This is a genomic window from Desulfovibrio piger, assembly GCF_951793255.1.
Lineage (GTDB): Bacteria > Desulfobacterota > Desulfovibrionia > Desulfovibrionales > Desulfovibrionaceae > Desulfovibrio.
Genome location: NZ_OX636706.1, coordinates 221,204 through 277,604 on the forward strand (window position 1 = coordinate 221,204; position 56,401 = coordinate 277,604).

General features: G+C 65.0%; 52 protein-coding genes (2 of these 52 cut by a window edge). 24 read left to right on the forward strand and 28 right to left on the reverse strand.

Annotation, left to right across the window (positions count from 1 at the left end; all coding sequences use genetic code 11):
• From Q4I12_RS01175 to queD, 4 genes are all read left to right on the forward strand, one after another.
• A protein-coding gene (locus Q4I12_RS01175) for a hypothetical protein (RefSeq protein WP_302260158.1) crosses the window boundary here: on the forward strand, positions 1-1,179 show its 3' portion. 582 nt of this gene lie to the left of the window's left edge; 1,179 of the gene's 1,761 nt are visible here — the last part of the coding sequence; the start codon falls outside the window, past its left edge; the stop codon is at positions 1,177-1,179.
• 23 nt (positions 1,180-1,202) lie between these two features.
• Entirely contained in the window at positions 1,203-1,667 is a 465-nt protein-coding gene (locus tag Q4I12_RS01180) for a type III secretion system chaperone (RefSeq protein WP_297137992.1), read from the forward strand.
• A gap of 372 nt (positions 1,668-2,039) precedes the next feature.
• Positions 2,040-5,513, forward strand: coding sequence for a DNA polymerase III subunit alpha (dnaE, locus tag Q4I12_RS01185; RefSeq protein ID WP_302260161.1), 3,474 nt, complete (start codon positions 2,040-2,042; stop codon positions 5,511-5,513).
• Between the two features lie 211 nt (positions 5,514-5,724).
• A complete protein-coding gene (gene queD / locus Q4I12_RS01190; protein ID WP_168935519.1) occupies positions 5,725-6,129 on the forward strand; it encodes a 6-carboxytetrahydropterin synthase QueD in 405 nt (134 codons plus the stop codon).
• Positions 6,130-6,788: 659 nt separating this feature from the next.
• On the opposite strand, the gene Q4I12_RS01195 is transcribed toward queD, so the two are convergent.
• The 3 genes from Q4I12_RS01195 to Q4I12_RS01205 all read right to left on the reverse strand — a co-directional run bounded on the left by Q4I12_RS01195 (position 6,789) and on the right by Q4I12_RS01205 (position 10,044).
• Positions 6,789-7,295 (reverse strand): HyaD/HybD family hydrogenase maturation endopeptidase, encoded by a 507-nt coding sequence (locus Q4I12_RS01195; RefSeq protein WP_205906052.1) that lies wholly within the window; start codon positions 7,293-7,295, stop codon positions 6,789-6,791.
• A gap of 97 nt (positions 7,296-7,392) precedes the next feature.
• Positions 7,393-9,078: a nickel-dependent hydrogenase large subunit gene (locus Q4I12_RS01200; protein ID WP_302260164.1), complete on the reverse strand. Its 1,686-nt coding sequence runs from the start codon at positions 9,076-9,078 to the stop codon at positions 7,393-7,395.
• Positions 9,079-9,090: 12 nt separating this feature from the next.
• Positions 9,091-10,044, reverse strand: a complete 954-nt coding sequence (locus Q4I12_RS01205) for a hydrogenase small subunit (protein ID WP_168935517.1) — start codon at positions 10,042-10,044, stop codon at positions 9,091-9,093.
• Between the two features lie 702 nt (positions 10,045-10,746).
• On the opposite strand from Q4I12_RS01205, the gene yedF reads away from it, so the two are divergent.
• Positions 10,747-11,358 carry a sulfurtransferase-like selenium metabolism protein YedF gene (gene yedF, locus Q4I12_RS01210; protein WP_302260166.1) on the forward strand — a complete coding sequence of 204 codons (612 nt, stop codon included), beginning with the start codon at positions 10,747-10,749 and terminating at the stop codon, positions 11,356-11,358.
• Between the two features lie 422 nt (positions 11,359-11,780).
• Here the strand turns inward: yedF and Q4I12_RS01215 are convergent, their stop codons facing one another.
• From Q4I12_RS01215 to Q4I12_RS01250, 8 genes are all read right to left on the reverse strand, one after another.
• Entirely contained in the window at positions 11,781-12,983 is a 1,203-nt protein-coding gene (locus Q4I12_RS01215; protein WP_302260168.1) for an aminotransferase class I/II-fold pyridoxal phosphate-dependent enzyme, read from the reverse strand.
• Positions 12,944-13,417: a hypothetical protein gene (locus Q4I12_RS01220; protein WP_302260169.1), complete on the reverse strand. Its 474-nt coding sequence runs from the start codon at positions 13,415-13,417 to the stop codon at positions 12,944-12,946. Before Q4I12_RS01220 ends, Q4I12_RS01215 begins: the two co-directional genes overlap by 40 nt.
• Positions 13,414-14,628, reverse strand: coding sequence for a beta-ketoacyl-[acyl-carrier-protein] synthase family protein (locus Q4I12_RS01225; protein WP_302260171.1), 1,215 nt, complete (start codon positions 14,626-14,628; stop codon positions 13,414-13,416). The genes Q4I12_RS01220 and Q4I12_RS01225 overlap by 4 nt, the downstream gene beginning before the upstream one ends.
• Positions 14,628-15,026, reverse strand: a complete 399-nt coding sequence (locus Q4I12_RS01230) for an acyl carrier protein (protein WP_302260172.1) — start codon at positions 15,024-15,026, stop codon at positions 14,628-14,630. The genes Q4I12_RS01225 and Q4I12_RS01230 overlap by 1 nt, the downstream gene beginning before the upstream one ends.
• Positions 15,026-15,754, reverse strand: coding sequence for an SDR family NAD(P)-dependent oxidoreductase (locus Q4I12_RS01235; RefSeq protein WP_302260173.1), 729 nt, complete (start codon positions 15,752-15,754; stop codon positions 15,026-15,028). The genes Q4I12_RS01230 and Q4I12_RS01235 overlap by 1 nt, the downstream gene beginning before the upstream one ends.
• A 318-nt stretch (positions 15,755-16,072) precedes the next feature.
• Entirely contained in the window at positions 16,073-16,387 is a 315-nt protein-coding gene (locus tag Q4I12_RS01240) for an ApeI family dehydratase (RefSeq protein ID WP_302260174.1), read from the reverse strand.
• A complete protein-coding gene (locus Q4I12_RS01245; RefSeq protein WP_297138005.1) occupies positions 16,384-17,139 on the reverse strand; it encodes a DUF3298 and DUF4163 domain-containing protein in 756 nt (251 codons plus the stop codon). Before Q4I12_RS01245 ends, Q4I12_RS01240 begins: the two co-directional genes overlap by 4 nt.
• Before the next feature lie 234 nt (positions 17,140-17,373).
• Entirely contained in the window at positions 17,374-18,615 is a 1,242-nt protein-coding gene (locus Q4I12_RS01250; RefSeq protein ID WP_168935508.1) for a calcium:cation antiporter family protein, read from the reverse strand.
• 279 nt (positions 18,616-18,894) lie between these two features.
• Here Q4I12_RS01250 and Q4I12_RS01255 point away from each other — a divergent pair, with 279 nt between their 5' ends.
• The 3 genes from Q4I12_RS01255 to Q4I12_RS01265 all read left to right on the forward strand — a co-directional run bounded on the left by Q4I12_RS01255 (position 18,895) and on the right by Q4I12_RS01265 (position 22,635).
• A complete protein-coding gene (locus Q4I12_RS01255; RefSeq protein ID WP_302260175.1) occupies positions 18,895-19,884 on the forward strand; it encodes a YIP1 family protein in 990 nt (329 codons plus the stop codon).
• Positions 19,885-19,960: 76 nt separating this feature from the next.
• Positions 19,961-21,088, forward strand: a complete 1,128-nt coding sequence (locus tag Q4I12_RS01260) for a sensor histidine kinase (protein ID WP_168935506.1) — start codon at positions 19,961-19,963, stop codon at positions 21,086-21,088.
• Complete coding sequence (locus tag Q4I12_RS01265; RefSeq protein WP_297158766.1) at positions 21,070-22,635, forward strand: sigma-54-dependent transcriptional regulator; 1,566 nt, start codon at positions 21,070-21,072, stop codon at positions 22,633-22,635. The genes Q4I12_RS01260 and Q4I12_RS01265 overlap by 19 nt, the downstream gene beginning before the upstream one ends.
• Positions 22,636-23,043: 408 nt before the next feature.
• Here the strand turns inward: Q4I12_RS01265 and tnpA (Q4I12_RS01270) are convergent, their stop codons facing one another.
• Both tnpA (Q4I12_RS01270) and Q4I12_RS01275 read right to left on the reverse strand, forming a co-directional pair.
• The gene (gene tnpA, locus Q4I12_RS01270) at positions 23,044-23,499 is read right to left on the reverse strand and encodes an IS200/IS605 family transposase (RefSeq protein ID WP_302260178.1); all 456 of its coding nucleotides are present in this window, start codon (positions 23,497-23,499) and stop codon (positions 23,044-23,046) included.
• 208 nt (positions 23,500-23,707) lie between these two features.
• The gene (locus tag Q4I12_RS01275; RefSeq protein ID WP_168935504.1) at positions 23,708-24,220 is read right to left on the reverse strand and encodes a rubrerythrin family protein; all 513 of its coding nucleotides are present in this window, start codon (positions 24,218-24,220) and stop codon (positions 23,708-23,710) included.
• 257 nt (positions 24,221-24,477) lie between these two features.
• Between Q4I12_RS01275 and Q4I12_RS01280 the strand changes: the two genes are divergently transcribed.
• Positions 24,478-25,047: a cupin domain-containing protein gene (locus Q4I12_RS01280; protein ID WP_297160147.1), complete on the forward strand. Its 570-nt coding sequence runs from the start codon at positions 24,478-24,480 to the stop codon at positions 25,045-25,047.
• Positions 25,044-25,673 (forward strand): YigZ family protein, encoded by a 630-nt coding sequence (locus tag Q4I12_RS01285; RefSeq protein WP_297160146.1) that lies wholly within the window; start codon positions 25,044-25,046, stop codon positions 25,671-25,673. Before Q4I12_RS01280 ends, Q4I12_RS01285 begins: the two co-directional genes overlap by 4 nt.
• A 279-nt stretch (positions 25,674-25,952) precedes the next feature.
• Here the strand turns inward: Q4I12_RS01285 and Q4I12_RS01290 are convergent, their stop codons facing one another.
• A complete protein-coding gene (locus tag Q4I12_RS01290; protein ID WP_302260179.1) occupies positions 25,953-27,035 on the reverse strand; it encodes an efflux RND transporter periplasmic adaptor subunit in 1,083 nt (360 codons plus the stop codon).
• 228 nt (positions 27,036-27,263) lie between these two features.
• Here Q4I12_RS01290 and speA point away from each other — a divergent pair, with 228 nt between their 5' ends.
• A complete protein-coding gene (gene speA, locus Q4I12_RS01295; protein WP_204626192.1) occupies positions 27,264-29,180 on the forward strand; it encodes a biosynthetic arginine decarboxylase in 1,917 nt (638 codons plus the stop codon).
• A gap of 245 nt (positions 29,181-29,425) precedes the next feature.
• Here speA and Q4I12_RS01300 read toward each other — a convergent pair whose 3' ends face one another.
• From Q4I12_RS01300 to cobT, 3 genes are all read right to left on the reverse strand, one after another.
• Positions 29,426-29,734, reverse strand: coding sequence for a hypothetical protein (locus Q4I12_RS01300; protein ID WP_168935499.1), 309 nt, complete (start codon positions 29,732-29,734; stop codon positions 29,426-29,428).
• Positions 29,735-30,087: 353 nt separating this feature from the next.
• Positions 30,088-31,074 (reverse strand): ABC transporter ATP-binding protein, encoded by a 987-nt coding sequence (locus Q4I12_RS01305; protein WP_204626194.1) that lies wholly within the window; start codon positions 31,072-31,074, stop codon positions 30,088-30,090.
• On the reverse strand, positions 31,074-32,171 hold the full coding sequence (gene cobT / locus Q4I12_RS01310; protein WP_302260184.1) for a nicotinate-nucleotide--dimethylbenzimidazole phosphoribosyltransferase: 1,098 nt from the start codon (positions 32,169-32,171) through the stop codon (positions 31,074-31,076). The genes Q4I12_RS01305 and cobT overlap by 1 nt, the downstream gene beginning before the upstream one ends.
• Before the next feature lie 220 nt (positions 32,172-32,391).
• Here cobT and Q4I12_RS01315 point away from each other — a divergent pair, with 220 nt between their 5' ends.
• The 5 genes from Q4I12_RS01315 to Q4I12_RS01335 all read left to right on the forward strand — a co-directional run bounded on the left by Q4I12_RS01315 (position 32,392) and on the right by Q4I12_RS01335 (position 35,877).
• The gene (locus Q4I12_RS01315) at positions 32,392-33,747 is read left to right on the forward strand and encodes a trypsin-like peptidase domain-containing protein (RefSeq protein WP_239463901.1); all 1,356 of its coding nucleotides are present in this window, start codon (positions 32,392-32,394) and stop codon (positions 33,745-33,747) included.
• A 147-nt stretch (positions 33,748-33,894) separates the two neighbouring features.
• Positions 33,895-34,083, forward strand: a complete 189-nt coding sequence (locus Q4I12_RS01320) for a ferredoxin (RefSeq protein ID WP_040369804.1) — start codon at positions 33,895-33,897, stop codon at positions 34,081-34,083.
• A gap of 87 nt (positions 34,084-34,170) precedes the next feature.
• A complete protein-coding gene (locus tag Q4I12_RS01325; RefSeq protein ID WP_302260189.1) occupies positions 34,171-34,839 on the forward strand; it encodes a YkgJ family cysteine cluster protein in 669 nt (222 codons plus the stop codon).
• Positions 34,840-34,849: 10 nt separating this feature from the next.
• Positions 34,850-35,254 (forward strand): hypothetical protein, encoded by a 405-nt coding sequence (locus tag Q4I12_RS01330; RefSeq protein ID WP_006008157.1) that lies wholly within the window; start codon positions 34,850-34,852, stop codon positions 35,252-35,254.
• Positions 35,251-35,877, forward strand: a complete 627-nt coding sequence (locus Q4I12_RS01335; RefSeq protein WP_168935496.1) for a tetratricopeptide repeat protein — start codon at positions 35,251-35,253, stop codon at positions 35,875-35,877. The genes Q4I12_RS01330 and Q4I12_RS01335 overlap by 4 nt, the downstream gene beginning before the upstream one ends.
• Positions 35,878-36,372: 495 nt before the next feature.
• On the opposite strand, the gene tnpA (Q4I12_RS01340) is transcribed toward Q4I12_RS01335, so the two are convergent.
• A complete protein-coding gene (tnpA, locus tag Q4I12_RS01340; protein ID WP_302260190.1) occupies positions 36,373-36,801 on the reverse strand; it encodes an IS200/IS605 family transposase in 429 nt (142 codons plus the stop codon).
• A gap of 128 nt (positions 36,802-36,929) precedes the next feature.
• A complete protein-coding gene (locus Q4I12_RS01345) occupies positions 36,930-37,736 on the reverse strand; it encodes a tRNA lysidine(34) synthetase (RefSeq protein ID WP_302260192.1) in 807 nt (268 codons plus the stop codon).
• Between the two features lie 228 nt (positions 37,737-37,964).
• Here Q4I12_RS01345 and rpoZ point away from each other — a divergent pair, with 228 nt between their 5' ends.
• Positions 37,965-38,204: a DNA-directed RNA polymerase subunit omega gene (gene rpoZ / locus Q4I12_RS01350; RefSeq protein WP_168935494.1), complete on the forward strand. Its 240-nt coding sequence runs from the start codon at positions 37,965-37,967 to the stop codon at positions 38,202-38,204.
• 5 nt (positions 38,205-38,209) lie between these two features.
• Positions 38,210-39,331, forward strand: a complete 1,122-nt coding sequence (dnaJ, locus tag Q4I12_RS01355; RefSeq protein WP_204626189.1) for a molecular chaperone DnaJ — start codon at positions 38,210-38,212, stop codon at positions 39,329-39,331.
• 274 nt (positions 39,332-39,605) lie between these two features.
• On the opposite strand, the gene Q4I12_RS01360 is transcribed toward dnaJ, so the two are convergent.
• The 6 genes from Q4I12_RS01360 to Q4I12_RS01385 all read right to left on the reverse strand — a co-directional run bounded on the left by Q4I12_RS01360 (position 39,606) and on the right by Q4I12_RS01385 (position 48,192).
• Positions 39,606-43,655 carry an MFS transporter gene (locus tag Q4I12_RS01360; RefSeq protein WP_302260196.1) on the reverse strand — a complete coding sequence of 1,350 codons (4,050 nt, stop codon included), beginning with the start codon at positions 43,653-43,655 and terminating at the stop codon, positions 39,606-39,608.
• Positions 43,656-43,722: 67 nt separating this feature from the next.
• A complete protein-coding gene (locus tag Q4I12_RS01365; protein WP_168935491.1) occupies positions 43,723-44,058 on the reverse strand; it encodes an ArsR/SmtB family transcription factor in 336 nt (111 codons plus the stop codon).
• Between the two features lie 416 nt (positions 44,059-44,474).
• Complete coding sequence (locus Q4I12_RS01370; protein WP_302260199.1) at positions 44,475-44,936, reverse strand: hypothetical protein; 462 nt, start codon at positions 44,934-44,936, stop codon at positions 44,475-44,477.
• A 14-nt stretch (positions 44,937-44,950) separates the two neighbouring features.
• A complete protein-coding gene (locus tag Q4I12_RS01375) occupies positions 44,951-45,613 on the reverse strand; it encodes a flavodoxin family protein (protein WP_302260201.1) in 663 nt (220 codons plus the stop codon).
• Between the two features lie 17 nt (positions 45,614-45,630).
• A complete protein-coding gene (locus tag Q4I12_RS01380) occupies positions 45,631-47,019 on the reverse strand; it encodes an MFS transporter (RefSeq protein WP_302260202.1) in 1,389 nt (462 codons plus the stop codon).
• A gap of 300 nt (positions 47,020-47,319) precedes the next feature.
• Positions 47,320-48,192 (reverse strand): methylenetetrahydrofolate reductase, encoded by an 873-nt coding sequence (locus Q4I12_RS01385; protein WP_168935487.1) that lies wholly within the window; start codon positions 48,190-48,192, stop codon positions 47,320-47,322.
• A 140-nt stretch (positions 48,193-48,332) separates the two neighbouring features.
• Here Q4I12_RS01385 and Q4I12_RS01390 point away from each other — a divergent pair, with 140 nt between their 5' ends.
• From Q4I12_RS01390 to Q4I12_RS01410, 5 genes are all read left to right on the forward strand, one after another.
• Entirely contained in the window at positions 48,333-49,508 is a 1,176-nt protein-coding gene (locus tag Q4I12_RS01390) for a phosphodiester glycosidase family protein (protein ID WP_302260203.1), read from the forward strand.
• Positions 49,509-49,667: 159 nt separating this feature from the next.
• The gene (gene tnpA / locus Q4I12_RS01395) at positions 49,668-50,096 is read left to right on the forward strand and encodes an IS200/IS605 family transposase (RefSeq protein WP_302260190.1); all 429 of its coding nucleotides are present in this window, start codon (positions 49,668-49,670) and stop codon (positions 50,094-50,096) included.
• A 238-nt stretch (positions 50,097-50,334) separates the two neighbouring features.
• Entirely contained in the window at positions 50,335-50,715 is a 381-nt protein-coding gene (locus Q4I12_RS01400; RefSeq protein ID WP_006008126.1) for a desulfoferrodoxin, read from the forward strand.
• Positions 50,716-50,734: 19 nt separating this feature from the next.
• A complete protein-coding gene (locus tag Q4I12_RS01405) occupies positions 50,735-50,869 on the forward strand; it encodes a rubredoxin (RefSeq protein ID WP_006008124.1) in 135 nt (44 codons plus the stop codon).
• Positions 50,870-50,982: 113 nt separating this feature from the next.
• A complete protein-coding gene (locus Q4I12_RS01410; protein WP_297158687.1) occupies positions 50,983-52,188 on the forward strand; it encodes an FprA family A-type flavoprotein in 1,206 nt (401 codons plus the stop codon).
• Between the two features lie 435 nt (positions 52,189-52,623).
• Here the strand turns inward: Q4I12_RS01410 and Q4I12_RS01415 are convergent, their stop codons facing one another.
• The 3 genes from Q4I12_RS01415 to dut all read right to left on the reverse strand — a co-directional run bounded on the left by Q4I12_RS01415 (position 52,624) and on the right by dut (position 54,974).
• Positions 52,624-52,842 (reverse strand): TraR/DksA family transcriptional regulator, encoded by a 219-nt coding sequence (locus Q4I12_RS01415; protein WP_040369802.1) that lies wholly within the window; start codon positions 52,840-52,842, stop codon positions 52,624-52,626.
• A 240-nt stretch (positions 52,843-53,082) separates the two neighbouring features.
• Positions 53,083-54,285 carry an aspartate aminotransferase family protein gene (locus Q4I12_RS01420; RefSeq protein WP_287440210.1) on the reverse strand — a complete coding sequence of 401 codons (1,203 nt, stop codon included), beginning with the start codon at positions 54,283-54,285 and terminating at the stop codon, positions 53,083-53,085.
• A gap of 188 nt (positions 54,286-54,473) precedes the next feature.
• Positions 54,474-54,974, reverse strand: coding sequence for a dUTP diphosphatase (dut, locus tag Q4I12_RS01425; protein ID WP_239463900.1), 501 nt, complete (start codon positions 54,972-54,974; stop codon positions 54,474-54,476).
• Between the two features lie 850 nt (positions 54,975-55,824).
• Between dut and trmFO the strand changes: the two genes are divergently transcribed.
• Positions 55,825-56,401: the start of a methylenetetrahydrofolate--tRNA-(uracil(54)-C(5))-methyltransferase (FADH(2)-oxidizing) TrmFO gene (gene trmFO, locus Q4I12_RS01430; RefSeq protein ID WP_168935527.1), read on the forward strand. 785 nt of this gene lie beyond the right edge of the window; the window shows 577 of its 1,362 coding nt (coding positions 1-577); it begins with the start codon at positions 55,825-55,827; its stop codon lies off the right edge, out of view.

The window sequence follows — 56,401 nt, forward strand, 5'->3', positions numbered from 1 at the left end:
CCGCAGCTGACCCGCGACGCCGCCCTGGATGCCTGCGCCACCCATCTTGGTGTGGACGGCGAACTCAAGGCCCAGCTGGGGCAGCTCATGGACCGCGTGCTGGTGGAAGAAAGCGCGGCGGGACGTCAGGGCACGCCCGCGGACTTCTTCCGCGATCTTTCCACGGCCAACCAGACCTCCCTGCAATGCTTTGCCTTTGCCTGCGGCAAGCCGGGCCTGGGGGACGCCGCGCTTCGTGACGTCATGAGCCTTACCCCCCACCGGCATATGGGCGATATGGCCACTCTGGCCCCCCAGCTGAACGTGGGCGGCGGTATCGCCCTCATCATGGTGGCCATGCAGCGCCTGCCCGAGATACGCACCCGGCAGCCCCAGGGCCCCCTCAGCCGCGAGACCCTGTGGCAGGGCTGCTTCCAGGAGCCTATGCCGCAGGATCTGGCCGCCAAGAGCCAGCGTGATTTCAACAGCGCCATGTATGAAAAGCTCCTGGGCATGTTCCGGGCCCGCACGGAAGATCCCGCGGCCCCCTTCACCGGCATGCTCCTGCTCGGTGCCGGTGTACGCCTGGAAAAGGCCCTGGAAGCCGTCAGCGATGCCGCCGGCTTCGACCTCAAGGACTTCGCCTTCCCGCCCAGCCTGACACCGCTGGCGCGCCTGGGCGACATGGCCAAGGTGGAAGAGGGGATGGCCATGGACCTGAACCGGCGCGGCACGCATAATGCCCTTCCCGGTTACCGGCCCACCATCAGCTTCGGCGGTGTGGGCATCCCGGCGGAGGCAGAGGCCACCGTCCATATCCAGGACATCGCCTACATGACCGACGAGGACAAGAACGATTTCGAGCATGGCCGGCCGTCCACCATGTCGCACAATCTGGCCATCCGGGCCCAGCTGCTCTGCGGCAACAATGACGCGCAGGCACGGCAGGTCCTCCTCAGCATGGGCCAGTCCGGCGCCTTCCTGGTACGCACCCTCAGCCACCTGACCGGCGTGCTGCAGGACGAGCACTCGCCCCTGGACATCGACATCCGCCGCGAGGCCAACGGCGATGTGACCATGCGTTACCACACGCCGCCCCAGTCGCCGCTGGATGCGGACTTCACCTATACCGTCACCCCGGACGGCCAGGGCGTGCTCACGGCCTGCCGCATGCAGGCCCGGCAGCCCCAGGACGCCTGATCCCCTAACAAGGAGCCCCTGCCATGAACCCCGCTTTTTCTTCCCTGCTGGCCGCCCTGGCCCGTGAACTGGATCTGCCCGGCATCGAGACCCGCGACGGCGATTCCTCCTGCCTGCTGGGCATCGATGACTTCGAGGTCAGCCTGCGCTGCCTCTCTACGGACCAGGTCATGATCTTCACCGTGGTGGCCCCCCTGCCCGCGCGCAAACGTGACGAGCTGTATGCCGCGCTGCTGGACGCCAACACCTTCTTCCACCAGACCCAGGGCTTCACCTTGGCCGCCCGCGAGGATACGGGCGTGACCCTGCAGGGCACGCTGCCCCTGGCCGCGCTCACCGATACCAATGTGGGCACCTGGGTGAGCAATTTCGTCAACGTGGCCGAGCACTGGCAGGAACGCTGCCTGGCCTGTGACGACGCCGCTGCCGACGCCCCGGAAGCGCCCGCCGTGGATCCGGCCCTGATGGGCGGCATGCTGCGCATCTAGCCGGCACATCCCGCCTCTGTCATACCCTGCCGCGCCCGAACCCGCCGATACTCCCGCGGCCTGCCTGCAGGGGCAGACTTTTCCCTCCCCATACGAAACGGGGCGACGATCCGCCGATCGCCGCCCCGTTTCCCTTGCCGCATGCGCAGCTCCGCCCTTCGGGAAATACCGGGAAATGCCGTTGCCCTTTCCCGGAACAGGACAGAGCCCAGCCTTGAGGCCCACTCCCGAACCTGCTATACTCTTGCTCCGCCGTGTGCGGGCCCTGCGTCCGTATCCGCTTTCCGGTGCCGGACACGGCCGTCCCGTACCGCCCCGGCCGCACATGGCCTTCTCTTCCCTTCATCGGCCGTCGAGGCCCGGAGTTCCCGCATGTCCGATTTCGTGCATCTGCACTGCCACACCGAATACAGCCTTCTTGACGGCGCCATCCGCGTCAAGGATCTCTGCTCCCGTGCCAAGGATTTCGGCATGCCCGCCTGCGCCATCACCGACCACGGCAACCTGTTCGGCGCGGCCAAATTCTTCCTGACCTGCAAGGACTTCGGCATCAAGCCCATCATCGGCTGCGAGGTCTACGTCTGCCACGACCATCTGGACAAGACCTCCGAGCTGGCCCGCAAGCGCAACCACCTGATCCTGCTCTCGGAAAACATCGAGGGCTATCACAACCTGGTCAAGCTGGTGAGCCGCAGCTACCTGGAGGGCTTCCACTACAAGCCGCGCGTGGACAAGGCCATGCTGCGCCAGTATTCCGAAGGCCTCATCTGCCTTTCGGCCTGCATCGCGGGCGAGATACCGCGCGCCCTCAACGCCGGTGACATGGACGGCGCCATCGCCCTGGCCCGCGAATACGCCGACATCTACCCGGACCGCTTCTATCTGGAGCTGCAGTCCAACAGCCTGCCCGAGCAGGAGATCGCCAACAAGGGCCTGCTGGAGATCGCCGACCATCTCAAGCTGCCCATCGTGGCCACCAACGACTGCCACTACCTCAACGCCGACGACGCCGACGCCCATGAGGTGCTGCTCTGCATCCAGACCCAGACCACCATGGACGACCCCAAGCGCATGCGCTTCGGCACCCATGACCTCTACTACAAGTCCGGCGAGGAGATGGAGGCCGTATTCGGCCATCTGCCCCAGTCCCTGAGCAATACGGCCGAGATCGCCGAGCGCTGCAACGTGGAACTGGACATGGGCCACCATTATTTCCCGGTCTACAAGCTGCCCGAAGGGGCCAGCCTGGATTCCGAGTTCCGCCGTCTGGCCGAGGAGGGTCTGGAACGCCGCCTGGAGAAGCACCCCAACCGCGCCAACATCGACCCGCAGGCCTACCGCGACCGTTTGCAGTACGAGCTCAAGGTCATCCTCGATATGGGCTTCCCCGGCTACTTCCTCATCGTGCAGGAGTTCATCAACTGGGCCAAGGACCACGGCATCCCCGTGGGCCCGGGCCGCGGTTCGGCCGCCGGTTCGCTGGTGGCCTGGTCGCTGCGCATCACCAACCTGGACCCCCTGCCCTACAATCTGCTCTTCGAGCGCTTCCTCAACGCCGAACGCGTCTCCCTGCCCGATATCGACGTGGACTTCTGCGAACGCCGCCGTACCGAGGTCATCCAGCATATGGTGGATACCTACGGCAAGGACAGCGTGGCCCAGATCACCACCTTCGGTACCATGAAGGCCAAGGGCGTTGTGCGTGACGTGGGCCGCGCCCTGGGCATGAGCTTTGCCGAGACCGACCGCATCGCCAAGCTGGTGCCCGACGACCTGAAAATGACCATCAACAAGGCCCTGGAAGCCGAGCCCGACCTCCAGAACCTGTACGATACCGACCCGCAGGTCAAAAAGCTGCTGGATACGGCCCGCCGTCTGGAGGGCCTGTCGCGCCACGCCTCCACCCACGCCGCCGGTCTGGTGGTCTCGCCCCGGCCCATGGACGAGTTCCTGCCCCTCTACACCGGCAAACGCGGCGAACTCGTGACCCAGTTCGACGGCCCCATGACCGAAAAATCCGGTCTGGTGAAGTTCGACTTCCTGGGCCTCAAGACCATGACCCTCATCCAGGACACCCTGGACAACATCACTCTGCAGGGCAAGACGCCGCCCGATCTGGACAACCTGCCCCTCACCGACGCCGCCACCTACGACCTTTACGCCCGCGGCGACACCGACGGCATCTTCCAGGTGGAAAGCTCGGGCATGCGCCAGTACCTGCGCATGCTCAAGCCCTCGTGCTTCGAGGACGTCATCGCCATGCTGGCCCTGTACCGTCCCGGCCCGCTGGGCTCCGGCATGGTGGACGAATTCATCAAGCGCAAGCACGGGCAGGTGCCTGTGGTCTATCCGCACGAGTCCCTCAGCGACTGCCTGCGCGATACCTACGGCGTCATCGTCTATCAGGAACAGGTCATGCAGATCGCCCAGATCATCGCCAGCTACACCCTGGGCGGCGCTGACCTGCTGCGCCGCGCCATGGGCAAGAAAAAACCCGAAGCCATGGCCAAGGAACGCGTCAAGTTCGTGGAGGGCGCGCAGAAGAACGGCGTGGACAAGGCCAAGGCCGACGAGATCTTCGACTTGATGGAAAAGTTTGCGGAATACGGCTTCAACAAGTCGCACTCCGCCGCCTATGCCCAGATCTCCTACTTCACGGCCTACCTCAAGGTACACCATACCGTGGAGTTCATGGCCGCCCTGCTCACCTCGGAAATGAGCAACCAGGAAAAGCTGCTCAAGTACATCTCCTGCTGCAAGGACATGGGCATCGACGTGGTGCAGCCCTCGGTCAATGCCAGCCAGCGCTCCTTCTCGGCCCGCGAGGGCAAGGTCGTCTTCGGTCTGGGCGGCATCAAGAACGTGGGCGACAGCGCCATCACCGAGATCATGGACGCCCGCAAGGACGGCGAGTACGTCTCCCTCTTCGACATGTGCTGCCGCGTGGACCTGCGCAAGGTCACCAAGCGCGTGCTCGAAGCCCTCATCAAGGGCGGCGCCTGCGACTGCTTCGGCGTCTCGCGCGCGGCCCTGCTGGCCGCCCTGGACACGGTGGTCACCCGCGCCCAGAAAAAAGCCAAGGAAAAGAATTCCAACCAGATCTCCCTGCTGGCCATGGCCCCGCAGGTGGAAGCCAAGCCCCAGCCCGGTATCGGCTTCGACTGCCCCGAGTCCGGCATCCCCGAGATGGACGAGGACCAGCGCCTCAAGAACGAAAAAGAGGCCCTGGGCTTCTTCCTCACCAGCCACCCCCTCCAGCCCTTCAGCCGCGAGATGCGCCGCCTGCGCCTGACCACGCTGGAAGACGCCCGCGACCTCTACCCCAAGGCCGAACTGAGTACCGCCGTGCTGGTGGTCAGCCTCAAGGAGGTCATCACCAAGTCCAAGGGCGAGCGCATGGCCTTCGTGGGCGTGGAAGACCTTACCGGCCATGCCGAGGTCACCTTCTTCCCCCGCGCCTATGCCGAGGCCCGCGAGCTGCTCAAGAGCGAACAGCCCCTTTGCCTGCGGGCCACGGTGGACAGTCAGGTGGACGAGAGCCGCGACAGCGACGAGGACGGCGAAGAGACCAGCCGCGAGGTCAAGCTGCTGGGCCAGAGCGTGACCCTGCTTTCCGAGGCCTGCGGCCAGAGCGATACGCCCATCTGCGTGCAGATACCGGCCCACCGCCTGGGCGAGGAGGACATCCTGGCACTCAAGGCCATCCTGGAGGCCCATCCCGGCAATGTGGAGGCCGAAGCCATGGTCCTGCTGGACGGCGTGCGCTGCCACCTTACGCTGGGGCCGCAGTTCCGCGTCAGCCCCGGCCCCGAACTGGACAGGGCCCTGGCCGCCTGGGCCGGGTAAAAACGTTTCCGGGGGGAAGGAACCCCCTTTAGCTGGCGCCCAAAGGGGGTTCCTTCCCCCCGGGCCCCCTATCCTCCCCCAAATGCGCTTTATCCGGCCAGGATATGCGACGGCCAGGGAGAACAGGCCACAGACCTTCCCGAAACGGTATCCCTCCGGGAAAGGATCACGAATGAACCCTGGCTGGCCCGAACCAGCCAAAGGAAAGGATATGTCCAAGAAGATCTGGCGCCTTACGGTGCGTGACGAGATTTCCGCAGGCCATGCCCTGCGCCATTACGAAGGCAAGTGCGAACGTCTGCACGGCCACAATTTCGCCGTGGAACTGACCGTGGAAGGCGACAAACTCACCGAAAATGTGGAGCTGCTGCTGGACTTCAAGGTCCTCAAGCGCGCCCTCAAGGAAGAGCTGGCCGCCCTCGACCATCAGATCATCAATGAGGTGCCGCCCTTCGACCGCCTCAATCCCTCGTCGGAAAACATCTCCCGCCACATCTTCCAGAACGTGGCCCGCCGTCTGGCCGCCGATGAAAGCGCCTGTCATGTGCGCGTCCACAGCGTCAGCGTCAGCGAAAAGGGCGCGCAGACCGCCACCTATCTGGAACTGGACGACTAGTTTTGCCGGTCCGGCTGTCGTCGCCGGGCCTGTTATATGGCGGGGGAGGCAAGAGTCCCTTTTGAAAAAGGGGGGCCTTCCTCCCCCGCCCCCCATCCTTCCCCCGAAAATGTTTCTTCCGGTCGCGCTGGAAGGTCCCTGCCGCTGCCGTGCGGGGAGAGAGATCGCTCCCCAGGCGGAGATGCGTCAGGCGCAAGGCAAGGGACGTCTCAAGACAGCGGCAAGGCGACAGTGCAGACGAACAAGGCTTCTCTTTTCTCTGCCCTGCACTTTCCCCACCCTTCCCTGCGGACGATATGCGCCTGTCAGCGCCATACGTTTTCTGCCACAGCACGCAAAAAGCTCCCTTCTCAGGGAGCTTTTTTCATGCGCTGCCGCTTCCGGACGAAGCGCTCGCAACAAAAGCAGGGCTGGCGGGGTGGCAGGGATTTTCGCCGTCGCGCGGCGACCGCCGTCCGTGCGATACCACGATCGTGTCGTGGTCGCGCACCCGCCGATAACACGCGCGGGGGATGGGATGGGATGGAAGGACGGGGAGCAATGGAGCCCCTCCCGCGCCGGCAGCGACCGCATGGCCGCCGCAGACCATAGCCGTCGCGACGAAGGAAGCTGCGGGCAGCGACAGCCGGGATGAAGGGGCCTTATCCCGGATATACCACTCAGGCCGTTTCTTTCCGGCGGGCCACGATGCCGCGCCGGGCCAGTTCGGCCACCACCTTTTCCGCAAAGACCGGCAGCATGGCCTCGGCCTCGGGCGAAAGGCCCACCTGCATGGTGCGCCAGTCAAAAGGCTGGAGGCCGAAGGCCAGGCATTGCGGACGGCACCCCGCCAGCTCGCAGACCTGCAGGGTCTGGAGCAGATCCGTCTGGTGCATGGAGCCCTGAAAGCTGAGGCTGCGGCTCAGATCCTCGTTTTCCAGCAGATAGACCGTGCCCGGCTCCTTGCCGCCCAGCACCACGTCCAGCACCACCAGCAGGTCGCACTCCTCCAGTTCGGACATGAGCAGAAGCCCCTGGGTGGCACCTTCCTGCAAGCGCACGTTCTCCGGCCAGTAGTAGTTCTTTTCCAGATGGTTCACGGCGGCCACGCCGAAGCCTTCGTCACGCAGCAGGATATTGCCCACGCCCATGATCAGCACGCGGGGAGCGACCACAGTCTCGCTCATGGAGCCTCCTTGGATGGCGGCCGTCCCGGCGGACGGCGCATGAAAAAAGGGGAAGGGCCCCTTGCGGACAGCCCTTCCCCCAGCGAACGGATACGGTTTACAGGACCTTGAACTCGTGCACCTGATTGGTCTCGCCGTCGATGACATGCACGGCGCAGGCGATGCAGGGGTCGAAGGAATGGATGGTGCGCAGGATCTCCACAGGCCGCTTGGGATCGGCCACGGGCGTGCCCACCAGGGCCTGTTCGGCGGCGCTCAGCACATGCTTGGCGTCCCGGGGCCCCAGGTTCCAGGTGGTGGGCACCACCAGCTGGAAGTTGCCGATCTTGCCGTCTTCGATGCGCAGCCAGTGCGACAGGCCGCCGCGCGGGGCATTGACGAAGCCCACGCCGCGCCCTTCCCTGGGCACGCTGCATTCCATGGCGATCTTCTTGTCGCCGCCGGCGATGTTGGCTTCGTATTCGGCCAGCCACTTTTCCACCTGCTGGGCGATGACCAGGGTCTCGACGCCGCGGGCGGCGGTGCGGCCCAGGGTGGAGAACAGGGCTTCCGGCCCCACGCCCAGGGCGGACAGCACCTTGTCCACCGCGGGCTTCACGGCTTCATGGCCCTGGGCATAGGCCACCAGCATCTGGGCCAGCGGGCCGGTCTCCATGGCCAGGCCGTCATAGCGCGGCGCCTTGAGCCAGGAATAGCGGTCCGTATCGCCCATGCGGGTAAAGGCGGGCTTGGTCTCGCCGTCGTAGGGGGCGCGGGCCTCTTCGCCTTCGTACCAGCTGTGGCGCACATGCTCGGCGATCTTGCCGGCATCGAAGGGATGCACGGTATCCAGCTTGCCGTCCAGCAGCACGCCGGGCTTGAGCCAGCGTTTGGTGATATCGCGCTCGCCGCCCACTTCGGGGAATTCACCAAAGGCCATGAAGTTGCAGCAACCGCAGCCCAGCGCGGCCCAGTCCTTGTAGGCACCGGCCACCAGCAGCAGGTCGGGGATGTAGACTTCTTCGATGAATTTGCGGGCCTGCAGGTACAGGTCGCGGAATTCCTTGATGCGCTCGGGCGTCAGGGATTCATAACAGGTCACGCCGCCGGGGATGAGGAACTGGGGATGCGGGTTCTTGGCGCCGAACACGGCCATGGCCTTGGCGGCGCTGACCTGCACGCGCAGGGCTTCCAGATAGTGGGCCGTGGCCACGAGGTTGGCTTCGGGATCAAGATAATAGGCCGGATGCCCGCCCAGGAAATAGGCGTTGGTGAAGGGCCCCAGCTGGCCGCTGTCCACAAAGGCCTTCAGGCGGGCCTGCACGGCCTTGAAGTCATCGGCCGTGGCCTTGCGGGGCGAGATGGACGAGGCCAGCGCCGCGGCCTTGGCCGGATCGGCCTTGAGGGCGGCGGTCACGTCCACGAAGTCCAGGGCGTGCAGGTGGTAGAAGTGCACCATGTGGTCGTGCATGAACAGCAGGCCCAGCACCAGATTGCGGATATAGGTGGCATTGGCGGGCAGGGTCAGGCCCATGGCGTCTTCCAGGGCGCGGGTGGAGGCCAGGGCGTGGGTGTAGGTACACACGCCGCAGGTGCGCTGGGTGAAGTGCTGGGCATCGCGGGGGTCGCGTCCCTTGAGGATCACTTCCAGACCGCGATACAGGGTGCCGCAGCTGCGGGCATCCTTGATGCGGCCGTTTTCCACTTCCACCTCGATGCGCAGGTGGCCTTCGATACGGGTCAGCGGGTCAACGACAATGGGGCCGGAGAAATTGCTCTGGGGCGTTTTCATAACTTGGCTCATGCTGGCAGCTCCCTAGTTCTGGTAAAAAGGCGACAGGTCATCCCAGAAATTGGGCTCGCTGCAACCGATGCAGGGATGTCCGGCCCGCACGGGCCAGTTGGTCTCGTTGAACAGGGCCTTGGGGCAGTTGTTGTAGGTGCTGGGGCCCTTGCAGCCCAGATCGTACAGACACCAGCCCTTGCGCGCTTCCTCGGAATCGAAGGAGGGCGCGAACTCGCCCGCCTCGAAATGGACGCGGCGCTCGCACAGATCGTGCACGGACTGGCCGTAGAACATGAGCGGACGGCCCAGATCGTCGAGCTTGATCTCCTTGTTCTGCAAAAAGGCCACCAGCGTGCCCACCAGATTCAGGGGATTGGGCGGGCAGCCCGGGATATTGATGGCCTTCACGTCCATGCCCAGCCTGGCGAAGCAGTCATTGACGCCCACGGAGCCGGTGGGATTGGGCTTGGCGGCCTGCACGCCGCCGTAAGCGGCACAGGTGCCCATGGTGACCACGGCCTTGGCCTTGGGCAGCACGCGCTTGCACAGGTCCAGCATGGTGTGGCCGCCCACATAGCCGTACTTGCCGTCCATGGCCGTGGGGATGGCGCCTTCCACCACGCAGATGAAGCCTTCAGGATTGCTGATGGCCTGATCCAGCGCGGCCTCGGCGGCTTCGCCCGCGGCGGCCATGATGGTTTCGTGATAATCTAGGGAGATGGTGTCCAGGATCAGGGTGTCGAGGAAGGGTTTGCAGGTGCGCAGCAGGGCCTCGGAACAGCCCGTACATTCAGCGCAGTGCAGGTAGACCACGGAGGCGCGGCGATTGGTCAGCGCCGCGGCCACTTCCGTGGCCATGCTGGGCCCAAGGCCCATGGTCACGGCCACGGCCGTGCAGAATTTCAAAAAATCACGACGGCTGACGCCCTGTTGCGCCAGACGTTCCTCCCCACCTTTTTTGCCCAGACCAACGGCAATACGCATACGTGCCTCCTGTCTGCAGGATGAGATAAACGGGAATGATGAAGACCGCACAAGATGAAATGGAAGGCTCCAGCCACGGAGCCTTCCCCCGACTGCCGTCCACTGCATGAGGTGCATGCCACAGCAAAGGACGACCAAGGCCATGCATGGTCGAATGGGGAGTATGCGGCGAGGGGAAGGAATGGGAGGGATTATGCGTGGGCATGCCATCCATTGCCCGCGCCGCAGCCGGAAATGACGCGAACCCGCGTCTTCAGCCGGCTACTTCACAAACGGACAATGAACATGATGCCTCCTTGTGGCGGAGAATTCCGCCATTGGCAGCCATCCTACCCTGCCACCGGCATCTGGTCAACCACCCCACCGCTTTTCCGGCAGTGGGCAGGGCCTCCCCGACCGCATGACCGCTCGCCGGGGCTGGAAAAAATTTTTCTTTTCCCCCGGCTCCGGCAACGTTTCCGGCCTGCCTGCCCGTCCCCAAAGCAGGCCGGGAAAGCTGCGGCCAACAAACACGTCTGAAAAGCTTGCACGCCACTTGCGGGAAGTCCTCCCTGCCGCCCCCCATCAGGCAACATCAGCCAGTCATGCCGCCCAAACGCGTGACATCCCGCCGGTGTCGCTCCCCTCTCGACCCTGCGTGCCGCATCTGGCATACTGGCGCCACCGTCATGATGCCGGAACGAAACCGTCAGGAGGATATGAATGAAAACCCTGGATTGTCGGGGCCTTGCCTGCCCCCAGCCTGTGATACGCACCCGCGACGCCCTGGAACAGGGACGGCCACAGGAGCTGCTCGTCCTGGTGGACAACGCTGCCGCCAGCGAGAACGTGAGCCACTTTTTGCGCCGCAGCGGCTTTGAAGTCAGCGTCAACCAGCCCGAAAACGCCCTGTGGGAAGTGCACGGCCTGAGCAGCGCCACACAGGTGGAAGCCCCGGAACAGGCCCCGGCCGCCGCTCCGGCAGCGGACACGGAAAGCCGCAAGACCCTGGTCCTCATCACCACCGATACCCTGGGCCGCGGCGATGACGAACTGGGCGCCCGCCTGATGGAAAACTTCCTGGCCAGCCTGCCCGAACTGGGGGCCTCCCTGTGGCGCATCGTACTGCTCAACGGCGGCGTCAAGCTGGCGGCCACGGAGGGCAAATGCCTGGATACCCTGAAGCAGCTGGAAAGCAACGGCGTCAGCATCCTTGTCTGCGGGACCTGCCTGAACTTCTTCAACCTGCTGGAAGCCAAGCAGGTGGGCGAGACCACCAACATGATGGACGTGGTGACCAGCCTTTCCCTGGCCGACAAGGTCATCCGGCCCTGACCGCAACGCCTGCGGGCCGTGCGGGAAAGCACCTTTCCCTGCCCGCGCATGAGGCATAAAAAAAGAGGGACGCTCCACAGCGTTCCTCTTTTTTTACGTCTTGGCCCCTGCAACAGGGCAGGCCATCTGAAAATTTCCCGGCCTCGCCAGTATCTTCCCTCATGGGACGGGCCCTTTCTTCTTCCCTCATATCCGCCGGTCCCGGCCGCGTATCCCCTGCCGCAGACCGCAGCCAGCGAAGCGGCACTTCCCCTCAAAGCCTTCCCCCCTGAAGTCCCTGTACTCCGGTCAGGAGACGATAGCCCTCCCCACAGCGCAACACCGGGGACCTGCGGCCAGACCAGAACAAAAGTTTTCGGAGGATGGAGGGGGTACGGGGGAGGAAGGGCCCCTTTTCCAAAAGGGCCCTTCCTCCCCCGCCCCTATCTCTGGCCTTCCCACAGCCCGGACAGCACTGCAGCCGTGCGGGCCAGCAATTCTTCCGTATGGCGGGCGGTGAGGACGAAACGCAGCAGGGCCTGCCCGCGCGGTACGGTGGGCCAGCGGGCCCCCAGCACCAGCACCCCGCTCTCGGCCAGACGGGCGGCCAGACGGCGGCAGCGCGCCTCATCGCCCACGGGCACGGACAAGATGTGCGCATCGCCCATGACCGGCAGCCCCCGTTCCGTCAGGGCCTGACGGAAAAAGGCCACACGCGCGGCCAGCGTACGCCGTCGCTCCTCAAGGCGCGGCAGCTCCTCCACCAGCGCCAGCATGCAGGCCGCATAGGCGGGCGGCAGGGCCGTGCTGTGCATGATGGCCGAGGCCAAATGCTCGAACAGGGGCGTGAAGCCCCGGGGCAGCAGCAGGAACGCGCCCCACAGGCCCAGCGATTTGCCCAACGTACCCACCACCAGATCGGCCGGGGCCCGGTCACCATCCCGCAGGGCCTGCGCCGCGCACAGGCCGCGTCCGCCGGGACCCAGGGCCCCCAGCGCATGGGCTTCGTCCACACAGAGGAAAAATCCGTACCGACGCCGCAGGGCCGCCATGCGTTCCAGATCGAGGGCCGCGCCGTCCATGCTGTACAGGGACTCGGCCATGACCACGGGCTGCGGCGCGTCCGGCGGCAGGGAGGACAGCAGGCGCTCCAGATGGTCATAGTCCAGATGGTTCCAGGCCCGGATGCGCGCCCCGGCCAGCGGCAGGGCCCGCATGACGCTGGCGTGACAGCGCCTGTCCACAAAGGCCTCCTGCCCCTGCTGGAGCAGGGTGGTCACACAGGCCAGATTGGCCTGATAACCGCTGGGCAGGAACAGACATTCCGCAAAACCGAAGTAGTCGGCCACGGCCCGGCAGGCCTGGTCCACCACATCGCTGCGGCCCCCGGCCAGACGCGAGGCCGACGCCGACGGCGCATGGGCGGCAAAACAGGCAGCCACCCGCGCCTGCCAGTGCGCATCGGCGGCAAGGCCCAGACCGTCGTTGCTCATGAAGGAGATGTACTCCCGGCCGTCCCGGTACAGCAGCGGCCCGGCGGCTCCCCCGGCCATGGCGGCGCTGTCGCGGGCAAGGCCCAGACGGGCATCGGCGCGCAGGCGGTCATTCAGACAGTCATAAAGGCTTCGGCGTTGTGGGACAGACATGAGTACAGCTCCCTGTAGCGGCTCTCCAGCAGTTCACGGGAAAAAGAGGCATCATAGGGCACCAGGCCCACGCGCAGTTCCAGCTCCAGCGGCGGCAGGGGGCCCCCAGGCCCGCAAAGCCCCCGCACGCGCACCAGCGAGGCCGCCACACTGCCGCCCTGTGCCGTCACCCGCACGTCCAGTCGCGCCGTGCCGGACAAGGGCCCGGCAGGCCACGGAGCGCGCTCCACGGACAGCAGGAAGGCATGGCAGGAAAAATCCCGCGCCACACGCTGTTGCAGGGCGGCCGCCTGCGCGGCGGCCTCCAGCACCTGCCAGAAGGGCACGCCCTCACAACGGTGCCAGGCCGTGAGCCCCGGCGGGGACGAATGGGCCCGTGCCGCATCCAGCAAGACGAAGGGCGACGGCGCATCCAGAAAGAAATCCGTGTTCATGGACGCAGATCCACGGCAAGGGCGGCGTTCTGGCCACCGAAGCCGAAATTCTCCAGCAGGCCGCGGGAGGACGGGAAGGGGCGGGGCTCCCGCACGAAGTCGAGACGGGGGGAACAGGGCCGTTCCAGATGGCGCACGGGCGACATCCTGCCGTCACGCCAGGCGGCCAGCGCACAGCACAGCTCCAGCGCCCCGCAGGCCGAGGAACCGTGCCCCAGCCAGGATTTGAAGGCCATGACGGCCGGGCCGCCGGGCACATCGCCCAGCAGGCGCTCCCACAGCAGGCTCTCGGCCTGATCGTTGAGCTGCGTTCCCGTGCCGTGGGCCGAAAGCCAGCCCAGTTCGGCGGCATCGAGGCACGCCTCTTCCAGAGCGCCCCGCACGGCCAGCTCGGCCCAGGTGCCCCGTGCTTCGGGCGCGGTCAGGCTCTCGGCATCCACGGATGCCCCGTAGCCCAGGATCTCCGCATGGACATGGGCGCCCCTGGCCTGCGCCGAGGACAGGCTCTCCATCACGAAGGCCGCGCCGCCCTCACCAGGCACGAAGCCGTCCCGGCCCATGTCGAAGGGACGCGGGCCCGTACCGGGCGCACAAAGACTGAGGGCACGGGCCTTGTGATAGCCCAGCAGTCCGCCCAGCGAAAGGCGGCTGTCCCCGGCCGCGACCAGTACGGCATCGGCCAGACCGAAGCGTATGCGCCGCCAGCCTTCGCCCAGGGCCTGCAGGGCCGAGGCGCAGGCCGCGTTGACGGTCAGGGCCTCGCCATGGCAGCGGGCAAAACGGGCCAGAGCCCCGGCGGCGGTATTGGGCAGCCAGCGCAGCAGCCAGAGCGCGCCCAGCGTCGCGGTGTCCTGCGGCGGCAGGCCCGGTTCACCGGTGACGTCCAGCATGGGGCCCACGGCGGCGATGATCTGCGAACGGACGGGCAGGCCCGCCTCCAGCCCGGCATCACGCAGGGCACGCAGGCCCGAAAGGACAGCCATCCGGCTGCCCCGGTTCAGGTAATGGCGATGCCGCCAGCCTTCGAACTGCTGCCGGGCCCCGTCCTGGCCCCAGTCTTCCGCCGGGCAGACGGAAAGCCCTTCCAGCGCGCCGGAGGCCCGGAAGGCATCACGGCCCTCGCGCAGGCTGCGGGCCACGCTGTCCAGATCATGGCCCAGCGCCGTGCAACAGCCCGCACCGCTGATGACGACCCGCTCAGGCACGGACATCAGGCCCCCTGCCGTGTGGCCTCAAGGGCCTGTTCCACCCAGTGGGCGATGTCGCCCAGGGTCAGGGGCGATTGCAGGGCCATGCCGTCGGCATCCGCATAATAGGCGGCCAGCTGCTTCCGCCGCGCTTCGTCCAGATGGCCGTAATGCTCGCGCAGAAAGGCGGCCGCATCCGGGGCGCCGGCCAGCTGGTAACGCAGGGAACGCAGGAAGGCGCGCTCCTCGTCCACAAAGATATGGAAGGTGGCGCCCAGCTGCACGCTCACTTCCAGCAGGTCGATGGATTCACAGGGCAGATCCTGCATGAGCAGGGTATCGTCGCTCAGGGTCGCGGCATCGCGCTCGAACAGATTGGCCACGATCTCGCGCACCTTGAGGCTGATCTCGTCGTATCGCATCACAGCTCCGGGAGTTTGAGGGCCCCGAGGCCCCCGTCAAGAGTCACCACGCTGCCGTTGATGGCCGCGGCCTCCGCCGACAGCAGGAAGCACAGGCCCGGCAGCACGTCGTCCGGGCCCAGGCAGCGCCCGGCGGGCATGGCACGGGCCACCTGCCCGTGGCGGGAAAGGAATTCGTGCCCGCGTCCGGCATCCAGCCAGCTCAGACGGGCGGAACAGGCGCTGAGGCCGCGTCCGGCCAGCTCCACGCCGAGGCTGCGGTACAGGCCCTCACCGGCCAGCTTGGCCGCGGCGTACCAGCCCTGCCCGGGCGACGGCCGCTGCGCGGCACTGGACGAGACGAAGACACAACGGCCGAAACGGCGGGCCAGCATGGCCCGGCTCACGGCACGCAGGCAGCGGGCCCGCAGGGCGATGTCATCATCCGCCCAGCGCTCTATGGCCTCGGGCGCCGCCATGGCCACCAGCTGTTCGAAACGGGAATGCAGCAGATCCGCCAGATGCCCCACCGGCCGGCCCAGCAGAGTTTCACAACGGGCGGGCAGGGTCTCGGGATCGCCAAGGACAAGGGCGGGCAGGCCGTCCTGCGCACAGCGGGCGCAGCCTGCGTCATCACGGCAGACACAGCAGACCTGCGCCCCTTCGGCGCGCAAGGCCAGCGCCAGAGCACGGCCCAGCTCGCTGCTGCCGCCAAGGATGAGGACAGAACCATGGAACGTCAATCGCATGGCCGCATAGTGAAAAAAAAGCGGCCCGGGCGCAAGGGCCCTGCCGCACACGGCCTGCGCCAGGCCATGGACAGGCCGGGATAAGGCCTGAAGATGCGCCGGGCATGAGGCCCATAGGGCCATCCGGCATCACCTTCACAACAAAACCGGGAGACCGGCAGCCGCGCGTCCGCTCTGCGCAGCGCACGACCCGCCAATGACCGGAAGGAAGTTTTTTGCGGGGAGATGGAAGCGCCAGAAGGCGGAAAAGGGCGCTTTTCCCCAAAGCACCCTTCGTCTCCTTCGGCAAGATCCCCTTGAAAATAGGACGGCCTTCCCTCACTCCAGAGAGAACACGGCTTCGGCCAGGCAGGCAGCGCCGTGCAGCAGACGGCAGCGGACCTCCGACGGCAGGGCGTCGCCCCTGTCTTCGGGCTCCATACGGCACAGCAGGTCGCTGTCAGGCAGGACGAAATGGCGGAAGCGTGCCCGGCGCACGGCACGGACACGACGGGACGGGAAGGCCTCTTCCACGGCCCGGCGCATGGCTTCCAAAAGGCAGGAACCGGGCACGCGGGGCGCACCGGGAAAATGGTCGGCCAGCAAAGGCGCATGGCCGGGAAAGCGCAGCACGACCTCCAGGGGCGGCATCATTCGCCCCAGAGCAGATGCAGGGGACCGGCCGGAGCCAGTTTTTCCAGCGGGATGAAGACGCGCTGCGTCCCGGCGGCCCAGGGAGCCACCTGATAAGGCTGGAAGTAGACACGCACCCCGCCGGGCACCAGGGCCAGCGCGGAAAAATTGTCCGCCAGGGGCTCGGTGCCGTCGTGGATCATGCTGTCCACCCGGCCGCCGCCCAGACGGGTGGCAAGCTCCTTCCGGGACACGGCGGACATGATCTCCAGAGCCTTGTCCACGTTCTCGAAGATGTCCACCAGCCCCAGACGCTGGCCGGAAAGCAGGCTGTAGGTCAGCGGGATCACGTCCAGATTGCCGTGCGCGCCGCCGGTGTAGGTCCAGATCTCGAAAACGATGCTCAGGGCATTGGCCGAGGGACGCGTCAGGGTGTAGGAGCCTATGAGCTCGCAGGGCGGGAGTTCCTGCTCCTGCCACTCAAGGGCCAGCGGCGCCAGCTCGGCCTCGAAGGTCGAGGCGATGCGCTCCACCCAGTCGGCCACGTCGCGGTCCACGTCCTTGCGGCCCAGCATGGGATAGGTGACGGTGATGTCCGGCTTGCCCGGCCGGGAAACGCGGCGCAGGTTGCAATCCGTGACGGAAATGGGGGCAAGGGCGGGCTCGGGACGGGAGTCGGCCAGCATGGTGCCGTGCCCGTGCGCGGCGCTGGCCGTGGGACACAGATCAGGAGACAGTGCGAAGCACGACAGCAGGGCCGCCAGCGCAAGCATGCGAGCGGACCGGCAACAGGATCCCGGCAGATGACGGAGATTCCCAGAGCTGAACATCATACCCCCCAGACGACGGAAAAAGAGATCGCGGCATGGCGCCGCAAGCTGCTTGTAGAGGGCTCCTGCGGCCCTGTCAAGCCTTGCGGGAGCAAATAAAAGGCCGGTCTGCCGACCCTGCGCGGACAGGGGGAAGACCGGCCGTGGGGAGCCTCTCCTCCAGACGGAGGCAAGGCCCTAATGATGCACGATATCCCGGACCTTGACGTGGAAGCCGTAACGCAGCTCGGCCACCAGGCGCCAGTGCCGCAGCAGGAGCAGGCCCGCCAGGATCAGATACGTCCAGGCATAGAAGTTGTGCAGGCGCAGCGGGTCGTGGGGCAGGCCCAGCAGGGCTTCCAGCTGCACGTCATAGAAGGGCGAGAACAGCTGGGCCAGGAAGAACACCAGCAGGGCCGCCGCCTCGCGCAGGCCCAGGCGCAGGTCCAGCAGCAGGGCCACGGCAAAGATGGACTGGCCGGCCGTGAGGAAGATCTCCTGGAACTGGTGCGGGTCCAGGTTGATGGGGGTGGTGCCGCCGGAAGACACGGCGTAGACACCGGGGATCATGCCCACCAGCAGGGTCCACTGGTTGAGCTTGGAGGACAGCAGGCTGCCCAGGGCCAGACCGGCGTTGCCGCGGAAGGCGAACATCAGGGCCACGATGAATTCCGGCGCTTCGGAAGCGATGGGCGCCAGCCACTGCACCAGCAGGAACTCGTTGATTCCCAGGATCTTGCCGCTGGCCACCAGGCTTTCGCTGAAGGGTTCGGCGTTGAACAGGATCACCAGGGCCGCGAACAGGAACAGACCGGCCACGGCGCGCATGCGGGCGGGACGCGAGAGCTTGGCCAGAGTGGCCGCCGGGCCTTCGGGCTCTTCTTCCTCACAGGGACGGCGGGCGATGATGCACATGTAGCCCACATAGATGCCCAGGAAGACCACGCCGTCGAACAGGGTCAGGGAGCCCTTGAGCGGGATCAGCAGGGCATAGAGGGTGGCCATGCCCAGGAAGAGGATGTCGGTGCGCTTTTCTTCGTGCAGGGCCACATAATTATGGAAGCGGCCCGCGAAGATCAGCACGATGGCCGTCCAGCCGATACCGATGAGCAGCCGGTTGGCGCCCGTCATATTGGCGATGGCGTAATGCGAGTAGGCGCTTTCGGGATGCTGGCCCGCCATCCAGGTAAAGTACATGTCCACGGCGTATTCGGGCAGCACGGCGATGAAGGCCACCACGGCCACGGCCACGGCCTGGGGGATGTCGAGCTGGGCCACTTCGCAGGCCCAGGTCAGCAGGAAGGACGCGCCCAGGATGGCCAGGCCGGCCAGTACGGCCACCAGCATGGGGGAAACGTCCGCAGGGGCAAGGCGCAGGGCCAGGCCCGGCAAGGTCATGAGGATAGCCAGAAGGTAGGGACGCAGGTCGCGCAAAGACATGACGGTCTCCTTGGCGGGGTTTGGGTTTTACACAAAAAAAAAGACCTTGGCTGCATGCAGTCATGCGGCCAAGGTCTCACTAGTCGGCAGGGCCAACGGCAGCACCAGACGTGATGTCAGGCTGTTGATGCTGCCAGGGTCTCAAGGACCCAGTTACTCCCCTTAGGTGCGGACAAAATAGTTGCTCTCTCTCCGCCTGTCAAGCCTGAATCCGCCTTTTCCGTCCCGTGGCCGTTCCCCGGATTGCAGGGCAGATGCCTCTCTGCTATGAGTAGCGTCATGAACATCATCTGCCCTCAATGCGGTTTCAGCCGTCCTTTCCCTCCCGATCGCGCTCCGGCGCATTCGGTGATCGCCACCTGCCCCCAGTGTTCCTGCCGCTTCCGCTTCCATCCCCAGGATGGCAGCAGCGAGCAGCTTTCGCCCGTCCGCAATGAAGCCGCCTCGGCGGCCAGCGACCTGCCCCCCGGCGCCATCATCCCCGGCATGGGGGATGACGGGGAAGGCGGGGCCCCCTGCCGCCGCGAAGATCCCCGCGAGGAGATCCCGCCCTTCCGGCCCCGTGACCGGCAGGAAGAGCCCAAGCCGCAGGCAGACGACGAGCCGCTTGAAGATGACTTCCGGGACGACGACGCCGACGACGACCGCCCCGGCCTGCCTTCCGGCAACCCCTGGGACGTGGCGCCCGCGCCTTCGGGCTGGATGGTGGCCTTTTACCGTACGGCCACGCGCATCATGTTCGGCGCGCCGGCCTTCTTCAGCTGCCTGCGCCCGCATCGCCGCTCCCTGCGCGCCCTGAGCTTCTACCTGATCGTCAGCGTCATCCTTTCCGTGGTGCAGCTGCTCTGGATGCGCGGCATGACCTCCATGCTCGTGGACGGCGGCATGGACCCGCAGATGCAGCAGATGATGGCCAGCACCCTGGCCATCCATGAGAGCATGCCCCTGTTCGTGCTCAAGCAGGTGGCCTTCGTGACCCTGCAGCTGTATGTGCAAAGCGCCCTGCTCTATCTCATGTACCGGCTCATCCTGCGCGACAAGCCGGAATTCGACCTGATCTTCCAGGTCAGCGCCTACGGCTCGGCGCCCATGCTGCTGTGCGTCATCCCCGTGCTGGGGGCGCTCACCGGCCTGGTCTGGAGCCTGGCCTGCACCCTTGTGGGCTACAAGACCGTGCTGCGCCTGGACTGGAGCCAGACGTTGCTGGGCTACGCGCCCGTTTTCCTGCTGGAGATGTTCCTGCTCCTGCAAGTGATGCAGATGCTCTAGCCCCATATCGACCTGACCTTTTCGGGCCCGCCGCTGCCGCCAGCGCGGGCCTTTTCCCCCTCCGCCCGTGCCACCCATGAACGAAAACCCTTCCCAGCCCGTCCAGGACGCTCCCGCTCCTGGAGAAAAAAACGGTTTCGACCTCACCCGGCTGCTGCTGCCGGGAAGCATCGTCCTGGCCCTGTGCCTGCTGCTCTGCATCTGGCTGTGCATCGACATCTTCATCTGGCCGCTGGGCACGCGCCAGCGCATCCTCATGTGCCTGCTGCTGTTTGCCCTGCTCCTGCTGCTGGGCCTGGGCGCCTGCCTGTGGCGCGGCATCTACCTGCCCCTGCTCACGGCCCTGCGCGAACTGGGCCCCGATGCCGACGGACGCATGCCGCAGGGCTCGCCCGTGCCCGCCATCACCTGCCGCATCCGCCGCATGCACGAGAACATGCAGCGCACCCGCCTGGCCCTTGAGGAAAGCCACGAGAACCTGCGCCAAAACCTGCGCCAGACCGAAAAGATGGCCCTGGTGGGCAAACTGGCCGCCGGGGTGGCCCACTCCATCCGCAACCCGCTGACGGGCCTCAAGCTGCGCCTGTTCTCCTTCACCCGGGGCATGGAGCTTTCCCCGGCCCAGCAGGAAGATGTGCAGGCCATGAACGAGGCCGTGCGGCACATGGAAGCCATCACCAGCAATTTTCTGGAATTTTCGCGCCGTCCGCGCCTGAGCAAGGAGCCGCTGGACATGAGCGAGGTGCTGGACCGCACCCTCATCCTGCTGCAACCGCGCATGGAAGCCTACAAGGTGACCCTGCGCCGCACGCGGCACGCACCCCTGCCCCGGGTGGACGGCGATGCCGAACAGCTGCGCGAGGCTCTGGCCAACCTCATCATCAATGCCTGCGAAGCCGCCGGTACCGACGGGGAAGTGCGCATCAGCGAAGAGCGCGGCCGCCTGGCCCCGCTGGGGCCCGTGGTGGTCATCCGCATCGAGGACAGCGGCCCCGGCGTGCCCGAAGAGCTGCACGAGGTCATCTTCCAGCCCTTCATGAGCACCAAGGTGGAGGGCACGGGCCTGGGCCTGCCCATCGCCCGGCGCATCTTTGAAGAACACGGCGGCTGGCTGCACCTGCACAACGCACCGGGACACGGGGCCAGCTTCGTCATGGTACTGCCTGTCCGCAAGGGGGACGACGTATGGCTGAGATCCTCATAGTCGACGACGACCATCACCTGCGTCAGGGCTTCCAGCGCCTGCTGGACGCCGAAGGCTACGAGACGCGCACCGCCGCCTCGGCCGAGGAGGCCCTGAACCTCATGCGGGAAAAGATGCCGCAATGCGTGGTCATGGACGTGCGCATGCCCGGCATGGACGGTCTGGAAGCGCTCAAGCGGATGCGTGCCCTGGAGGGCTGTCCGCCGGTGGTCATCATGACGGCCTATTCCACCACCGAGACCGCCATCGAAGCCACCCGGCTGGGGGCCTTCGACTACATGCTCAAGCCCTTCGACATCCCGCAGGTGCTGGAGCTGCTGCAACGGGCCCTGGCCGCGGGAGAGAGCCAGCGCCGCCACGAGGCCCAGTCCGCCGAGGAGGCTCTGGGCGAAGAGGACGACATCCGCCTGGTGGGGCATACGCCCCCCATGCAGGAGCTGTACAAGGCCATCGGCCGCGTGGCGCCCACCGATGCCCTGGTACTGATCCGGGGCGAATCCGGCACGGGCAAGGAGCTGGTGGCCAATGCCATCTGGCGCTACAGTCCGCGCTCCCGCCGCCCGTTCTCGGTCATCAACTGCGTGGCCATCCCCGACACCCTGCTGGAGAGCGAACTTTTCGGTTATGAACGCGGTGCCTTCACCGGCGCGCAGCACCGCCGCATCGGCCGTATCGAACAGGCCGCGGGCGGCACCATCTTCCTGGACGAGATCGGCGACATGCCGCCGGGCATCCAGGCGAAACTGCTGCGCCTGCTGCAGGAAAAACAGATCCAGCGTCTGGGCGGGCATGACTCCATCGACGTGGACGTGCGCATCATCGCCGCCACCAACGCCAATCTGGAGCAGGCCGTGGCCGACGGGCGTTTCCGCGAGGACCTGTACTACCGCCTCAAGGTGGTGACCCTCCGGACCCCGCCGCTGCGCGAACGGCGCGAGGACATCCCGGCCCTGGCGGCCTTTTTGCTGCACCGGCAGGCCGCCGAGCTGCACCGGCCCGATCCCGGTCTGGAAGAAGAGGCCCTGCGCTATCTGGCCGGTCTGGACTGGCCCGGCAACGTGCGCGAACTTTCCAATGCCCTGCAAAAGGCCCTGGTCTTCAACAGCGGCGCCCCGGTGAGCATCCGCGACCTGCAGCTGGTGCTGGATTCCCCGGCAGCGCATCCCCCCGCGGCGGGCCTCAGCATCAACGGCAACGGCGATACCGGCCCTGCCCCGGGCGTACGCCGCTCCCCCGTCGGCACCGGGAACGGCTTCCACGAAGGGGAAGCTCCTGTCGAAGACGCCCCGGCTCCTGCTGGCGTACCTCACAACGACGAACAGCGCAGCCTGGCCAGCATCGTCACGGCCTGCCTCCGGTCCGGCGATCCTTCGCCCTTCGACACCTGCATGGACATCATGGGCAGGGCCGTGGTGCGCGAGGCCCTGCGCCAGTGCCGGGGCAACCGCTCGCAGGCGGCCCGCCTGCTGGGCCTTTCCCGCCCCACCCTGCTGGCGCGCATGGAAAAATACGGCCTGAAGATCGAGACCCGCATCAGCGACGAATGAGGGCCGCGGGACAATCGCCCGTCACCGCTTCAATGCTCCGCCATCCCAAGGCCTGCCGGTCTCCGGCGGGCCTTCTTTTTTGCCTGCCGGCACGGCGGCCTTCCCGGCACCCCCGGCACGGATGTCCCGCCCGAAAACGTCCCGCCGTACGCGCGTGAGGCTCCCTCCGCCATGCCCTGCCGCGCCCTCAGCCCCCAGGCACAGCCCCAAACGGCCCGCCCGGTGACGGTACCTTCCCCCGCCGCACGGTTTTGCGGCATGGCAAGGCCATCTTTCCCGGCCAACGGGCACAATCAGAACCACCCGCATAGCGGGTGGTTTGCTCTGGCCCTGTAAGGGCCTGTTACCGGCTGCGCCTAAAGACGCTGGCTTTCACGCTGTTCAAGCCCAGTGCCCTTGCCGCCTTGGCTACCCCTTAAAGGGGTCTTGATATTCGCGTGATGTCAGCTTGTCTCTCATAATGTCGTGACGTTCCTGATCCTGGATATATTTTTTGATCGTTGCCTCATTAAGCCCCACCGTACTGACATAATATCCTTCGGCCCAAAATTTTCTGTTGCCAAACTTATATTTAAGGTTTGCGTGCTTATCGAATATCATCAACGAACTTTTCCCTTTCAGGTAGCCCATGAAATTTGCCACACTGATTTTAGGAGGAATGGACACCAGCATGTGGACATGATCCGGCATCAGATGCCCTTCCAGAATCTCAACCCCTTTATATTTGCAGAGGCATTGCAGAATTTCTTTTATACTTTCACGGAGCTGTGTGAAGATTATTTTCCTTCTATATTTTGGAGTAAAGACGATATGATACTTGCACAACCATTTCGTATGCGCTAGGCTATAAGTCTTGGTTCCCATAACAAAAACACCTTTCCGTTAATATTGCGATGGGCTTGAACAACTTCATCGTAGCGGAAAGGTGTTTTTGTGTGTATAACGTATTGTTTCCACCCGCATAGCGGGTGGTTTTTTGTTTCGCGCCTGTCAGGCGCTCAACAGGCTAAAGCCCATAAAAAAAGGCGCCGGCCCGAAGGGCAGCGCCTGGAAAAGTCAGGACCGGCCGAACTTACTTGTTCAGGCAGCAGGCGTCGTCCACCTTGAAGAAGGCAGCGGCCTTGGCGCCACACACGGGGCAGCTGTCACAGGGGCCTTCGTGGGTGTAGCCGCAGACCTTGCAGACGTAGAAGTCGACGTTGTCGAAAGCGTGGTTGTCAGCGGCAGCCTTCTTGTACAGGTTGGCGTGCACTTCTTCCACCTTGTTCACCATGTCCATGTACTTGGCCACGGCGGTCTGGCCTTCGGCTTCGGCTTCCTTGATCATTTCAGGATACATCTTGGTGAATTCGTAGGTCTCACCACCGATGGCGTCCTGCAGGTTGGCGGCGGTGTCGCCGATCTTGCCGGCGTTCTTCAGATGGGTGTGGGCGTGGATGGTTTCGGCGGCGGCAGCGGCGCGGAACACCTTGGCCACACCGGACAGGCCTTCCTTGTCGGCAGCCTGGGCGTAGGCTAGGTATTTGCGGTTGGCCTGGGATTCACCGGCGAAGGCAGCCATCAGGTTTTCGAGAGTCTTGCTCATTGTGGTTCTCCTTGGGGGGTATATGTTCAAAAAATGTCGTCTTAATCAGGAACGATTCCTGTTTACAGAAAACTCATGCCTTTGTAAAGCATTTTTTTGCGTATTTTTATTTCCGTCCCCAATAAATAAGGCCCGAATGGCCCGCGTCAATGTCCCGGAGCCGGATTAGCCCCGTCTTTCCTGCACAAAAACGCCCTTTGTTCCATGCCCTGTCCGCAAAGCTTGCGAGCCGGGCCAAGGCAGGCTAAAAAAACGGCATGACAGCGACCACATCCCTTGCACAAGCCCTTTCGGCCCAGGACATCATCCGCCATTATGACCTGATGCCCCATGTGGAAGGCGGCCACTACCGGCGCGTCTGGTGCAGCTCGCAGGATCTGCAGCCCGAGAGCCTTCCCTGCGGCATCTACGGCAGCCGCCCGTGCAGCACGAGCATCCTGTATCTGTTGCAGGCGGGCGAGCGCTCACGCCTGCACCGCATCCGCCAGGATGAGTTATGGCATTTCCATCTGGGCGGCCCTTTGCGCCTGTACTGCCTGACCCCTGACGGCAAGGAGCTGGACAGGATACTAGGGGCCGACATCCTTGCCGGCCAGCATCTGCTGCTGCCCATGCCCGGCGGCTGCTGGTTCGGCGCCGAACCCTGCCCGGGGACGGATTTTTCCCTGGTCTCCTGTACGGTGGCGCCGGGCTTCGATTTTCGTGACTTCGAGCTGGCCAAGGCGGCCTGTCTGGTACGCCGCTATCCTTTTGCCAAAGAAGGCATCGAACATTTTTGCCGGCTGCCTGACGGCTGTCCCGATCCCGGGAAAGGCTACCGGGGATGAGCCGCTTCCCCATCCCCGCGGCCGATGCCGCCGCCCCCTTCCAGACCGAGATCATCATCCGGCGCAGCCGTTTTTTGACCCACTGCGCGCATACGCCCGGCATGGAAGCCGCCCGCGCCTTCGTGGAGCAGATCCGCACCAAACACGCCGACGCCACCCACAACTGCTGGGCTTTCGTGGCCGGGGCTCCGGGACACAGCGGCCAGGTGGGCTTCTCGGATGACGGCGAACCGCACGGCACGGCCGGGCGCCCCATGCTGCAGGTGCTGCTGCATTGCGGCGTGGGCGAGATCACCATGGTGGTCACGCGCTGGTTCGGCGGCGTCAAACTGGGCACCGGCGGCCTGGTGCGCGCCTATCAGGATTCGGTGCGCGAGAACCTGGCCACCCTGCCGCTGGCGGAAAAAGTGCCTACCGTGGAGCTGGACGTGCAGCTGGACTATGCCCATCTGGACCGCCTGCACCGCCTGCTGCCCACCTTCGAGGCCCGCGTCTGCGCCGAGGCCTACGATCAGGCCGCCCGGGTACGCATCTGCCTGCCCGAGGCCCTGCGCGGCCCCTTCGAGGAAGCCCTCGCCGGACGTACCGACGGCCGCGCCCGCTGTACGCCGGTCGAGGAAGCGTGAGGCAGGGGGCTGCCGCAAGACACGTCTTGCCGTCCGCCTCAAAGCGTCTCCGGCATATCCACAAGAAGGCTTCCCGCCCGAGCCGGCCCGCGCACCCGGCAGGCGCAGGCCCGTCCGCCTTTTCAGGCACGCTCCTTCCAGGGGAAGATGGCCAGCAGTCCCCGACCGGGATACGCCCCCCCCCAATATAAAAATAAGCCCCGCCTGCTGTCCGGCAGACGGGGCTCGTCCATTCTTCAAACTCGGCGGGAGGAGATCCGTTCTCCCCCGGCAGCGTCCTTACTGTATCACCTTCACCGGCACATCGGGAGCCAGGCGCACGATACCGTCGATGATGACCTGTTCCCCGGCCTTGAGCTCACCTTCCACCACGCTGATGTCACCAGACTCAAAGAGGATGTTCACCTTGCGGTAAGAGGCCTTGCCGTCGGCACCGGCCACATAGAGGTAATTTTCCTCACGGCCGCTCTGCACGGCCCGGCTGGGGATGGCCAGGGCCTGGCGCGCCATGCCCAGCGGCAGTTCCACGGTCACGAACTGGCCAGGCCAGAGGCGACGGTTCTCATTGTCGAAGGTGGCACGCAGCTGGATGGTGCCGGTGGTGGTATCCACGCTGTTTTCCACCAGGGTCAGCAGGCCCTTTTCGGTCTGCCCGCCCGTGGGGGTCACGTCCACTTCCACAGGTCCGGCATGCATGCGGTCGAGGATCAGGGAAAGATGCCGCTCCGGCACCGAAAAGGTCACATAAATGGGCGAAAGGGTGTCGATGCTGACGATGGGGGTGGTATCGGAGCTGCGCACCATATTGCCCTTGTCCACCTTGAGACCGCCCACACGACCGCTGATGGGCGCGCGCAGGGTACAGTAGGAAAGGTCGAGGGCGGCGCTTTCCACCGCGGCCTTGTCGGCCTGCACGGTGGCGCGCAGGGCCGCGGCCTCGGTGGCGGTCTGTTCGTAGGCCTCGCGGCTCACATAGCCGTTGCCCACCAGCTTGCCGTAACGGCCCGCATCGTTGGTGGCCTTGTGCAGCTGGGCCTCGGACTTGGCCAGCTGGCCCTTCTTTTCGCGCAGGGTGGCTTCAAAGGGACGCGTATCGATGGTCAGCAGCACATCGCCTTCCTTCACGTCCTGGCCTTCCGTAAAATGCACCTTTTCTATCTCGCCGGTCACACGGGGAGTGAGCCCCACACTGGCGGAAGCCTTGACGTTGCCCACAGCGCCGAGCACGCGCGGCATGTCCTGCGGCTGTACCGTCATCACATGCACGGGCGCGGCCTGTCTGCCGCCCTGTCCGTCCTTGTCGCCGGAACAGGAGGCCAGCACGGGGACGAGCAGCAGCAGGAAGATGGCAAGATGTTTCATGGCAGTCCTCACGATTTTCTGAATGATGCCTCAAAAACGTTGCACACCAGACACATCGCGTCAAGAAAACAAATGTGTGGTCCTGCCCGGGAGCGCTTGCCCTCCCTGCCTTCCCGGACGGACAGCGGCCCCGGGACAATTGACTTTCCCCCCTGTGCGGGCATAATAATCCCGCGGCGGGAGAGCCCGCGAACTCATCCGAAATTTCCGATGCTGGAGGCACAAGAATTGGCAAAAAACCGCGCATTGCAACAGTGGCGGGTGGAAGATTCCATCGAACTGTACGGTATCCGCAACTGGGGAGCCGGCTTTTTTACGGTGTCCGATGAAGGGGACGTGGTCGTCTGCCCGCAGGGCCCAAAGGGCCCGCAGATCTCCATACCGGAGATCATCTCCGGCTTGCGTGAACGCGGCTATGACATGCCCGTGCTGCTGCGCGTGGAAAACATCCTGGACTCCCGTATCGCCAGCCTGCACGAGTCCTTCCGCAAGGCCATCAAGAACCTGAACTATCAGGGCGAGTACCGCGGCGTCTTCCCCATCAAGGTCAACCAGCAGCAACAGGTGGTGGAAAAGATCGCCCAGTTCGGCTCCCGCTACCATCACGGTCTGGAAGTGGGCTCCAAGGCGGAGCTCATCGCCGCCGTCTCCCTGATGCGCGATACCGAAGCCTGCATCGTCTGCAACGGTTACAAGGATGAGGAGTTCATCGACCTGGGCCTGCAGGCCCAGCGCCTGGGCTTCAACCTGTTCTTCGTGCTGGAGATGCCCAGCGAACTGGACGTTCTGCTCTCCCGCAGCCGTGAACTGGGCATCCGCCCCAACATCGGCGTGCGCGCCAAGCTCTCGGTCAAGGCCAGCGGCCACTGGACCGACTCCGGCGGCGAGCGCTCCACCTTCGGCCTTTCCCCGGCCCAGATCGTGGACGTGGTGGACAAGCTCAAGGCCTGCGACATGCTGGACTGCTTCCGCCTGCTGCACTACCACCTGGGCTCTCAGGTCTCCAACATCCGCGACATCCGCACCGGCGTCATGGAAGGCGCGCGCCTTTATGTGGGCCTGGTGCAGGAAGGCGCGCCCATGGGCTACCTTGACCTGGGCGGCGGTCTGGCCGTGGACTACGACGGCTCGCACACCAATTACATCTCGTCGCGCAACTACAATCTGGACGAATACAGCGCCGACATCGTGGAAGCCATCATGAGCATCCTCGACGAGCAGCAGGTGCCGCACCCGCACATCATCACCGAATCCGGCCGCGCCACCGTGGCCTACTATTCCGTGCTGCTGTTCAACGTGCTGGACGTGAGCGCCGTGGAAGAGGCCCAGCTGCCCGCCGAGCTGCCCGAAGACACCCCCGAGCCCGTGCTGAACATGCGCGAGGTCTACGGCAACATCAGCCTGCGCAACCTGCAGGAATGCTACAACGACGCCATCTACTACCGTGACGAGATGCGCAAGCTCTTCTCCACGGGCCGCGTGAACCTGCGCCAGCGTACCCTTTCGGAGCGTTTCTTCTGGGCCATCATCATGCGCATCGCCCAGGAAAAGGTGAAGCTCAAGACCGTGCCCCGCGACCTGCAGGACATCGACGTGAGCCTGGCCGACATCTACTACGGCAACTTCAGCGTCTTCCAGTCCCTGCCGGACAGCTGGGCCATCGACCAGCTCTTCCCGGTGATGCCGGTGCACCGCCTCAACGAGTTCCCCTCGCGCCAGGGCATCATCTCGGACATCACCTGTGACTCTGACGGCCGCATCGACCACTTCATCGACCCGCAGGGCCTCAAGACAACCCTGGACCTGCATCCCCTGAAGGACGGCGAGGAATACTATCTGGGCGTCTTCCTGGTGGGTGCCTATCAGGAGACCCTGGGCGACCTGCACAACCTCATGGGCGACACCAACGTGGTCTCCATCCGCGTCGATCCCGACGGCGGCTATGAGTACGTGCGCGAGATCCGGGGCGACTCCGTGGCCGACATCCTGAGCTATGTGGAATACGACCCCCGCCGTATCCTGGACGACCTGCGCGCCACGGCCGAACGCGCCGTGCGGGCCGGACGCCTGACCCCCAGCGACCGCTTTGCCGTGCTCCAGGCTTTTGAAGACGGCCTGCGCGGCTACACCTATTTCGAACGCTAGGAAAGAGGGCGCTCGCAGGGGAAGGGACCTTTTCCCGGAACTGGAAAGCCCTCTCCTTGCGCCTCCCCAAAGCGCTTTCTGCAAACGTCGAACGCCCGGCATTTCCTGCCGGGCGTTCTTGTTTTGCCGCACGGGACGCACCACACGAAGGCAGCCAGGTCGCACGCCGACTAGAGCAGGACCGACGTCAATGCCCGGGAGCTTTTTCTCCCGATCCGGGGCGTCGCAGGCAGTGCGATCATCAATCAGCCTCTCAGACCACGCTTGGAAGCCTTGATGGGGTTGATCTTCTTCTTGGCTTCGTCGGTGTAGACCGGGATGCGGTGGGCATTGGCCTCGGCCAGGCGAACGGGGTCCAGATCGAGGGCCAGCAGGCGGGCTTTGGTGGTGGCCCTGCTGCCGGAATAGCGGTGGGGGTCCGCCAGGTTCTTGTCCAGATAGTTGGCACTGGTCAGATACAGGCCGCGCTCGTCGATGGCCAGGCAGAATTCCTGCCCGTTTTCCATGACGGTCTGGATGACCATGCCGGAGGTAGTGCCGAAGCGATTGTCCATACGCTCTCCTTTGCTGGGTATTTGTATCAGTTTATAGAAAAAGAATTTCATTTTCAATTAAAATATCCCAGCAATTTTTCCTGGCGCTGCCTCCCCTTCTAACGGGTACGTGCAAACGCCCGCTCTCCCGCATCACCTGCCGGGGGACAGGCTGTCAGGCACGGCTTTCTTGGCAGGCAGCGTTCCGTCTTTCCGCATAAGACATACTTTAGGGGGGAGATGCAGGGGCAAGGGACACTCTGCCGCACGTGCCGGCGACCAGCCGACGGCCCGCAGGCCGTGCCCGTTGCGCCGAAAAAAGCTGCGGGCAGCGACGGCAGCGCGAGGGCCCCTCCCCCTGGATAACGTATCATTTACCCATACAGATGGCAGCGGACCCGCCAGCCGGGCTCCAGCTCCTTCCACTGCGGGGCTTCCTCGCGGCAGCGTTCCGTGGCCTGCGGACAGCGGGGATGGAAGCGGCAGCCCGACGGCGGATCCAGCGGGCTCGGCAGCTCGCCCCGGATGTTCTGCTGGGGCGCGCGCACCGGGCTTTTGCCGTCGCGCAGATCCTCAAAGGAAGGCACCGAGGCCAGCAGGGCGCGCGTATAGGGATGGGCGGGCTCCCGGAGCAGACGCTCGCGCGGGCCCTCTTCCACGAAACGGCCCAGATACATGACCAGGATGTGAGGGCACATGAAGCCCACCACGGCCAGATCGTGGGAAATGAACAGATAGGCGGGCCCGAAATCCTCCTGCACCTGCCGCAGCAGGTTGAGGATCTGCGCCTGCACCGAGGCATCCAGCGCCGAGACCGGCTCGTCGCAAACGATGAGGTCAGGATGAGTCATGAGCGCCCGGGCCACGGCGATGCGCTGCCGCTGACCGCCGGAGAACTCGTGCGGGTAGCGGCGTTCCAGACCGGCCAGGCCCACCGTGGCGAACATGTCGCGCACCCGCTCCCGGCGTTCCCTGCGGCTCAGGCGCTCCCCGGCCAGCAGACTCTCCTCCACCGAGGTGCCCACCGTGCAGCGGGGATCGAGGGAAGAGAACGGGTCCTGAAAGACCATCTGGATGCGTCCGGCCGCCATGCTGCCCGCTCCGGCAGGCGGCAGCGGCGCGCCCCGGAACAGGATGCGGCCGCCGGTGGGACGTTGCAGACCGCAGACCAGACGGCCCAGCGTGGACTTGCCGCAGCCGGATTCGCCCACCAGCCCGAGGCTCTGGCCGGGCCGCAGGACAAGATCCACCCCGTCCACGGCCCGCAGATGGCGCACTTCGCCCAGCATGCCCTGACGCACCGGGAAGTGGCAGCGCACATCTTCCAGCGTCAGCAAATCGTCCCTGTTCCCGGTCTCCATCACAGGCCTTCGTCCACCTGCGCCTCGGCAAAGGTGGCCATCTCGTTGAAGATGTTCACGGCGCAGCGCAGCAAATGATAGGCCACGGCGCCGCCGGTGCCCTCGCCCAGCCGCATGTCCAGGTGCAGCAGGGGCGTGCCGCTGTCCAGCGCGCCCAGGGCGGGCACATGGCCGGGCTCGGCCGAGGCATGGGACAGGATGGCGTACTGGGCCACCAGCGGGCAGATGCGCACCGCGGCGGCATAGGCGGCGCTGCAGATGAAGCCGTCCACCAGTATGGGCAGGGAGCGCGACGCGGCCCCCAGCATGATGCCGGCCATGATGGCCAGCTCGAAACCGCCCAGCGCGGCCAGGATGTCCACCCCGTCGCCCTTCAGGGCCGCGGCGTTGACCTCCAGGGCGCGACGCACGATGGCGGCCTTGTGGCGCACCCGTTCGGGATCGGAACCGGCCCCCGGGCCCGTGGCCTCGTCAGGGTCGAAACCGAACAGCGCACAGTTGATGGCCGTGGCCGGCGTGGAATTGCCGATGCCCATCTCGCCGGTGCCGAAACAGCGATAGCCCTTGTCCGCGAACTCCTCCACCAGGGCGATGCCGTGGCGCAGGCCCTGCAGGCAGGTCTCGCGGCTCATGGCCGGGCCCTTGCTGATGTCGGCGGTGCCGTCGCCCAGGCGGCGGTCGATGAGCAGCTCGTGCGGCTCGTAGGGCCCCCCGGCGCAACCGGCATCCACCACGCGCAGGTCCATGCCGCTGCTGCGGCACAGCACGTTGACGCCCGCGCCGCCGTTGAGGAAGTTGCGCGTCATCTGGCGGGTCACGGCCTGCGGCATGGGCGAGACGCCCTGGGCCGTCACGCCGTGGTCCCCGGCCACGGTCAGCATCAGGGCCGGGCTCACGCTCAGGGGCGTGACCCCGCCTGCCATGGCATACAGGCGCCGGCCCAGTTCTTCCAGACGCCCCAGACTGCCGCGCGGCTTGGTCAGGTTGTCCAGATGGGCCTGGGCCTTCTCCAGCAGGGAGCTTTCCAGGGGACGGATAAAGAGGCCCGGCAGGGCGGGCACTTCCACAGCCTCACGATATACGGGAACTTGTTTCATGTTTTCTGTGTAACGTCTTGCCCGGCCCGGCGCAAGCATGGCCCGTCTTTACCTGTGTGACGGCCTGTATTAGAAAAGGCGGATCCTGCCGGGAATGCCCGCGTGGCCCACGGCCCGCCGGACAAAAGCAGGGCATCGCCGCCGTCCGTCCACGGCTGCCGCTCCCCTGCCCCTGGGCCTTCCCGCCCTTTTTCCATCCGCAACGATCACGGAGTTGACCATGCATCCGTCGTTTTCCCTGTTCCCCGGCCTGCGCCGCGCCGCAGGCACCCTGGCCTGTCTGGCCCTGCTCTGTACGGCCACGGCCCCTGCCGCCGCGCCCGTGCCGGATTCCAGCCCGCGCATGACCCCGGTGGTGCGCGCCGTCCAGGCCACGGCCCCCGCCGTCGTCAACATCACCAGCACCCATGTGGTGGAGCGCCAGCGCATCTCGCCCATGGACCAGTTTTTCGGTTTCGGCCCGGGCTTCGACCAGCCCCGCCGGCAAAAACGCGTGAGCCTCGGCTCCGGCGTCATCGTGGACGGCAAGCGCGGCCTGGTGCTGACCAACGCCCACGTCATCGCCGGTGGTGACGAGGTCATGATCCATCTGCAGGACGGCCGCCAGTTCCCCGCCGTGGTCAAGGGCGCGGAGCCGGACTTCGACCTGGCCGTGCTGGAGATCCAGGGCCCCCATGACCTGCCCGCCGTGCCCCTGGGCGATTCCTCCGACCTCATGCCCGGCGAGACCGTCATCGCCATCGGCAACCCCTTCGGCTTCAACCACACCGTCACCACGGGCGTGGTCTCGGCCCTGGGCCGCACCATCCGCAGCGAGAGCGGCGTGTTCACCGACCTGGTCCAGACCGACGCCGCCATCAACCCCGGCAACAGCGGTGGCCCCCTGCTCAACCTCGAAGGCCGTCTGGTGGGCATCAATACCGCTGTCCACGCCCGCGGCGAGGGCATCGGCTTTGCCATCCCGGTCAACAAGGCCCGCCGCGTCATGGATGACCTTGTGGGCCAGGGCCGTGTGGCGCCCCTGTGGCTGGGCCTGGCCGCCGACGACGTGGACCAGCGCATGGCCATGGCCCTGGGCCTGCGTGAGCCCCGCGGCATCATCGTCACCCGCCTCTACCCCGGCAGCCCGGCGGGCAAGGCCGGCATCGAGCCCGGCGACGTCATCGACAGCATCAACGGCTCGCCCGTGCGCGACCGTCGCGAATACGTGAACATCCTGCGCAACCAGGTGCCCGGCGCCGAGCTGACCCTGGGCGTGCTGCGCGGCGACAAGCCGGAAAAGATCCGCGTGAAGCCCGCCTCCTTCGACGATGCCACGGCCCTTTCCCTCATGCAGGAGATCTGGGGCCTGCGCGTGCGCGAGGCCGACGGCCTCATGCTGGTGCGCGAGACGCGCCGCCCCGGCCCCACGGACTTCCTGCGCCCCGGCGACGTCATCGCGGCCATCGGCGGCATGCGCATCCGCACCACCGCCGATCTGGTCAACGCCTTCCGCCGGGAACGCCTGGCCAATCAGGTACTGATGCAGATCGTCCGCGACGGCCGTCCGTATTACGCGCGCGTGCTGCTGCAATAAACGCGCCGGACACGTCCCCTGCGACGATGTGCAAAGAAATCTTCCCTTGACAGCCCAAGGGGGGGGACGCTATGCATTCCCTTGGGTGGGGAGACCCCTCCCCCCGAGGACTACAAGAAACGTACGTTTCAACATCTGGAGGACACAATGGGCTACAATGTGAATGTCGATACCGACAAGTGCGTGGGCTGTGGCGAATGCGTGGACGTTTGCCCCGTGGAAGTTTACGAAATCAAGGACGGCAAGTCCGAACCCGTGAACTCCGAAGAGTGCCTGGGCTGCGAATCCTGTGTGGAAGTCTGTGAAACCAGCGCCATCACCGTTGAAGAAGCCTAAGCCCTAAGGGTGCCCAAGCACCTGCAAATCAAAGTGCCGCCGGGCGTTTCGTCTGGCGGCACTTTCATAACCAGCGGAACGACCCCAATGATTCCTGATCTTCAGCCCATTTTTGCCGAATACGAAAAACTCCGCGCCAGCTGTGACGCCGTGTTCGAGCGTATCCGGCACGACCATGCCCAGTGCGTCACCTGCAAGGAAGGCTGCAGCGATTGCTGTCATGCCCTGTTCGACCTTTCCCTGGTGGAGGCCATGTACATCAACCGGGCTTTCCAGCAGGCTTTCGATTACGGTCCGCAGCGCTCGGCCATCCTGACCAGGGCCGCCGAGACCGACCGTCAGCTGACCCGCCTCAAGCGCGAGCTCTTCCGGGAAGAAAAGTCCGGCAAGAGCCCCGAAGCCATCATGGAAGAAGCCGCGCGCATCAAGTGCCGCTGCCCCCTGCTGGGCGATGACGACCGCTGCCTGCTCTACCAGGCCCGTCCCATCACCTGTCGCCTCTACGGCGTGCCCACCGCCATCGCCGGTCAGGGCCACATCTGTGGCTTCGCCGCCTTCGAAAAGGGCAAGTCGTACCCCACCGTCTATCTGGACAAGATCCAGAGCCGCCTGGAAGACCTGAGCCGCGAGATCGGCCGCACCGTCAACAGCCGCTTCCGCGAGCTGCACGAAGTCTACGTGCCGCTCTCCATGGCACTCATCACCAATTACGACGAGGCCTACCTGGGCATCGGCCCGGCCAAGCCTGAAAAATAGGGAGCGCACCATGCCTTCCGAGCTCAGTTTCATTCCCGCTACCGTGTTCCGCGACGGCACGCCCCAGCGCCTCAACGAGGAACAGGAACAGCTCAAGCGTGAGATCTACGAGCGCATGAACCCGCGGCGCCGCAAGTTCGTGGACCGCATCGGCTACGATAACTGGGACCCCTTCCAGAAGCCCAACGATCCTCTGGACGTGCGCCTGGACGTGACCAAGCGCACCACCCAGCAGCTGGTGCGCGAGTTCCTCCAGCTCAAGGCCGCCAGGAACGAACAGTACGGCAACGACTACGGTCGCGGCGTGCTGGAATGCGCTCTGGGTATTGTGAACCGTGACGAAAAATTCCAGGGCATCACCGACTTCTGCCTCTGGTACCATGATCTGCTGAAAAAAGAGGGCCACATCCTATGAAACAGCGTTACGACGATATCGACGAATATATTGCCGACCTCAAGATGGAGATCGCGGCCAACGAGCAGTGCGCTACCCATCACTACAACCTGGGCCTGGCCCTGCTGAGCAAGCGTGACTTCGTGGGCGCCGAAGAAGCCCTGCTCAACGCCGTGCGCAACTCCCCCCACCTGGCCGAAGCCTATGTGCAGCTCGGCGGCATCTGCCTGGAACGCGGCGACCTGGAAGGCTGCCTGCGCTACAATGAAGAAGCCGCCCAGTGCCGCGCCAAGTTCCCCGTGCCGTGGAGCAACATCGCCTTCGTGCACCTGCAGCGCGGCGAGCCGGACAAGGCCATCACCGCCCTGAAAAAGGCCCTGAAGTGGGACCCCGACTTCGTGCAGGCCAAGAACGCCCTGACCACCGCCTACTACATGCAGGGCGACTTCGAAGCCTGCGAAAAGCTCTGCAAGGAGATCCTGGAAAAGGAACCCGCCTTCGCTCCCGCCTGGAACAACATGGCCCTTGCCCAGTTCGACCTTGGCAAGTACGCCGAAGCCCGCCAGTCCGCCGCCAAGGCCGCCGAGCTGGGCTTTGAAGTGCCCGAGGGCTTCCTGGAAGAGCTCAAGGCCAAGGGCGTCTAGTACACGACGCGCGCCATCGCTGCCCTGAGGCAGTGTCTTTTTGATGAGGGGGAGAGGAGACCTTTTTGAAAAAAGGTCTCCTCTCCCCCTCATGCTCCCCCGCTCCTCCCAAAAACTTTTATTCTGGTCTGTATGGCGGGTCCCCGTCTTCGGATGACGGACACGTCATCCCCCCCTGACCGCCAAGGGACAGACATGACCGGACTGGGGGAGTGAGCACCCGTCCGCGCCTGCCGCCTCCGAAAAGTCTTTTTCGCACGAAGCCGGTCCCGTCCCGACTCCTTCGCATCAAGCGGCCCGCATACTGCCCCGCCAACAGACAGCACGCCAACATAATGACGTCATTATCCCGCCTGAAAACAGGAAACGGGCAGCCATACGGCTGCCCGTTTCCTGTATTGAACACTCCACCGGCTAAAGCCGGTGGATTCACCGTGGCGACTAAAGTCGCGTTCCGGCTAAAGCCGGTATGGCCCCTGCTGAAGCAGGCTGAAGTCATTCCCCCTCAATTCGGAAGGTTTCATCTGCATCTTCCTGTTGCGTGATGTATTGCTTAATGACCTCATCGGTCACATTGCCACTGCTGCAACAGAAATAGCCACGCGCCCACATATGACGTCCCCAGTACTGGCGGCGCAACAATGGAAATTCATTTATCATGGCATGCGCGGTTCGGCCTTTCAGTTGTTGCATCAACTTGCTCACAGCAAGGCTTGGTGAAATCGAAACGAAAAGATGGATATGGTCGGGTGCTATATGTCCTTTGAGAATTTCCACCTGATGCTTTTCACAGATGCCGCGTATCAGCGACCTGGCTCTCTGGGCGATGTCGCCTGACAAAATCTTTTTCCTGTACTTGGTTATCCAGACCAGGTGCAGGTGAATTGAAAAAACACTGTGGGAGCCTTTACGATAATTGCTCATGCCCACAGACTACAAAAGAAACGCTAAAGCCGCCACCTAAAGGTGGGGGTTTTACCCCTCCCTGAGTGGGACAATAAAGCGCGTTTGGGGGAGGATGGAGGGCCCGGGGGAAGGCCTCCCTTTGGGCGCTAGCTAAAGGGGGTCCCTTCCCCCCGGACAAACGCCCCGCTCTCCTGCTCTCCGGCATCCGTCACATCAGGCAGGCTGTTCTTTTCCAGCTGCCAGCGGCTCAGGCCGTTGAGGATGCAGCGGCGGGAATCCTTGGCCACGCCGTACAGGGCCTTGAGGGTCTCGCCCATGTCGCTGCGGGCGGTATTGCCGGCCGAAGGGCAGGCATTGGCCCACAGGGGCAGCTCCCACTGCTTGGCGGCCTTGATGATGTACTTTTTCTCCACCAGCAGCAGCGGCCGGATCAGATGCAGCTTGCCGCCGAAGAAGGGCTCGTTCATGCTCATGCCGTCCACGCGGCCGTTGCGGCACAGGTTCATGAAAAAGGTGGAGACCAGATCCTCGGCATTGTGCCCCAGGGCCAGATGGGTGAGCTTGTACTGCGAACAGAGCTCGAACAGGCGTTTGCGGCGCAGCCAGGCGCAGCGGAAACAGGGGGAACGGCGCTGGTTCTCGGCCGAATGGGCGTGCGGGCCGAAGTCCGTCACCTCCAGATGCGAGGGGATGCCGTGCTGCGAGAGCCAGGCGGCCAGCGGCATATGGCTTTGCGAATCGAAGCCGGGATTGAGATGGATGGCCATGATCTCGAAACGGAAGGGCACGATGCCCTGCCGGATATGCAGGGTCTTGAGCAGCACGAAGCTGTCCACCCCGCCGGAAACGGCCACGCCGATGCGGCAGCCGGGCCAGATCATGCCGGTCTGCTGCATGGCCTTGCCGGCGCTCTTGACGCAGACCTCCTGCGCATAGGAGCGTTTTTCGCGCATATGTCCTCCTGCCCCGCAGGGCATGTGTTGCGTTGATCGAAGGCGGCAGACAGGGCAGGGACGATTTTCCGCGCCTCTGGCCTTGACAGCCGCACAAAAGACCAATAGCATAACTCGCTTGGGCAGGCAAAGAGTTCTGCCCCTATTGCGCCGCGCCCGCTGCTGTCGGGTACGGCGGCATTCATTTTTACACTCCGCCCGCTGTCTCGCGGGCAAGCCGGAGGAACTATGGCCCGCATTACCGTGGAAGATTGCCAGGAACGCGTGAACAACCGCTTTTTGCTGGTCCAGATGGCCATCAAGCGTGTGCGCCAGTACCGTGAAGGCTATGAGCCCCTCATCGAAAGCCGCAACAAGGAAGCCGTGACCGCTCTGCGCGAGATCGCCGCGGGCAAGGTGCTGCCTGACGACATGAGCCTGTACAATCCCCTGCCCGAAGGTCAGGAGTCCGCCAAGAACGAAGGCTAAAGGCCATGGCACAGCGAGACTATTACGAAGTTCTGGGGGTGGACCGCAGCGCCGGCGAGGACGAGATCAAAAAAGCCTATCGCAAGCTGGCCATGCGCTACCATCCCGACCACAACCCCGGTGACGCCGAAGCCGAACAAAAGTTCAAGGAAGCTGCCGAGGCCTATGACGTCCTGCGCGACGCCGAAAAGCGCGCCCGCTATGACCGCTTCGGTCATGCCGGTGTGCAGGGCGGCATGGGCGGTGGGGGCTTCACCAGCAACGAAGACATCTTCGCCCATTTCAGCGATATCTTCGGCGACCTTTTCGGCTTTGCTTCCGCCGGTGGCGCACGTGGTCCCCGCCCCATGCAGGGCGCCGACCTGCGCTACAACCTGAAAGTCACCTTTGAGCAGGCCGCCACGGGCGACGAGATCCCCCTGACCCTGCCCAAGCATGTGACCTGCCCCGACTGCTCCGGCAGCGGTGCCGCTCCGGGCAGCCAGCCCGAGACCTGCCCCCAGTGCCACGGCACCGGTCAGGTGCGCCATTCCCAGGGCTTCTTCCAGATCGCCATGCCCTGCTCCACCTGCCAGGGTACCGGTCAGGTCATCAAAAAGCCCTGCCCCCGCTGCAAGGGCCAGGGCATCGTGGAAGAACGCCGCGAGATCGTGGTGCGCGTCCCCGCCGGTGTGGATACCGGCACCCGCCTGCGTGTGCGCGGTGAAGGGGAGCCCGGCGAGCACGGAGGGCCTCCAGGCGACCTGTATGTGGTCCTGCATGTGGAGCCCAGCAAAAAGTACGAACGCCAGGGCCAGGACCTCATCTACACCTGCGAGATCAGCTTCGTGCAGGCGGCCCTCGGCCACCGCGTGGAAGTGCCCGGCCTCAAGGGGCCGCTGCCCCTGGACATCCCCAAGGGCATCCAGAGCGGCACCCTGCTGCGCCTCAAGGGCGAAGGCATGCCCTACCCCGGTCGCAGCAACCGCGGCGACCTGCTGGTGGAAGTCAAAGTCCTGACCCCCACCCGCGTCTCGGACAAGCAGGCCGAACTGCTGCGTGAATTCGAACGCCTGGAAAGTGAAAGCCCGCTGGACAAGGTCAAGAACCTGGGCAAGAAGCTGAGCAAAAAAATGGGCCTGGACTAGGGCGCTGATGCGCGCGAGGACAGGAGCCCACCTCACAAACGAGCTCTTATGCAAAAGGGTGACAGTCGCCAGGACTGCCACCCTTTTTCTTTTATGCAAGCTTTCTGCGGCGCGGGCCGACATGTCCGCCCGGCGCTGTCGGGGCTGACACCATAAGGGAACGGCCGCCGGCAAAAGCGTGAATCCCGCTGCGCCTGCGCCCTCATGGTGCCGGCCGGATGCTGCCGTCCAGCCCTTCGTCCGGCTCACGGGCCCCGGCATCCTGTCGTCCCGGCTAGACGCCTTGCCCCTCCTGCATGACCAGGGCCCGCAGGCTCCGGTAATCCACCTTGCCCGACCCCAGCAAAGGCAGGGCCGCCAGCCGCCGCACCCGGCGCAGCATGTACAGGGCGGAAAGACCTTCCTCCCGCAACACGGCATTGGCCTCTTCGCGCTCCAGAGGCAGGGTCGTGAACAGCACCAGCACGGTCTGCCCCTCCTCTTCCAGCGCATCCACGGCCAGGACCGGGCCTTCCTGTCCGGCAGGGGCCATGAAATGACGCCCCAGCACGGCCTCCATCTGCGGCAGGGAGATCATCTCCCCGCCCAGCTTGACGAAACGCTCCCGCCGTCCCGCAAAGGTCATATGCCCGTCGCTGTCCGCCCGCACCAGATCGCCGGTGCAGTACCAGTCCTCGCCGTCCAGATGCAGGAAAGGCGAGGCCGGGCCGCCGTCGCTGCCCTGCCCCAGATAGCCGCCGAACACATTGGGGCCCCGCACCAGCAGCAGGCCTGTCTCTCCGGCCGCCAGCCGCTGCCGGGGCTCCTGCACGGATACGATGGCCGTCCGCACCGAAGGCAAAGGCTGACCGATGGTACCCGTGCGGGCATCCGTGGGCAGGTTGAGGCTGATGACCGGCGAACACTCCGTGACGCCGTAGCCCTCGCACAGCAGCCCGCCGCCGCTCAGGCGGGCAAAATCATCATAAAGGCGCTGCGGACAGGCTTCCGCCCCCACGAAGGCCACGCGCAACGATGCCAGATCCCCGGGCCGGGCCTGCCGCAACATACCGTCCAGGAAGGTGGGGGCGGCCACCAGCAGGGTCGGCCGCCACTGGCGGCATACGGCATCCAGACGGGCGCCTTCCGTGGGATTGGCGTGGAAGACCATCGGCACGCCGAAGCAAAGCGGCAGCACGATGTTGCCCGTGAGGCCCAGCGTATGGAAGGGCGGCAGCATGGCCAGCATGGCGTCGTGGCTGTCCAGGGCCAGGATGGCCGCCACGTCCCGGCAGTTGGCCAGGATGTTGTCATGGCTGAGCGGCACGCCCTTGGCTGCCGCCGACGAGCCCGAGGTGAACAGGATGGCCGCCGGCGGGGACAGCTTTCGGGGCACGGCGCAGCCTTCGAGCCCGGCCAGCGAGAGGAGCGCACGGCAGGCGGCCTCCAGCCGCAGACAGGGGGACAGGGAGGCTGCCGTATCTTCCAGCGGCAGCCATGCGGCCCCGGCCTCTCCGGCGGCTTCGCGCAGGCCGCTGCCTTCCAGACGATCCAGCAGGGCCCGGGCACTGAGGATATGCCGCACCCCGGCCAGACGCAGACAGTGGCCCAGATTGCGCGGCCCTGTGGTCCAGTTCAGCATGACCGGCGTCTGTCCGGCCAGCAGCACGGCCAGCCAGGCCACACAAGCCGCTGACGAGGCGGGCAGCATGATGCCCACCCGCTGTCCGCTGCCCAAACGGCGGCGCAGATGCAGGGAAAGGGCCACGGCCCGTATCCAGAACGCACGCGCCGTCAGTATCCGGCCGTTGTCGGCCAGCAGGGGGCGGGACGGGGCGCGCCGCAACTGCCGCAGCATGACCAGCGGCAGATTGGGAGCATCAGGCAGGCTGAGCGCCCGGGCGGGACGGGCCCGCACGGCATCCAGCCAGGGGGAGGGCTCTTCCGGCGCTTCCGCTGTGGCGGCCTCCGGCATCTGCCCGGCGGCCAGCAGCAGACAGTCCCCCACCGTTCGCAAGCCTTCCAGACTGGCGGGAGCGTGGCCAAAGCGCTCTTCCAGCCGCACGGCCAGTTCCGTCAGGGCCAGACTGTCCAGCCCCAGGTCAGTGTCCAGACGCAGGTCTTCCTTGAGGCTGCCCCACTCCGGGCCCAGAGGCGACGCTTCCGCCAGCAGGCGCAGCACGGCTTCCCTGTCGGCAGCGGCAAGCGGGGGCGGCGTGGCGGCCATCCGGGCCGATACAGCGCCTGTGCCCGCCCCGGACGGGACCTCGGCACGCCAGGGAAAAAGGATCTGCGGGCAGGCCTTTTCGCCGCCGTCGGCATCATAAAAAGACTCCAGCAGCGCATTGTACGGCCGGACGCCCTCCCCGGGCATGGGACGGCGGGACGGCAGAGCGCAGGTGATGCGCACCTCCCGCCGGGGCAGGAAGAACAGGCCGTGACAGAGCAGCGACACCAGCCCGCGCAGCAGGGCCCGGCCCAGCACGGGCTCGCCTGCGGCCCAGCTGAAGGACGAGCCCCAGAGGCCGCGCGTGCGCACGAGGACCAGACCGCAGTCGGGCACGGCCTGCAGCAGACGGTACGCGCCGCTGTTGCCGCCCAGATGGGTAGCGCCGTCCCGGCTCAGGCCGCCGGAGGGATACAAAAGGACGTTCTCGCCCCGGGCCAGCGCAGCGGCGCAGCTGTCCAGCGCTTCCCTCACTTGGTCACGGGCGGAGAGACCGTCACGGCGCAGATCCGGCAGGGAGATGCAGCCCGTCAGCGCGGCCACCGGCCGCAACCACGGGCGGCGTATCTGATGGCTGTCCGCCAGCGGCCGCAAATCGAAAGCGGCAAGATGCGTACACAGCAGGGCCGGGTCCATGAAGGCGGGATGGTTGGGCAGCACGAGCACGCCCCTGCCCCGCTCACGCGCCCGCGCCACTTCGGCCTGCAGGACATCCAGCCCTTCCAGACGGACACGGTAACGCAGGGAGAGCAAATAGCGGCCGCAGCCCAGCAGCATGCGGGAGAACAGGATACGGACACGCGAAGCGGCCCGGCGAGGCCCCCGGGGCCCGTCCGCCTTCGCCTCGTCGTCCCCCGCCCCACCGCTGCTGCCGCCATCGTCGCCATTAGGAAAAGCGGCCTTGAGGCGACGGGCAAAAAAGACGGCCCAGATCAGGGTAAGGCCGCCCAGCAGCATGTGGGCTACGGAAGGCGGCAGGAAGGACAGCAGGGCATAGACCGGCCCGGCCAGGGCCATGCCGGAAAAGGAAAAGAAATTGCTGGTGCCGAGGATGCGGCCCTTTTCCTCCGCTGCCGGAAGCAGCTGGATCTGGCTGGACACCGGCACGATATACAGGCTGCCGCAGATGCCCACCGCCGCATAACAGGCAAAGAGCAGGCCGAAGCGGAAGGCCTCGGGCGCGGCGGGCACGCCACCGGCGACCGCCAGCAACAGGCCGATACCGGCGCAGGCGCGGGGCACGCTCCGCCGCCAGTCCCCACGGGCACGACGGGCCGCCAGCCCGGCCCCGGCACAGATGCCCAGCATGAGCCCGCCGGGCAGCAGGCTGGCCATGGTGGGGCCAAGGCCCAGCTGGGCCACGCCGTAGGCATTGATCTCCAGCAGGACGAGGGTGGACAGGGTGTAGAAAAAGACATCGCCGCACAGGCACCAGAAGATGCCCTGGCGGGCACGCAGGCGCCACAAGTCGCGGGCGGAATCCAGGGCCCCCAGCCAGGGGAAGGGCGGCAGATCTTCCTTGCGGGCGGCAGCGGGCCGGTAGGGGATGAAGAACACGGAGAGCAGGCCCAGCACCGCCACACCCACGGCCACGGCAGCCACCAGCCAGCGCCCGAAGGGGATCTCCGTGGCGAGCCACTGCCGTTCCAGGGCCCCGCCTGCCAGCGTGATGCCCAGCAGGATGGAGGCCGTGGTGGCCAGCTTGAACAGGGCGTTGACCCGGGGCACGTCCTCGCGGGCGAACAGTTCCGGCAGGGAGCCGTTGAGGGCCGGGCTGAACAGGGTGGCGCTGGCCCCCATGCAGAAGAGCATGGCCAGCATGCCGCTCCAGTGCAGCTGGAGCAGCCCCCAGCCCCCGGCCAGCATGGCGCACACTTCCAGGGCCTTGGCCGCCAGTACCAGACGGCACTTGGGATAGCGGTCGGCCAGCCAGCCAGCCCAGGCGGAGAACAGGACGAAGGGCAGCGAAAAAAGCACGGTGCCCCAGGCCTGCACGGCCGTATGGCCCATGCTCACGGCCAGCAGCAGGATGGCCTGCTTGAAGAAGTTGTCGTTGAAGGTGCCGAGGGTATAGCTCACCCCCAGCGAGACGGTCTGTCGCAAAAATCGCCTGCTCATGCGCACTCCTTGCAGCATCCGTGCATGGCGGCGATCCCTGCCAAAGCCCCTGCCCAGCCGGGCAGGCTCAGGAACGGTCGCCCTGCTCCGCGGCCAGCTCGGCCAGCGCGTAATCCCGCACCCGGTCGAGCATCTCCACGGCAAAGGGCAGGTCGCGCCGGTAAAGCACTTCCCGGCCCTGCCGCCGGGGGATCAGCAGCCCGGCCCGTACGAGGACGTTCACATGATGGCTCACGGCCGTACGGCTCAGGCCCACGGTCGCCACAAGGCTGCTGAGGCTGATGCTCTCCCCGGGCTCGAAGAGCAGAAGGATCTTCTGCCGGGTGGCGTCCCCCATGGCGGAAAAGACCCGCGCCACGCGTTCCCAGTCGTCCGGCAGGGCGGTGATATACGAGGAATTCATGCCCTTGGTGTAGACGCTGGGAAAGTATGCTGTCAACATCAAACTAAAAAAGTAGTTTTATCGTGTCAACTAAAAAACTAGTTTTATAGTTTTAATGCCCGCCCTCCCCGCCTGCAGGCTCCAGGGGCACACGCCCTGCCAGCCGGAACGAGGAACGTTTTCCCTATACAGGGCACAAAAAAGCAGGGCCGCACAGCACCGGTGCAGCCCTGCCGATATCGATAATTTCAAGATAGATGTTTACATGTTATGACTAAAAATACCGCCACATGCCCCGCAACGGCGATGCCGGCCTGACCGCAACGCGGGGACGGACTGCACCTCCATGCCGTAAAGGCCCATCCGCCCGCACGGGACGGATGCCCACGCCACGGCACAGCTCCTTCATCCTCTTGCCCGCCGCAGGCTCACGGGGTTCAGGCCGGGGAAGCCGAAGCCAGTCGCGTCATGGGCAAGCGCTCCGGCAGCTCCTGCGGCAGGGACAGGCGCAGGGCCCTCCCCCCGTCCAGAGCCACGGCCAGCACAGCGCAGACGCGCAACTCGGCCCGTCCCGGCTCCTCCGGCAGGGCCCCCAGGCACAAGAAAAAGGCCAGGCCTTCGGCCCGGCAACTCCCCAGCAGGGCGTGCTCGGCCGCTGTCAGCCGCAGGGGGCCGGTGCAGCCCAAAGCGCAGGCCTCGCCCAGCAGCAGGCCCTCTTCCGGCTGTCCGGCCGGATGCAGCACGCCCACAGGGCTCCCCGGCTCCCGGCGCCAGAAATGGAAGTCCGCCGCAGCGGGGAAATCTTCCAGCCCGGCCGGAAAATGCCACTGCGCCGGGACAGCCTCCCCTGCCGGGGACAGGGGGCTGAACAGCAGCGCGGCGTCTTCCGCCTCCGTCATCCCGCCCTGCCGGATCACGCGCCCTGCCCTGCCAGCTTTTGGACCATCTCCTGCCCCATGACGAAGGCCTGACGGCACTCCTGCGGGAACTGCTCCTCGCGCCGACGCCGCTTGTCCGCCTCGGAAAAACGGTCGGCCACATATCTGGCATAGTCGTCGAACTGCCAGGTGTCGGTCACATACAGGACGGAGGGCGTGCTGAAGATGCGCCCCAGATAACCATCCATGACGGCCAGGGTCTCGGGATAGCCGTGCTGCCGCATGGTCTCCGCATCCACGTTCATGGTGTAGATGCAGGCCATCGCCAGACGGCGGGGCGCGATGGTGCTGCGCCGGCGGTCATAGACCAGATAGGGGAAGCACAGACGTTCCTGGAACGAACGCATGGCGCCCGTCACGTTGCCGAAATAGACGGGACTGCCCAGGGCCAGCCCATCGGCCTTTTCCAGCGCGGCCAGCACGGGCGAAAGGTCGTCCTTCAGGGCGCAGTGCCCGTACGAGGCCCCGCCCCGGAGCTTGCAGGCGAAACAGCTGCGACAGCCGGAGGCCTGAAGATCATAAAGAAGGATCAGCTCCGTGTCCGCCCCGGCGCTGCGGGCCCCTTCCAGAAAGTGTTCCAGCACCGTGGCCGTATTGCCCTTTTTGCGCGGGCTGCCGTTGACGGCGAATATCTTCATGGCATCGTGCCTCCGGTTCAGGCGGCCTTGGCGCCGCTGCTGTTGCGGGCCAGGGTACAGCCCACGGCCAGCAGGCTCAGGATACCGAACAGCACCATATCCACCTGCATGCAGTGCAGGAAGGCGTCGATATTGTCCTTGCCCACCGGCTCATGGCCCAGAAAAATACTCAGGGTCAGGGTGATGATGGTCAGGTTGCCCAGCATGCCGGCCGTACGCACCGTGCCCACCAGCCCGGAAGCCTGTCCCACCCGCTGCGGCCCGGCCGCTTCGAGGATGATGGTGGTGTTGGGCAGGGCAAAGATGCTGGCCCCGGCACCAATGAAGCACTGGGCCCCCACGATGATCCAGAGCGAGGAATCCATGTCGAGAAAAGCGGCACTCAGCAGGCCCAGCCCGCAGAGCACCGTCCCGGCGGTGCTGATGAGACCCTGGTCATAACGGTCGCAAAGACGGGCGGCCAGCGGACTGGCCAGGGACTGCACGGCGGCCTGCAGGGCCAGCATCAGACCGGCCCCCTGCACGCTGAAGCCCCGCCCCACCTGCAGGTAGAGGCTGAAGAAAAAGACCATGCCGAAAAAGGAGCAGTAGTTGACGAAGGCCGCCACCAGCGACAGGCTGAGGACCCTGTTCCTGCGCAGCAGGCGCACGTCCACCATGGGGAAGGGACTGCGCAGCTCCCGCCAGACGAAACAGGCCAGCAGCACGAGACAGAGCAGGAAGAGCCCGCCGCCCAGCAGATGATCGTCCGCGATACAGGACGCGCCAAAGGTCAGGGCCGCCATGGCCCCGCCATAGAGCAGACAGCCCGGCACGTCGAAGGGCTCCTTGTCGGCGGTGCGCCACTCCAGGGGGACCCGGAAGATCATGATGCACATGGCGGCCAGCGCGGCCAGGCCCGTGCCCCAGAACAGCCAGCGCCAGCCCAGCCAGCCGGCCACCAGACCGCCCACCGGCGGCCCGCAGGCGATGCCCGCATAAACGGCCACGCCGCTGAGGCCAAGATAGCTGGCCCGCATCTCCTTGGGCGCGGCGGACGCCAGCAGGGCCAGGCTGGACGAACTCAGCATGGCGGCCCCCATGCCCTGGAACAGGCGCAGGCCGATGAAGACGTCGATATGAGGGATGAAACCCAGCACCAGAGCCAGCACACTGAACAGGCTCAGGCCAAAAAGGAAGACCCGGCGCCGTCCGTAGATATCCCCCAGGGTGCCTCCGGCCAGCTGGAACACGACCAGCCCCAGCGTATAGACGGCCCCCAGCAGACTGAGTTCACGGGCACTGGCCCCCAGGCTTTCCCCCAGGGGCGGCAGGACGGCGTTGACCCCGGCCACCATGAACGGCATGAAAAACTGCGCCGCGCAGACGGCCAGCAACAACCAGCGATGTTCTTTTGCGATGCTCATGGACAACCCTAAAACCGGAGGCCGGGGGTGGTCAACCGGATGTGAAATCGTGAAAAAAAGAACAGTTACGGTGAGAAATGATCGCCTCCGTACAGGGCACAAGACGTCGGCCCGGGGCCGGGCCATGCCCGCAGCAGCGACGCAGGCGGTGCCGGTCCGGAGCTCGGCCCCCCTGCGGAGGCGTATCGGGATGCGACGAAAAAACGGGAAGGACACTTGGCCCTTCCCGTTTTTTCAGGGAGCCGCGCGGTCCCGGCAGCTCCCGTCATCATTCATGTTCTCCCCCACCGGGGAAGCGGCCTACAGGCCCGCTTCTTCCACTAGGCGCAGGCACATCTCGGATTTGTTGAGGCTGTACAGATGGATGCCGGGCGCGCCGCAATCCAGCAGCTGCCGGATCTGGCGGGCGGCAAAACGCAGGCCCGCTTCGCGCACGGCCTCCACACCGCCTTCGTTGTGGGCCGCTTCCAGTTCCAGATAGAGCTTGCCCGGAATGTTGGCCCCGCACAGCGAGAGCACGCGGCGCAGGGAATCGAAGCTCTGGATGGGCAGGATGCCCGGGATGACCGGCGTCTCCAGTCCGGCGGCGCGCAGCGAGCTGACCAGGGACTCATACTCGCGCACATCGAAGAAAAGCTGGGTGATGACGAAATCCGCTCCGGCGCGCAGCTTGTCGGCCAGATAGGCCCGGTCCGACGCGAAGGTGGCCGCATCGGGATGGGGCGCGGGATAGCCCGCCACACCGATGCCCAGGTCGGGATGCTCCGAGCGCAGGAAACGCACGAGGTCACGGGCGTTGTGGAAATGGCCCGCGTTCCAGTCCCAGTCGCTCACACCGCGCGGCGCATCCCCGCGCAGGGCCAGCACGTTGTGGACCCCGGCAGCGCGCAGATGGCTCACAAAATCGCTGATGGCCTGCGGCTCGGCGCCCACACAGGTCAGGTGCGCCATGACGGTGAAGCCCCGCCGGGCCAGCTCCGCCGTGACGTTCAGCGTGTTCTGCTGTTTGCCGCCCCCCGCACCGTAGGTGACGGAGAGGAAAAGGGGATCGATCGAGCGCAGGCGCTCCACGGTCTCGTAGAACTCCGGCAGATGACTTTCCGCGGCAGGGGGAAAAAATTCCAAAGAAACAAAAGGCTTGGTTGTCTGGCGGAGAGCCTGGGCGATCTGCATGACAAAACTCCTGGGAACTGTGAATCAGAAAAAACGGTTTCGATGTCCTCAACTATATCAATATAACTTGATAAGTCAATATAGTTTACCCACCCCTTCCCGCCAGAGCCTGATGCTTGCCAAAAAAACAAGGGCGCTCTATGTCAGCAGGTATGGACGCTTCGGTCGCACCCGCTTTTTGTCATCCCGCCTTCCCTGCCGGTCTGCTCCGCCGCAGGCAGCACGGCCTTCTTGCCTGCTGTCTTCGCTCGCTCTACCTGCTGCTCTGCCTGCTGGTCTTCTGCCCTGCCGAAGCCGGAGCGGAAGGGGACCTTCCGCCTGCCCCCCCTGCGCCTTCCCTGAGTCTGGAACTGGAACAGCTCGACCTTTCCGGCCTGCCCGGCCTGCCCCCGTTGCCCGCCGAGGATGAAGTCCTGCCTGCGGCAGCCACCCAGGCCCTGCCGCTCCCGGACGAGGCCCCGGCAGCGGACGCCGGCGCCGAGGCCGATGCGGCCCTGCCGGAAGCCCCCCGCTGGAACGCCCTGGAAGAGGGGCTCGAATATGCGGAGTTCTCCCTGCAATCCGAAGCCGGGCAGCAGGCCTCTTTGACCGTCCTGCGTATCGACCCGGAATTGTTCGACTTCCGCCTCTATGCCAGCGCGGCCCACAAGCATCCGGCCCTGACCCTTGGCCAGTGGGCCGACAGCCATGATCTGGTGGCCGCCATCAATGCCAGCATGTATCTTCCCGACGGCGTCACCAGCACGGGCTACATGCGCCAGGACGACTACATCAACAACAAGCGCCTGGTCCGCCGCTTCGGCGCCTTCTTCGTGGCCGGTCCCCGCCAGGAGGGCCTGCCCCGCGCCGACATCCTGACCCGCGAGGATCCCCAGTGGCAGGAACTGCTGGAGCAATATCGCCTGGTCATCCAGAACTACCGCATGATCAATGACGAGCGCCGCATCCTCTGGTCTCCCGGCGGCCCCCTGTACGCCATCTCGGCAGTGGCCGAGGACGGGGCGGGCAAGATCCTCTTCCTGCACTGCCGCGAACCGCTGGAAGCCTACAGCTTTGCCCACGCCCTGCTCCACCTGCCGCTGGATGTCCGTACCGTCATGTATGTGGAGGGCGGCATGCAGGCCGGGCTGGTGATCCGCTCCCCCGGGCTGCATCAGGAGCTGCGCGGACGGCACCTGGCCGATTTCTGGGTCACGGGCAATGTGCGGGCCCAGCTGCCCAATGTGCTGGGCATCCGTCGTCGGCATGCCCCGGCCCTGCCGGACTGTCCCACCATGCTCCAGCAGACGTCCGTCCCCGCCGCTGCCGCCGAATGATGGCGGAACACGCCAGATATACAGACTTTTTTTCTCTGCATCCTTTGGGCCAGGGCGGGAAAGAGTTTTGTGAAAAACTTCTTTATTGTCCCACTCAGGGAGGGGTAAAACCCCCACCTTTAGGTGGCGGCTTTAGCGTTTCTTTTGTAGTCTGTGGGCATGAGCAATTATCGTAAAGGCTCCCACAGTGTTTTTTCAATTCACCTGCACCTGGTCTGGATAACCAAGTACAGGAAAAAGATTTTGTCAGGCGACATCGCCCAGAGAGCCAGGTCGCTGATACGCGGCATCTGTGAAAAGCATCAGGTGGAAATTCTCAAAGGACATATAGCACCCGACCATATCCATCTTTTCGTTTCGATTTCACCAAGCCTTGCTGTGAGCAAGTTGATGCAACAACTGAAAGGCCGAACCGCGCATGCCATGATAAATGAATTTCCATTGTTGCGCCGCCAGTACTGGGGACGTCATATGTGGGCGCGTGGCTATTTCTGTTGCAGCAGTGGCAATGTGACCGATGAGGTCATTAAGCAATACATCACGCAACAGGAAGATGCAGATGAAACCTTCCGAATTGAGGGGGAATGACTTCAGCCTGCTTCAGCAGGGGCCATACCGGCTTTAGCCGGAACGCGACTTTAGTCGCCACGGTGAATCCACCGGCTTTAGCCGGTGGAGTGTTCAATAAGAAAAATTACTATTATGGTCGGAAAACCTCTTTACAGCGGGGCCGTCTTGGTTCAAAGTAGCCTCGTCGGAAGGAGTTCCGGCAACATGCAACCACCGATCCCAACTGTCCGGCTGCGGACAAAGGTAGACAAATATCATGCCGAATCAGCTTGAAGTTTATAAGTGCACCCATTGCGGCAATATCGTTGAAGTCATCCACGGCGGCGGCGCCAGCCTGGTCTGCTGTGGCGAGAACATGAAGCTCATGAAGGAAGGCTCCACCGACGGCGCCATGGAAAAGCACGTGCCCGTGATCGAAAAGATCGAAGGCGGTTACAAGGTGACCGTGGGCAGCGTGGCCCATCCCATGGACGAGAACCACTACATCGAGTGGATCGAACTGCTGGCCGACAACCAGAGCCTGACCTGTTTCCTGAAGCCGGGCGACAAGCCTGAAGCGGTGTTCAAGACCGACGCCGAAAAGGTCACTGCCCGCGAATACTGCAACCTTCACGGCCACTGGAAGGCCGAAAACTAGGCTCATAAGGAGAGACACCATGAAATACGTTTGCAGCGTGTGCGGTTACGAATACGATCCCGCCGAAAACGACAACGTGCCCTTCGACCAGCTGCCTGATGACTGGACCTGCCCCGTCTGTGGCGTGAGCAAGGATCAGTTCGAACAGGCCTAAGCCCTGTTTCTTCCGCTCTTTCCGCCTGCCCTGCCGCCCTGCGGCAGGGCAGGCTCGTTTATGCCCTTTGCGGCATCCTGACCGCGAACACTATCCCCTAATGGAGAATTTTCATGCAGCCCGTTGAAATCAAAAAAGATATTTTCTGGGTCGGTTGCGTGGACTACGATCACCGTGACTTCCACGGCTATTCCCGCTCCCCCGAAGGTTCCACCTACAATGCCTACCTGATCCGCGACGAAAAGAACGTCCTGATGGATACCGTGTATCCCGGCTGGGCCGGCAACATGCTGTGCCGCATCGCCAAGATCATGGATCCTGAAAAGATCGACTACATCGTCTGCAACCACATGGAACCCGACCACGCCGGCAGCCTGGCCGAAGTGGTGGCCCGCGTGAAGCCCGAAAAGATCTTCGTCTCCACCCTGGGCTACAAGTCCATGCAGGGCTACTTCGACTGCAAGGACTGGCCCATCGAAGTGGTCAAGAGCGGCGACAAGCTGAACATCGGCAAGCGCAACATCATCTTCCAGGAGACCCGCATGCTGCACTGGCCCGACAGCATGGTCTCCTACATCCCCGAAGACAAGCTGCTCATCAGCAACGACGCCTTCGGCCAGAACATCGCCACCAGCTACCGCTATGCCGATGAGCACGACCAGGGCGACTTCGTGCGCGCCATCAAGGAATACTACTACAACATCGTGCTGCCCTACTCTCCCCAGGTGCTGAAGACCCTGCCCATCGTGGAGAGCCTGGACATCGACATGATCGCCCCTGACCACGGCCTGATCCACCGCGGCGAAAAGTCCGTGAAGTTCATCGTGGACATGTACCGCCAGATGGCCGAACAGAAGCCCCAGCAGCGCGCCATGGTGATCTACGACACCATGTGGCATTCCACCGAAAAGATGGCCTATGCCGTGTGCAGCGGTCTGGAAGAAGTGGGCGTGCCCACCCGCCTGATGTCCGTGAAGAGCAACCATCACAGCGAGATCATGACCGAACTGGCCAATTGCGGCGCCGTGATCGCGGGCTCCCCCACCCACAACAACACCATCATGCCCCTGATGGCCTCCACCCTGACCTACATGAAGGGCCTGCGTCCCCAGAACCGCGTGGGCGGCGCTTTCGGTTCCTTCGGCTGGTCCGGTGAATCCGCCAAGGTCCTGCACGAGATGCTGGCTTCCATGGGCATGGACATGCCCGCCGATTTCGTGAAGTGCAACTGGACCCCGCGCCACGAAGCCCTGCGCGCCTGCGTGGAACTGGGCAAGACCGTGGGCGAGGCCCTGGAGAAGAAGTGCCAGGGCGAATAAGCCCGCATCCTTCCGAATGCCCTACGGCGTCCCCAAACGGGGGCGCCGTTTTTTTATGCCCCGCGTGAAGCGGCAAAGAGCCTCCGTCCCATCCGGCAGGCGGGCATCGCCCGGCAGCGCGACGGGCCTGGCCTGCGTCCCGTCACGGGCAGAGGCTTCCATCCCTGATGAGCGGGGCTGTCAGCTTCATCAAAAATCACCGTAAAGACGGCAATGGGGATCGTATCAGCATTGCGCCCGTCCGCGGGGCCCGGCAAAAAAGCAGACAAGGCTCCTGCCCGTATCCAGGCATTTTTCCGGACGCATGCGCCCGGCCCGCCCTGCATGACCGGTATCCTTGCGCCACGCCTGCGCGGCTCAACAGCTTGCAGCCCCAAAACAAAAAGGCCGGAGCCTCAAGGGCCCCGGCCTCCGGTTGTCCGTTATCAAAAAATGCTAGCGTCCGCTTTCGCGTTCTTCCTGGCAGGCGCGGCACAGGCCGACGCCGGGCAGGGCCTCCAGACGCTTCTGGGGGATGGGCTCGCCGCATTCGCGGCAGCAGGCCACGCCGTCGATCCAGTCGGGACCGCCCTGGTCCATGGCAGCGCGGGCGCGGGAGAGGGCAGCTTCACGGTCCAGACGTTCAAGTTCAGTGGCCTGGTCAAAAACATCCATGCATCTGTCTCCTTAAAGCAAGCGGCAATCCCGCATGAGCCGGGATTGCCGTAGTGGATTGGTGCGGGCCTGTGTAGCACAGGCGCCCCATCCTGTAAAGAGTCCGCCCGCAGCCACCAGGAAAAAATCAGGGCCGGCAGGCTCCTGGGCGACCGTGATGGCCGCCCCTGAAAAACGCTCAAAAGAGGCTCCCGCACCGGAGCGGCACGGGAGCCTGGATATGTACCGGGAAACGCCGCCTTACTTCGCCGTACGCAGGATGTCTTCCAGCGTATCGATGAAGGCGTCGAGGTCGGCCTTGTCGATGGTCAGGGCAGGCAGCAGGCGCAGGGTCACGCCGTGGCTCAGGTTGCAGATGAAGCCGCGGGCGATGAGTTCGCGCCACACGGCGGCGGCATCCACAGCCAGCTCGATGCCGATCATCAGGCCCAGGCCGCGCACTTCACGCACGGTACCGGGCAGCTTGTCCCGGATGGCGCGGACGCGGTCCATCACATGCTTGCCCAGCCCGGCGGCACGGTCGGCCAGCTTGTCGCGGAGCATGATCTCCACGCACTTGGCCGCCACACCGGAGGCCAGCGCGCCGCCGCCAAAGGTGGTGGCGTGGCTGCCGGCCTCGAAGCCCTTGGCCATCTCGTCGGTGGCCAGCATGGCGCCCATGGGCAGGCCGTTGGCCAGGGACTTGGCCATGCTGATGGCGTCCGGGGTCAGGCCATGCTGCTGGAAGGCCCAGAAGGTACCGGTGCGGCACAGACCGGCCTGCACTTCGTCACAGATGAAGAGGATGTCGTGCTTGCGGCACAAGGCTTCCACACCGCGCAGGTAATCGCCCGGCAGGGGCACGATGCCGCCTTCTCCCTGCACCACTTCCACCAGCACCGCCGCCGTGGCGGGCGTGATGGCGGCTTCCAGCGCGGCCAGGTCATTGGCGGGCACCTGCTTGAAGCCTTCGGGCAGCGGCGTGAAACCGTCGCTCAGGCTCTCGCGGCCCGTGGCGGCCAGCGCGCCGAACGTGCGGCCGTGGAAGCAGCCGCCCAGGGTGATGATCTCGTAGGCGTCGCGCTGCTTGACCTTGCGCATGTAGCGGCGGGCCAGCTTGATGCAGGCCTCGTTGGCCTCGGCGCCGGAATTGCAGAAGAAGGCCTTGCCGTGATGGCTGGTGCTCAGCAGCAGGCGGGCCAGTTCCAGCTGTTCTTCCTGATAGAAAAGGTTGCTGACGTGCCAGAGCTTGTGGGCCTGGGCTTCCAGGGCGGCACAGACCTCGTCGTTGCAGTGGCCCAGGGCGGTCACCGCGATGCCGGCCAGCAGGTCCACATATTCCTTACCGTCCACGTCCCACAACCGCGAGCCCTTGCCTCGGACCACAGCCACGGGATATCGGCTGTAGGAACGGCAAAGCAGTGCTTCTTCCTGGGCTTTGACGGCGGAAAATGTGTCGGACATGGTCAACTCCTTTGCTGGGAGGCCTTGCGCCATCCCACGGGGCACGCGCCCCGGCAATCGTGAAACAGAAAAGGCTTTGGAAAAAACGGGAGGCTGCCGGGAAAACAGACGTCCCGGCCCGGCGGCGGATATGCCCGCGGCACACGCGGCAACGCACGGCCCCGGCCGGCGGCATCCCCTGGCGGAGACTAGCGCCCCGTATGTCCGAAGCCGCCCGCACCGCGCTCCGTGGCAGAAAGGCTCTCCACCTCCTGCCAGACAGGGCGGACAAAGGGCTGGAAAACAAGCTGGGCCATGCGCTCCCCACGCTTGAGGATGCGCTCCTCGCCCGAGGTGTTGAGCAGCATGACGAGGATCTCGCCCGTATAGTCGGGGTCGATGACCCCCACTCCCTGGGCCACGGTCAGGCCCTCACGCGCACCAAGGCCGCTGCGGGAATAGAGGAAACCCGCGAAACCGGCCTCGCAAGGCTGCACGCTGATGCCCGCAGGCACGCAAAAGCGGCCTCCGGCAGGGATGCGCACACAGTCCTCGTCCAGACAGGCGCGCAGGTCGATACCGGCCGAGAAAGCCGTGGCCGGTTCAAGCTGACCGGCGTACAGGGAACGGGCCCCTTCGCGCACGAAAGCGAGGCGCACGGGGCAGGTGGGTACGGAAAAATTGCTCATGGCGTGAGATGTAGCGCACATGCGGACAGCGGGCAAGAGGCCCAAAGCCTTGCGGGCCCGCAGGATACGGCCACAGGACCGCCGCTTTGTGCCCGTGCTCATGGACAGGTCCCCGCCGGCCCGGCAGCCAGCTCCACGCAGTGGTCTTCCCCTTCCTCCATCAGCGAGCGTACAGGCCAGTTGCGGGGATTTTCAGGAAACATTGCCAGCAAGTTCCCAGCCGGGACATCTGCAAAAAATTTTTTTCAATCCCTCTGGGCGTTCTCTTGCCCGGCATACGCTCCTCCAGCCATGACCCTGCAAGAGAAGAGTACAGGCCACCAGCAAACGTGCTTTCCCTTCCGGTCCGGATACGGCGGCCCCCCTCCGCGAATCGAGCCCCGTCTCCCCCTCTCATCTCCTCTAATAAAACAGCGTGGCGCTGCCCCGCCCGCCTCCTGCAGACAAGCCCCTCATGAGCTGAGGCCCCTGCCCCAACGACAGATTCCACAAAACGCCTTCCCCCTCCGGCAATACCCAAGCCCGCAGCACAATCCCCGCCAGCATCAAGATCTCATCGCAGCAAGACCGGCAATGGAGCCACGCGAGGGGCCCCATACGCTCCGGGATGCCCGGGTATGGTCGACGAACGGGAGCAGCAGCTCCTCCGGAGACCGTCGCGCTCGGGAGGCTCACCGCCCGCAAATTCCCTTGCACTGACCAGAGCAAAAGTTTTCGCGGGGATGGGGGCACGGGGGAAGGGGAGCCTTTTCCAAAAGGCCCCCCTTCCCCCGGACGGCCCACTGTCCTCCAATAACAGAACGGGCCCCTCTTCCCTTCCGCCGCCTCCGCTCCTGCTCCCCCTTGCCTTCCGGGCCCAGATTGGGCAAAGATGCGGCCAACAAAAGGAGATGGCGTGACTGAACACAGCTATGCGGTTATTGGTGGCGGCCTGGCCGGTTGCGAATGTGCCCTGCGTCTGGCGCGGGCCGGTCTGCAAGTGACTCTGTTCGAACAGAAGCCGGAGTTCCGTTCCCCGGCCCATGTCAATGACGGGCTGGCGGAGCTGGTCTGTTCCAATTCCCTGCGCTCGGACGAGCTGACCTCCGGCATCGGCCTGCTCAAGGCCGAGATGCGCGAACTGGGCAGCGACTTCATGGAGCTGGCCGACGCCCACCGCGTGCCTGCGGGCAAGGCCCTGGCCGTGGACCGCGAGGCCTTCTCGGCGGCCATGACGCAGCGCGTCATGTCCACGCCCGGCATCACGCTGGTGCACCGGCAGATCACGTCCCTGGACGATCCCGCGCTGGACGGCTTCGAGACCGTAGTGCTGGCGGCCGGGCCCATGGCTTCGGAGAACCTCTCCGCCTCGCTGGCCGAGGTGGTGGGCGGCGACCACTGCTATTTTTATGATGCCATCGCGCCCATCGTCTGGACGCATTCCCTGAATATGGACATCGTGTTCCGTG

Coding starts and splice junctions, on each gene's coding strand:
- Q4I12_RS01280 (WP_297160147.1), top strand. CDS start 24,478: ATGACAGCGACCACATCCCTTGCACAAGCCCTTTCGGCCCAGGACATC.
- Q4I12_RS01265 (WP_297158766.1), top strand. CDS start 21,070: ATGGCTGAGATCCTCATAGTCGACGACGACCATCACCTGCGTCAGGGC.
- Q4I12_RS01285 (WP_297160146.1), top strand. CDS start 25,044: ATGAGCCGCTTCCCCATCCCCGCGGCCGATGCCGCCGCCCCCTTCCAG.
- Q4I12_RS01400 (WP_006008126.1), top strand. CDS start 50,335: ATGCCGAATCAGCTTGAAGTTTATAAGTGCACCCATTGCGGCAATATC.
- Q4I12_RS01255 (WP_302260175.1), top strand. CDS start 18,895: ATGAACATCATCTGCCCTCAATGCGGTTTCAGCCGTCCTTTCCCTCCC.
- rpoZ (WP_168935494.1), top strand. CDS start 37,965: ATGGCCCGCATTACCGTGGAAGATTGCCAGGAACGCGTGAACAACCGC.
- dnaJ (WP_204626189.1), top strand. CDS start 38,210: ATGGCACAGCGAGACTATTACGAAGTTCTGGGGGTGGACCGCAGCGCC.
- yedF (WP_302260166.1), top strand. CDS start 10,747: ATGAAAACCCTGGATTGTCGGGGCCTTGCCTGCCCCCAGCCTGTGATA.
- Q4I12_RS01240 (WP_302260174.1), bottom strand. CDS start 16,387: ATGATGCCGCCCCTGGAGGTCGTGCTGCGCTTTCCCGGCCATGCGCCT.
- tnpA (WP_302260178.1), bottom strand. CDS start 23,499: ATGGGAACCAAGACTTATAGCCTAGCGCATACGAAATGGTTGTGCAAG.
- Q4I12_RS01375 (WP_302260201.1), bottom strand. CDS start 45,613: ATGAAGATATTCGCCGTCAACGGCAGCCCGCGCAAAAAGGGCAATACG.
- Q4I12_RS01345 (WP_302260192.1), bottom strand. CDS start 37,736: ATGCGCGAAAAACGCTCCTATGCGCAGGAGGTCTGCGTCAAGAGCGCC.
- dnaE (WP_302260161.1), top strand. CDS start 2,040: ATGTCCGATTTCGTGCATCTGCACTGCCACACCGAATACAGCCTTCTT.
- Q4I12_RS01225 (WP_302260171.1), bottom strand. CDS start 14,628: ATGTCCGTGCCTGAGCGGGTCGTCATCAGCGGTGCGGGCTGTTGCACG.
- cobT (WP_302260184.1), bottom strand. CDS start 32,171: ATGAAACAAGTTCCCGTATATCGTGAGGCTGTGGAAGTGCCCGCCCTG.
- Q4I12_RS01260 (WP_168935506.1), top strand. CDS start 19,961: ATGAACGAAAACCCTTCCCAGCCCGTCCAGGACGCTCCCGCTCCTGGA.
- Q4I12_RS01205 (WP_168935517.1), bottom strand. CDS start 10,044: ATGCGTATTGCCGTTGGTCTGGGCAAAAAAGGTGGGGAGGAACGTCTG.
- Q4I12_RS01325 (WP_302260189.1), top strand. CDS start 34,171: ATGATTCCTGATCTTCAGCCCATTTTTGCCGAATACGAAAAACTCCGC.
- Q4I12_RS01245 (WP_297138005.1), bottom strand. CDS start 17,139: ATGCTTGCGCTGGCGGCCCTGCTGTCGTGCTTCGCACTGTCTCCTGAT.
- Q4I12_RS01390 (WP_302260203.1), top strand. CDS start 48,333: ATGTCAGCAGGTATGGACGCTTCGGTCGCACCCGCTTTTTGTCATCCC.
- Q4I12_RS01360 (WP_302260196.1), bottom strand. CDS start 43,655: ATGAGCAGGCGATTTTTGCGACAGACCGTCTCGCTGGGGGTGAGCTAT.
- Q4I12_RS01195 (WP_205906052.1), bottom strand. CDS start 7,295: ATGAGCGAGACTGTGGTCGCTCCCCGCGTGCTGATCATGGGCGTGGGC.
- Q4I12_RS01370 (WP_302260199.1), bottom strand. CDS start 44,936: ATGACGGAGGCGGAAGACGCCGCGCTGCTGTTCAGCCCCCTGTCCCCG.
- queD (WP_168935519.1), top strand. CDS start 5,725: ATGTCCAAGAAGATCTGGCGCCTTACGGTGCGTGACGAGATTTCCGCA.
- Q4I12_RS01405 (WP_006008124.1), top strand. CDS start 50,735: ATGAAATACGTTTGCAGCGTGTGCGGTTACGAATACGATCCCGCCGAA.
- Q4I12_RS01230 (WP_302260172.1), bottom strand. CDS start 15,026: ATGCGATACGACGAGATCAGCCTCAAGGTGCGCGAGATCGTGGCCAAT.
- Q4I12_RS01420 (WP_287440210.1), bottom strand. CDS start 54,285: ATGTCCGACACATTTTCCGCCGTCAAAGCCCAGGAAGAAGCACTGCTT.
- Q4I12_RS01220 (WP_302260169.1), bottom strand. CDS start 13,417: ATGAACACGGATTTCTTTCTGGATGCGCCGTCGCCCTTCGTCTTGCTG.
- Q4I12_RS01290 (WP_302260179.1), bottom strand. CDS start 27,035: ATGAAACATCTTGCCATCTTCCTGCTGCTGCTCGTCCCCGTGCTGGCC.
- Q4I12_RS01180 (WP_297137992.1), top strand. CDS start 1,203: ATGAACCCCGCTTTTTCTTCCCTGCTGGCCGCCCTGGCCCGTGAACTG.
- Q4I12_RS01385 (WP_168935487.1), bottom strand. CDS start 48,192: ATGCAGATCGCCCAGGCTCTCCGCCAGACAACCAAGCCTTTTGTTTCT.
- dut (WP_239463900.1), bottom strand. CDS start 54,974: ATGTGCGCTACATCTCACGCCATGAGCAATTTTTCCGTACCCACCTGC.
- Q4I12_RS01380 (WP_302260202.1), bottom strand. CDS start 47,019: ATGAGCATCGCAAAAGAACATCGCTGGTTGTTGCTGGCCGTCTGCGCG.
- Q4I12_RS01415 (WP_040369802.1), bottom strand. CDS start 52,842: ATGGATGTTTTTGACCAGGCCACTGAACTTGAACGTCTGGACCGTGAA.
- Q4I12_RS01215 (WP_302260168.1), bottom strand. CDS start 12,983: ATGTCTGTCCCACAACGCCGAAGCCTTTATGACTGTCTGAATGACCGC.
- Q4I12_RS01320 (WP_040369804.1), top strand. CDS start 33,895: ATGGGCTACAATGTGAATGTCGATACCGACAAGTGCGTGGGCTGTGGC.
- Q4I12_RS01335 (WP_168935496.1), top strand. CDS start 35,251: ATGAAACAGCGTTACGACGATATCGACGAATATATTGCCGACCTCAAG.
- tnpA (WP_302260190.1), bottom strand. CDS start 36,801: ATGAGCAATTATCGTAAAGGCTCCCACAGTGTTTTTTCAATTCACCTG.
- Q4I12_RS01235 (WP_302260173.1), bottom strand. CDS start 15,754: ATGCGATTGACGTTCCATGGTTCTGTCCTCATCCTTGGCGGCAGCAGC.
- Q4I12_RS01410 (WP_297158687.1), top strand. CDS start 50,983: ATGCAGCCCGTTGAAATCAAAAAAGATATTTTCTGGGTCGGTTGCGTG.
- Q4I12_RS01365 (WP_168935491.1), bottom strand. CDS start 44,058: ATGAATTCCTCGTATATCACCGCCCTGCCGGACGACTGGGAACGCGTG.
- Q4I12_RS01315 (WP_239463901.1), top strand. CDS start 32,392: ATGCATCCGTCGTTTTCCCTGTTCCCCGGCCTGCGCCGCGCCGCAGGC.
- Q4I12_RS01305 (WP_204626194.1), bottom strand. CDS start 31,074: ATGGAGACCGGGAACAGGGACGATTTGCTGACGCTGGAAGATGTGCGC.
- tnpA (WP_302260190.1), top strand. CDS start 49,668: ATGAGCAATTATCGTAAAGGCTCCCACAGTGTTTTTTCAATTCACCTG.
- Q4I12_RS01250 (WP_168935508.1), bottom strand. CDS start 18,615: ATGTCTTTGCGCGACCTGCGTCCCTACCTTCTGGCTATCCTCATGACC.
- Q4I12_RS01330 (WP_006008157.1), top strand. CDS start 34,850: ATGCCTTCCGAGCTCAGTTTCATTCCCGCTACCGTGTTCCGCGACGGC.
- Q4I12_RS01200 (WP_302260164.1), bottom strand. CDS start 9,078: ATGAGCCAAGTTATGAAAACGCCCCAGAGCAATTTCTCCGGCCCCATT.
- Q4I12_RS01275 (WP_168935504.1), bottom strand. CDS start 24,220: ATGAGCAAGACTCTCGAAAACCTGATGGCTGCCTTCGCCGGTGAATCC.
- Q4I12_RS01300 (WP_168935499.1), bottom strand. CDS start 29,734: ATGGACAATCGCTTCGGCACTACCTCCGGCATGGTCATCCAGACCGTC.